Below are 57,671 nucleotides of genomic sequence, written 5' to 3'. Positions count from 1 at the left end.
ATAACGCATTACGACCCGCTGTCCCGGATCTATCGGGTGGATTCACCTAAAGGCTTTTATACGAAAACCTTATTCACGCCTTGGGAGGAAGCCCATTACGATTCGAACGATACGATCGCGGATTCCGTCTACTATCAGCAGTTTATGCGGGATTACCCGAATGATCCAAGCCCTGTCCAGATCGATGAGAAGGATGGGCTGCAGAAGGCTTACCAATTTCGAGATACGCCGGCCATTCAGCTTAAAGATCATCTAGGGCGTGTCTTTCTGCAATTGAACAATAACTTGGGCGAAACTTCAAGTGGCCTATTCACTGATTTGGTAAAAGACAGTGCAGTAACGGCATCGGATGTATGGAATGAGCTCGTACAACAGGGGTATATCGACATTACGGATGCCGATACGGGATGTGGCCGGCCATCGCTGAGGTTCCGGCCGTATGCTCCGGGCTTTCAGCTTACGGTTGGCGCCAATTTTCAGCCGCTCGCAGATGGGATTCTGGTCCTGTTAAGGCAGAGCTGCTTGCCTGAATATACAGGGTATGACAGCAAGGGCAACGTCCGATATGAGATGAATGCACGAAATTATTATGCCAGCACTTCGCAAGGCAACATGGTCAAAGATGTGCAGTTTACGTACGATATGCAGAATCGATTATTGCGCACAGATAGCAGGGATGCCGGGCTGCGGCTCGGGATAGACAATATGTTCGATGGGCCAGCGCACACGTGGGATAGCAGGGGCTTTCATACAGCCAACCTGTACGATGGTCTGCAACGCCCATTACAAATTAGCGTGGATGGGAAGGATCATGCTTCCGATCTTCAATTGGGCCAGACCGTCGAAAAGTATGTTTATGGCGATAATGCCGGCCTTAGCGTAGCTGATGCCCAAGACCGCAATCTGCTCGGGAAGCTTTACGCCTTGTACGATCAAGCCGGCGTGACAACTAATCAAGCATACGGCCTGCAGGGCCAAATATTAGCAACGAAACAATCGCTGCTTGCGGATTACACGGCAGAGCCGAATTGGGGCGATGGCAGCCACCCTGCATTAAACAGCGAAACGTTCATCACTTCTTATGCCTACGATGGCATGGGAAGGCTGAATGCCGAAACCTCTGCGGATGGGACGGTATATCGGACCTCTTACAACTTAACCGGCCATTTGCAGAGCGTTTCGGTTGATTATCCTGAGCAATCGAATGTGCCCTATATTCAGGACATCCAGTATGACGCTAACGGCCAGCATACGTTCATTACACGAGGCAACGGAACAACGACAGCGTTCACCTATGAAGAAACAACCCAGAGGCTGCTGGGAATCGTAACGTCCCGAACAGCCACTGATTCGAAAGGTATTGCAAGGGATACGATTTTGCAGAAACTGTCGTATACGATGGACCCTGTCGGCAATATAACGAGGTCGCGGGACTTCAGTTTCCAAACCGTGTTCTCGAATCAGCAAGTTGTGGAGCCATTAAGCGACTACACTTATGATGCCCTCTATCGGTTAATACAGGCTACAGGCAGGCAGCATCCGGGGATTTTGCCTGATACGCATGTTACGGGCTTTAAGCAAAGCCAATGGCTAGCTAAGAATCCGCCACACCTGAATGACGCAGATAAGCTTGAAAAGTATACGGAGACGTACCAGTACGATGAAGCGGGAAATAAAATCCAAACTCGCCATGCAGCAGCCTCAGCGAGCTGGACACGTACGCTTGCGGTATGTGATGGCTCCAATCGGTTGAAGGAATTGGCCGGAGGCAACCAGACAGGCGTCCCGGTACAACTGCAATACGATAATAACGGCAACCTTTTGGCGCTGGAAAACTTAAGCTCATTGCAATGGAATTACCGCAACAATCTGGCGAACGCAACGATTGTGGAGAGGGAAGGCGATCAGCCGGACCGTTCTTATTTCGTTTATGACAGCCACGGGCAAAGGGTACGCAAAGTGCTAGAGCGCAAGATTAGCGACGGGCTAACTGAAATCCAAGAAAAAATATATGTCGGCCGATTGGAAATCAAGCGGATATCGCGCGTTCAGAATAACGTGCGGACGGTGATTTTGGTACGGCATACCTACAAGGTCATGGAAGACGAACGTGCTGCGGCGATCACGAACATTTGGGCCAAAGACGACGCGGGACGCGAAACTGATACGATTGGCAAGCGTCAGCATCGTTATCAGTTAAGCGATTTGCTTGGCTCATCCACGATGGAGGTGGATGAAGGCGCAAGCCTGATCAGCTACGAAGAATACCTTCCTTACGGCGGGACGTCCTATATTACGGGAGCAGACCAGCGGGAGGTGCAACTGAAGGAATACCGTTATTGCGGCAAAGAGCGGGATGATTGTACGGGCATGTATTACTACGGGGCGCGATATTACCCGCCTTGGCTCGGACGTTGGATCAACGCCGACCCGGCCGGTACGGCTGATGGTTTGAACATGTACGCATTTGTCAGCGGAAACCCGATTCGTTTCGTGGACCCCAATGGTATGCAGAAGAAAAATAAGAAGGCGACGAAGGGATACGCGCAGAAGAAGCTCGCCGCCAAGTTGAAAGCCCAGAAGCGGAAAGATGAGCTTTCGAAGTTTACATCTGGCGATTCCAAGACCAAAGCTGATACGATTGTCCAATTGAGGGGACGGAAGCTTCGGGTAACGAAGGACCGGCAGATCCATATCCGCAAGACGCTCCATAAAGAAGCGGATAAAGCGCAGATGGAACTGGATCAATTCGACGTGCCGCCTAGCACAGGCAGAGCATTGCCGAAGACGGTATCGAGCCCAACCGGCGTGCAGGGTGGAGCGCTCTTTTTTGCCGGCAAGCATGACTACATCGAGAAGCAGCAAGTTGTTTCTCCATCCAGCCTTAACGTTGATGGGCGTGACTCGACGAATGACACAATGGGGAAAGCGAGCGCATTCCACAGTACGAACAACTTGCCTGCAAGCCTGTATTCCAGCAGGGATGATTCGATCATTGGCGGTTTGGGCGAGGCCTGGTGCCACCTTGTTGCACACTGCCTTGGCGGTGCGGAATCACCAGACAATCTGGTAGCGGGAAGCCAAGGCTCTAACCTTGTCCAGCTCGGCATAGAGCTTGCGGTGAAAGATTTCGTCAGTTCCACAGGCGAGAAGGTGCTAGTGAAAGCGGGAGCTAGCGTCCGGTTAAAGCCTGATGGCACAATGACCCATATTGCAGATGAGTTTTTCTATCAAATCGATGACATGCATGGCAATCAAGTGTACGCAACAAAATTCAAAGCGAATATTTTACGGGCAGATGTTCTCCAGAAGCAGAAAAAGACGGAAGCAACCCAAAAATTGAAAAGCCATTTCGGCTATTAATCGATTCGGGGAATAAGGAGGACCATAACGTTCATGGATATTCAATCCTATTTGAGTGATTCGCATCCAAGTTTGGCGCAATTTTATGCCAATAACCCGAATTTTGACGTAAACAATTTTAAGTTCTCGGACTCGGCTTCTGTGGAAGCGCTAAATGGCGCGAGTGGCCAACATTCGGAGGCGTTAGCCCTGCTTAGCGGTTATCAAAGGCTGCTACGGGTCACGAATGATCCGCGGGTTGCCAGCGTACTGATGACAGGCAGCAGCAATAGCAATGGCGGAAGCGAAGAGGGGGTTGCGCCGATCCACTCAGCGCTGCAAATCGCAGCGCTGAATCAGGATCATTTTGTAACCACCTATAGTCCGCTGTTGGGGGATAAAGGGGACGAACAAGCAGCAGCCATTCACGCGCAGGCCAAACATATTGAAGCGCAGACAATGCATCAATGGGCGTCCGTCTCCCAGCTATCAGCGCCCCATACGAGAGCATATGCTGCCAATCCCGTATCGGAGTCCATCGTCCAGCATTATGAAGCACTGCCTAACTATCAGGATATATTCGGTACGCTGAACTATTGTGAGTGTGATGAATGTAAATCGATCTTCGGTCCGGCTGCGTATTTAGTCGATCTGATGCGCATTGTGAACCAATATATTACCGTGCCGAATCAAGCGAGCATCCCAGCCAATATGGCCCTGGCCACACGGCGTCCGGATTTGGCCAATATCGAACTTACTTGTGAGAATACGAATACGACCATGCCTTACTTACAGATCGTGAACGAGAGGCTGGAGGAGACAGTCCGTTCGGCATTAAACATACAAGGGGATCTCTATCAGGCATTGGCGGCTCAGGTTTACCCGTTTAACTTGCCATTCCAATATCCGCTTGAACAGATGCGAATCTATCTAAACCGCATGAATGTAAAGCTTCAGGACCTGTATGGAGCGCTCGGTTCACCAACTGCAAGCGTAACAGCCGAAACGCTAGGGCTATCGCAGGAAGAATACTTGCTGCTATCTACCTCCACTACGGATGAAACACAGTTGCAAGCATTCTACGGCGTAACGGATTTGAAAACACTGTCGGATGTCGATACATTTTGCCAACAAACGGGATTAACGTTGGTGCAATTGCAGTCGCTGTTCAATCAAGACCTCTCTCCGGCAGAAATCCAAGCCGGGCTAACCAAATCGTTCTTCATCAACAACGGGCTTGCACAGCCGCTGCAAGTTAACTACGATGGCACAGCCCTGAAGATCGCTAACTTAACTGACGATGCCTTGGACCGGATTCACCGATTCCTGAGGCTGAGCAATAAGCTGGGCTGGAGCTATACGGATTTGGATTGGGCGCTGAAATGCGTAAAATCAGTAACGCCGAAGCTAGACGCCGCAGCGCTTGCAGGCCTAGCCAAGCTGAAAACGGCAACAGAGCAATGGAACCTATCAATTGTGCAAGCTGGGGCATTGATCTTCGATATAAAGACGTACGGACAAGGAGATTCCGAAACCTCGAATACGCCGTTTGACCTGCTCTTTAACGGTCCAGGGGCTGTCCCTTATCATCCTGCAGACGATGGGAAGAGCAGCTATTCGTTAAATCCGATGTTTACCGACAATTATCTGAATTGGACGGTGGGTGCAGCAGATGGGGACAATATGAAGCTAACTTCCCGCATTGCCGCAGGGCTGAAGCTGAGCCAGGGCGACCTGAACCTGCTTGCCACAGCGTTGTTCGGGAAACAAGCGAAAATTCCGTTAACGGTAGGAAACCTATCGGTGCTTTATCGTTATTCATTGTTCGGGAAAATGCTGGGACTGCCTACGGCGCAGCTTGTCTTATTGCTTACGTTGTTTCAGCAATTGGCCGCGGTTCCTAAAATGGATGATTGGGCACTGATCAAGCAAAAAGCAGATCGGCTAAAGCGCTCGAGGCTAAATGTGTATGAATTAGATTACGCGGCAAGAGGCAACGTTTCCGAATTTGTTGATCCGCTCTATCGGCCTGCGGATTTGGGCGGTTGGCTGAACAACCTCCCGCAGCTCATAACAAGCACGTCATCGGAACAAGATGCTGCCGCTTTGTTGCAAGCACAAGAATCTAAACTAATCGGAGAAATCGCAGCGTTTTTCCATGTTCAACCGGTTCAAGTAACGGGACTCCTCGAGTTGTTCAATTATACCGACATGGCCGCTGTATTCACTGACTCAACACGCCAATCAACGGCAGAAGCCAGAATGAAGCAGCTGTCGCAGTGGCTGGTGATTACGCGCAAGCTTTCATTATCCAGCGAAGACTTGGCGGCCATCAAGAGCAGCCTCACTGCTTTTGGCATTGCAGATGCGACGAAGCTGTCAGCCGCTAATGTACTAGACTTGTACGCGTATCAGGATCTAAAAATAACCTTCAATGATGTCAGCGGAGCCATTGCCCAGTACATGGCTGCTGCCGCGGACTATGACGCTGCTACAGCTATAACCGAGTTAACCGGGCTTGCTGATACCGAGATTCTGTCCCTGTTTACGGCGTTCCCGCAATTATCGCGAATCGAACGGCTGTATTTGCTGTTGAAGGTGATGGCTATTATGAGCGCCACTGGCGCAAGCTTTAGCCTGCTAATGAACGTAAGCAAAGTTGCCGGCCAGGGAGCAGCAGCGCATTGGGCGGATTACGTAACAGCGGCTGACAATCTGTTAATGGCGTTAAAGGCACGCTTGGGTGGAAATGAATGGGATGCCCTGTACCTTCAAGTGAATGGCGCTGTACAGGAGAAACAACGGACGGCCTTAATCTCTACTGCGCAGAATGCGTTGTCCAAGAAGGAAGATTTGGGATGGATTAAGAACAGCCGCAATTTATATGAATACCTGCTCATCGACGTAGAAATGAGCGGATGCGCAACGATCTCTTATATTAAAGAGGCGCTGAATGCCATTCAGTTATACCTTCTTAGAAGCAGGGAACGGCTAGAGCCGGGCGTCATCGATTTTGGCATCCCTACGGTATGGTGGAGCTGGATGATTAACTACCGAATCTGGGAAGCGAATCGCCAAGTGTTTTTATATCCTGAGAATTACATTGACCCGTCCTATCGGCAAAATAAAACAGCGCTCTTCACGGAGTTCCAAAACACGTTGAAGCAAGGCGATATTACGAAGGATACGGTGGAAGCTGCGTATCGCAAATATTTAGACCGTTTTGCGGAGCTAGCCAAGCTGAAGGTGGTCGATACGTACCATACGCATGTCACGGACCCGACGCATAACAACGCGGAAGTGACATATCTCTTTGCCAGAACCGAAACGCAACCCTATAAGTACTACTACTTGACGCGTGATGAAGGCAATGTATGGTCCGAATGGAATGAAATTAAGGTGACGATTAACTCGGACACGGTGTCGCCTGTTTATGTATTCAACCGGTTGTTCTTGTTCTGGGTGGAGCAGAAAGCGGTAAAAGATAACGGCGGTTCGGGCTCGGCGCAACAGAAATCAGTGAAAGCGACGATTCGTTATACGTTTAACAATTTCAGCGGCAACTGGGTCCCTCCACAAACGTTAGTGGAAGATAAGGTCATCTTTGCGGATAACAGCACATTCATTACACAGGACGGGATCAAAACGTTATTTAACGCCGCGCAATTTGATCCTTCCCAGCTATGGTGGAACAAGGTGTATCCGCTCAAAATCGAAAAAAACAACTACTTAACCCCAAATGTAGGAGCTAACCAATTCGAGAAGCTGGTGCTGTTCTTCGGACCTATGATCGACATCGGCGGATTGGCAATGATCACTATGCCGGCTGCTCCAGTTGCCCAGACGGATGCGTTGCAGCAATTCGAGGATCGGTTGTATGAAGTAGCGCATCAATTTGTTATAGCCAAAGATGTCGGGCACACCGGCTTCCTGCCTGTATTTGACCCGATTGTTATCAACAATGACCTGCAGCCCGGCTTCATTGTTAATCCAGATGAGTACATCATCGCGGCCAAGGAAGCATTGATTAGCGAGACGTATTTCCGTCCTGAGATTGACCGCAGCTCCGGCAGGCTGAATCTGATCGATACCGCTCAAATTGTTTACGATAACTATGCAGCTAACGCCATTCGGGTACCGTCGCCTGTCGCAGTTGCTGCACGCCTCGGCGCCACTTCGTTTGTCTCAACGGCACTGGGCATTGACGCGACGCAGTCAACGGCGGTATGGAACGGTTTGGTCCAATCCAAATATTTCAATGACAGGGGATTGGCGCTAGGTTCCTTTAACTATGAGCAGCTTGGTAAAGACATCGCCGGCTATCTTGCGGGGCAAACCAACATACCAACGAAAACTACGTATGTGGTTCAGCAGATTAGCCAGGCGATCGGAACCGTGTATTTGTCCGGCAATATGCGGGGCAACGAATACGAAGTGCATACCGTCAAAAACCATCCGGCTTCGTTCTTGTTCAAAGGGGACAAAGAAGCGTTCCTGTTTATGGATACGGATGCGCAGGCACAAGATGATGTGCCTACGATAAGCGAGGCGCTTTTGAACCCGGATACGATTTTTACGCCCGCATCGTTTGTTTCAACTCGAACGAATATCGATGGTAACGGTTCAAAGGCGATCTATGATTATCTCGTCAAGGGAGGATATTTGGATCAAGATGGGGTCCTCAAAAACTATTCGGATGCCCAGAGTTTGACGGAATATTTGCAGCCGCAGCTTGTATTGAACACTTCATCGGTCGTTAACGTGTTAATGAACAGCCCGATGTTCACAGAGGATTCCTTCTTGGCGCCCGTGCCGATTGATATCCAGCCTTCTGGTTCCCGATTAATTTATCAGCAGTGCATGAAGTCGGGCTATCTGGATCCTAATGGCAGGCTTCTAGCGGATATTGATTTCTATGAATTGAACGAGTATGTCAGTGGGTTATTGGACGGCCAACCGAACGAGGACCTGAAGGTTAGGCATGTCATGGATACGCTATACCAATGGCCGTTCCCAGTATCAGTAGGCTTCTTGGATCGAAACAAGGATGGCATTGGAAGCATGAAATACCGGTTCTCTGCTTACCGCTTGACGACGGCTGCAGTACACAGGCTTAGCACTACGCTATTTACTGGCGGCGTTGATGCACTGCTTAGCTTGGAGTCGCAGCAGATTCCAATTGAAGCGGAGTTGTTGTTCAAACGGTTCCAGTTCGATAGCAATTATGTGATCGCACCAGATGCGTCGGACGGAGCGCAGGTTGATTTTTGGGGAGCGTATAAAACGTATTATTGGGAACTGTTCTTCCATGCTCCGTTCTTGATTGCAGAGTTGCTGAAGACGAACCAAAGCTATCAAGATGCGGAGAAGTGGTATCAATACATCTTTAATCCAACCTTGCAGCCTTTCCAGATCAGCGCTGGAGATTTCCAAACTTCGACGATCGGGCTTACTAGCTCACAGCGGATTTACAAAATATTGTCCGATCAAAAGATCATTACAGATAAAGGCACAGTAAGCGCAGATTTCTCGGCATCGATGCCGATAAGCCAATACTTCGCTTTTCTGGACGACAAGCAAATTGATTCGGTTCGCAATCGGCTGTTAAACGACCAACTGGGCAGGCAAGAAGCCCGCTTCTGGCAGTTTAATCCGTTCCGCAACCATACGCTGGAATCGTTGAAGGACCAATTGGCGAATCCACAAGAAATTGCCGCTTACAATATGGATCCGTTCGATCCAGACGCGATTGCCGGCCTTCGGATTGGCGCATATGAGAAAGCGGTCGTCATGTCTTATATCGATAATTTGCTGCAATGGGGCGATTCGTACTTTGCGCAGTACACCTGGGAAGCGATTGTTACTGCAACGATGATGTATGTGTACGCTTATGACCTACTGGGGCCAAGACCAGAAAATCTTGGGAAAATGCCAGAGCCAGCGCCTAAAACGTTCGCAAACCTTCTTGCGCAATTCAAAGGCGATATTCCGCAGTTCCTGATTGCACTGGAGCAAGAGGCGCCTGGCAACGAAGCATTGATGGCTTACGCGCCGTTTAATGTGCTGGATACCTACTTCTGTGTACCAGAGAATGAGAAATTTATCGCGTATTGGGACCGGGTAGAGGATCGCCTATTCAAAATTAGGCATTGCCTCAACATGCAAGGCAATCCGCAAACGCTAGCGTTATTCGAACCGCCGATTGATCCGGATCAATTGGTTCGCATGGTTAGTGCTGGCGTGAATCCGCTTGCTGCGCTGACACAGGCCAATCAAAGCGTTCCTTATCGATTTACGTTCATGCTGGAGAAAGCCAAATCATTAGCGGGCACGTTAAGCCAGTTTGGGAGCAGTTTGTTAGCCGCGCTTGAACGTAACGATGCGGAAGGCATGTCGCTGCTCCAAAGCACGCATGAAAAAAATATTCTTAATCTCACAACGATGATTAAAGAGCAGCAATTGGAAGAAATGGCAAATTCGCTTGCATCGCTTACGGAAAGCAGGAATAATGCTTCGTTCCGGCATGACCATTACAGCACATTATTTGACGAAAACATTAACGGCTTGGAAATTACAGATATCGCTTTACGAACGGTGTCAGCGGACGTTCAGACGGGATCAATCGCGATTCACGGGCTGTCGATCGCGGGCTATCTCGCTCCGAATATATTCGGATTAGCAGATGGCGGGATGCAATTCGGCGATGCGATTAATGCTGGTGCTGCTATGGCAGATGGAGTAGCGAATGTTTTGGATAAAGCGGCGGGCTTGATTAGCACGGGCGCGCAGTATGTACGGCGCCGTGAGGAATGGGGACTGCAGCGGGATGTGGCCGCCTCTGAAACCAAGCAGTTGGATTTGCAAATATCCGGTACAAATGTTCGTGCTTCCATGCTCCAAAGGGAGCTTGATATCCATCAGCAATCGATGAAGCAGCAAGAGGAGATGGACCAATTCCTGCGCAGCAAATTTACGGGCCAAGAGCTGTACCAATGGATGGTTAGCCGGCTTTCAACGGCTTATTTCCAATGCTACCAACTCGCAGTGGACATGGCGATGGCAGCGCAAGCGGCTTATCAATATGAGCTGGAGCGGCAGGATCAATTCTTGCAATTCGATTACTGGGATAATCTCCATCGAGGGCTGCTTGCTGGAGAAGGCTTATTGCTGGCTTTGAACCAGATGGAGAAAACGTACCTGTTCAACAACACAAGAGATTTAGAACTGGAGAAAACCGTATCCTTGCTCCATCTGGACCCGGTTAAATTTATCGCATTTAAAGGGGGAATGCAGGGCGGTACTGGGGCGCAAGGCAAGCTTGATTTTGAATTCAATGAGAAGCTGTTCGATTTCGACTTCCCTGGCCATTATTGCCGTAAAATCAAATCTATCTCGATATCCATACCAGCTGTAGTCGGGCCTTATCAGAACATTAATGCAACGCTGGTCCAAAACCGAAATTCGGTTGTCGTCTCATCCAGTGATACTTCGGGCGTTAGCTACTTGTTGAACCCGTCTGGCCAAGCGCCAGGGCCTGATGTGCTGAGGCAGAACCATGTGGCGCAGCAGGTCGCTGTCACGCGAGGAATGAACGACTCTGGGTTGTTCGTACTAGACTTTAAGGATGACCGATATTTGCCTTTCGAGGGAACAGGCGCCGTATCTTCGTGGACGTTAAACTTGCCGCCAGAAACGAATCGTTTTGATTTTGCCAATATCTCGGACATTATCGTCAAGATTCAGTACACAGCCAAGGACGGGGGAAATGATTTCGCGAATAACGTGAAGCAATTGCTGCATGCTGACAGCGCGCCATATCCGTATACCCCAGCCAAAATTATGGACTTGAAGCAAGCATTCCCGAGCAATTGGTTTGCGTTGTTCAGTCCGCCGACAGCCCAGGGGATTCAGCAAATCAGCTTCCCAGTAACAGACCGCACGATTTTGGCACATTTATCCGATGTCAGCTTGTTGTCCGCCACGGTACTGGTCCAAACGTCCAATTCGGCGACAGTTTCCGATAAGGATACGAGCACGCCGTTCTTGAGCTTGAAGCTTGGAGATAATCCGGTGGCTCCGATTCATGTGGCCAATAATGCAGGAACTTGCGATTTAAGCAATATTACAGGAACTGGTTTCAACGCCACTTTGCAATTTACTTTAGCGAATGTACCGGAATCGCTTCTATTGAACGGCGCTTTGAATTCAGATGTGCTAGCGGGGCTGACCGTCATCATTACGTATCAATCAAATGTATTCGCGAAGAAGGCCACAACCAACTAATCGAAAAGAGGTAATGAATAATGGATTGTTTAGATTCCCTTAAACTTAACTTAGGCGCGGCGCAAAATTTAACCGATGTTAACTGGTCTACTGTAAATCCGCAAGATATTAACAACAATAACTTTCAGTTCGGAAAACCATTCTACTTAGTGTGCCCAGGCCAGCATTGCCAAGATAACGTCAATTTCTCGCCGCAAGCACACCGCTTATGCCAATGTACCGATATTAACGGGAACCCTGTGCCGGGCTGTTCCCCGCATGATTACCTGTACCCGTTTGCGGCGCAGGTGTGCTTTAACACTAGCAATCCTTCTGATATGAGCAACGCGACGCTAGGCAATAGAGGCTGTATGAGCTTGGGAGATACTTGGAATGTAGTAACTTGTTACTGCTGCTGCTCGTGCTTTGCCCATGGAACGCAAATCGGTACGCCGGATGGCCACCGTGCGATCGAGAAGTTTAATGTTGGCGATAAAGTCATCACGGCAAGCTTGCAGCAGGGCGCGCAAGGGCTTCAGCTAGAGTGGAAGAAAGCAAGGCTGAACTTCAGTAACGGCACTGGTCCGCAAAGCCATCAGCCTGCAATGATCTACATTCGGTTCGGCAATCATGGCAGCATCGTCGTCACGCCGGATCACCTGTTCCTGATGCCTAATGGCAAGCTCAAGCGTGCTGACCGCCTGGTGCCAGGCAAAGATTTGTTAGTTTCCTATAACAGCACGGAAGTGGAAATAAATGAAATCAGCGTTGGCGAATACACGGGCGGCGTGCATCATATCGCTACCGATATTTCCTTCAACGGTTCGTTGGATGGCCACTTGCTGTTGTCGGAAGGATTAGTTTCGGGCGATTTCAATTTGCAAATCCATCAGCATGAGCTTCTAAATAGCGGCTTGTTAGAGGATGTTTCGGACCTTCCGAAAATTGGCACAAAAGAATATGAAGAAACCCATACGCACTTAGTTGCCGGCAATTATATGTCATTTAGCGCTCCAACTGTTGGCGCGTTGGACACGGCATCGGTTGCGGCTACACCTGAAGCGGCTACACAAGTAAGCAAATTTTATGTGCACGGTTCGAATGTCGCTTTCGTGCCAGATAACGCGGCTTCCTTCCTCAGCCCGATGCAAGCGATTGATGTGAACGATAAAGCGGACAAATGGGGCTTCACCGAAGTAAGCATCGGCAATGCGATGGTGAAATATTTGGTGAACCTGTTCCAAGGCTTCTACCCGGACATTACGTTCTATCATGACATCGGACGCCTGGAGCCAAACGCTTATGCCTTCACCCAGTTTGGCAAACAGTATGTCGTCGTATCGGGCGGCTTAACGCGCATTAAAGGGCTCGGCATGGAAGGCATGGCGTTCATCCTCGCCAATATGGTTAGCCGTCTTCAGAAGAGTGCACCGATTAACGAGGATGGCTTCACGACGGTCGGCATGAGCGACTACTATACGCCAGTTATTTTGCAAAATATGTTCTTCGGCACGCTCTATGCACCATTAATGACGAGCGCATTGCACCAAATTCAGCTCGTGATCTTTAACAACATTAATGTTTCGTTGCATGATGCGTTTGAAACCGATCCGTATCAGCCAACTACGGGAACCCGTATGGATGCAGTGGAAGCAGGGAATGGCATGAACTTCCCGCCGAACGGCATTGGCGGCCCGGAAGCGAATGGATTGAAGGTGACTGGGGCGAAGGTAACAGGACCGACGATTAGTGCAGTTTCGCTCGTGACGGCGGATATAACGGCAGACATTGCGGCGGCAGCGTTCAAGCTGCTGCAGGACAACAAGATCGTCGATGCAACAGGTTTGATCGCGGCGGACTTCGCGGTTACTTCGGACTTGTCGTTCTTGTTCGCGGATTTAGCAGAGGAGAACAAAACGTTGTTCACCGAAGAGGTGCGCTATGCATTGTTGCACGCGAGCTCAACCGTTGAATTGCAATTCAACTCACCTGTGAAAGCACTGAGTGTTGCAGATGAGGATGATTTCTCGTTTGAGCCAAGCGCGGCCATTACAGATGTAACGCCAGGCAGCAATAAGTCTTCGGCATTGTTGAAAGTTTCGCTGAAGCGCGGTGTAGCATATACTGTTTCGGTCTCCAGAGCACTGACTTCAGATATCGGCTCGACCTTGGACCCGAAAGCTTCTTCGGCTGAAGTGACGTTAGGCTAAAAAAGACACAATCTTAAGAACAGAGGAGAATAGCTATGAAATCAGCCGCCCAAGAGATGGGAGCATTCACGGGGACAATAGAAGAGCAGTGCGGGCAATTTGGCATCATCCTGGGTTTGAACGGCCCGGTTTCGGAAGAGGTTCTTCTTGCGGCTGTTCATGATGCTAGTTACGCGCATAATTTATTGTCGGCCCGTAGGTCAGAGATGTTTCTAAACTATTTGCTAAACAATCCGCCTAAGGTCGAAATCGCTGAAAGCACGGAAACATTAGAGCGGTCTAATTCCGGTGCATCGGAAGCAACTGCGGATAGCGGTTTAGCTGCTGTGCCATCAGCCACACATTCCAATGCGGAATTAGTGAAGAAAGCAGGCAAAGCGCTGTGGAATTGGGCGAGAGCAGGGTTTGCCACGGTGGAGGATGAGGTGTACCATAAACGGATGAGCGCTTGCCAAGCATGTCCGCATATTCAAAATAAACCGGATAAACTGGTATACCGAGCGTTGTCCGCTACGGCTTCGGCCTCATCCGATACCGCAGAAAGCATTTGCGGCAAATGCGGCTGCGTGCTTTCCAAGAAAACGAAGCTGCCTACGGAATCCTGTCCGGATAATCACCCAGAGCTCGCAGGCATGACACGTTGGGAAGAGCCTATTCCGGCAACTTAATTTAATCCGATATGTAACGTTCATGATAAACAAGCTGGTGCAGGAATGATTCCTGTGCTAGCTTGTTTTTTTGTGGACAAAGCTCGGCTTCAATGTCCGTTCATATCCATATTTATATATTGCAATCAAAGCTCTTGTCCAACTATGCTGAAAGCTGCACAAAAAAAGTTTAATTTTTTTATTTAAGAAATGAACTTTCACAACCTCTATGGTCTCTTATATAGGAAAGAGGTGAGAACATGAATGTAAGCCGCCTGGTTAAACAAGCCCAAAGAGGCGACAAGGAAGCTTTAGTACAACTAATCATTAGCCAACAGGACGCGTATTATCGCCTTGCCTATAGCTATATGAAAAATGAGCATGACGCAATGGATGCCATGGAAGACATGATTGTTACGCTTTATGAGAAACTGGACCAATTGCAAAAGGGAGAATCTTTCTATAGCTGGAGCAAAACCATTTTGGTCAATCGTTGCAAAACGCTTCTCCGCAAAAAAGAACGGTTTCTTCCAGTGGGGGACGAGCAAGAGCCATCACTTGCTGCATTATCGGACGAAAATCCATTTCGTAATTCAGAATCTGAATATGATATGCAGGTGCTGCTCACCCATTTGAATGAACGGCAGCGGGAAGCGATCGAGCTTCGATACGTACATGATCTGCCTTACCAGACGATTGCTGACATGACGGGGACACCGATTGGCACGATCAAATCGAGAATCTCGAAAAGCATTCAAAAACTGAGATCTATAATTGGAGGTGATCGTGATGAAAACGATCGAGGACAGATTACAGGAGCACAATGAGGCTTTGAAAATCGTTCGGGCTCCGTCAGCACTTGAGGGAAGGCTTCGGCATGCACTTGCGCAGGTTCCCTCTAAGAAACGAAAAACGAATAAAGCGGTGGCATGGGTCGTATCATTAGCTGCAGCTTTCCTTCTAATTGTCGGAACATACCAATTCCCAGCTTTTGCTTATTACGGAGGCAAGTTATTAAGTCAAATGGAGCTGGATTCCTTGAAATTTGCGGAAGTGGCCCAGCACGGCTATGGACAAGCCGTTAACAAAAGCAAAACGTTCGATGATGGCACTGTCATTGCCATTAACGGCGTAATTGCCGACGATAATGCATTAACTTTGTACTACTCGATTGATCGGCCTAATGGATCGCTAGTTGATGAGAAGGGTTCAAATCGATTTTTCGCACACAAACTGCAAGGTTTCTTAACGCATTCAAACGCAAGAGGAGGAAGTGGCAACTATAGTAACGGCAAGTCCCATTACGAGGGCGTAGCGAAATTTGATGCGGTTAGCCCATTCTCCAGAACATTAACGGTAACATTCGGTGAGTGGATAGGGAATAAGGAAAATGCATACTATCCGGTCACTTTCAAGTTTGATGCGAACAAAGCAATGAACAGTTTGTTTAAAGCAGACATTGAAGCGTCTGTTGCCGTTGATGAAGGGGCAGTCGTCTATGATAGCATTACGGCTTCGCCGACTTCTACGATCGTAAAGGGGCATTATGAACTGAATGAAAAAGTTGTTCCAAGATTTCCAGGCAATACAGCGCTTTATGTGAATGGAACCAGAATGAAGCCATGGTTAATGCTTGGAGCGAATCCTACGGAAGAAGGCGGTTTCCCGGGATTTGAACTTGAATTTGATGTGCTTCCAACAGACAAGATTACGTCCGTAGAGCTTGTTCTTGAAGATTTCAATGGATATCAGAAAGTAGATCAACCGATTTCGCTAGCGGCGCCATCCGATAAATCCATCACAATTGGCGATGAGAAACTATGGATTCGTTCCGTCACGAAAACCGATACAGGCTATGATATCGTTATCGCTAGAAAACAATTTACGTTCGTCGAAACGGACGATTTAGCCGTTCAAACGGGGGAGACCGAAGTGCCGGTGTCATCCATTTCTCCGGAGCGGCAATGGGATCTGCATAACGGCAACATCCTATGGGAGCAGACGTATTCGTTTAACACGTTAGAGCGACCGGAACGGCTGCTGCTAAGTGGATTTCATTATATTAAAACCTATGGCAAAACCGTCCCTATTCCGATTACGGCCCCAAAATAATATTGTTTTGCCTTAAGCGCGCCTCGGTGTGCTGAGCGACCGGAAAATGTGCTGCACGTGCAGCACATTTTTTTAATATGAGCGGTTAAGGCGCTATATCTCGTCACTATTGGTTCCCGTTGCATAATGGTGGATAAAAATGTATACTAACACCTAGATATCCGATACATCGATAAACTATAGGAGGTGGACGAGCATGAAGATTAACAAAGAGCTTATGAAGGGCAGCACCGTCATCTTGATTTTAAAGCTTCTGGATAGCAAAGATCTGTACGGCTATGAAATGACAAAGCTGATCGAGCAGAAATCTGAAGGATTGTTCACGTTCAAAGAAGGGACGCTATATCCCATTCTTCATACGCTTGAAGTGGAACGCCTTGTCGCTTCTTATTGGGATGAGGAAGGCGGACGCAAGCGGAAGTATTACAAGATTACGGATGAGGGCCGCAGAACGCTGAGCGAGAAGCAACGGGAATGGTCGCTATTCAGCACCACGGTTTCACGGATCGTTGGGGAGGGCAACATATGAACCAGAATATCAAGAAACATCCACTTGTTCAGCGATTTCTAGACCGCGTTTGTGCACAGGTTAGAGCGAAAGCCGTTCATGCGGATATTCGAACGGAGATGCTGCATCATCTGGAAGAGCTATATAGTGTGAAGTTAGAAGAAGGGATGGCAGAGGCGGAGGCGATTGAAGCGGCTGTTACACAGATGGGCGATCCTGACGTAGTAAGCAAACAGCTGAATGCCGCACATAAGCCAAAGGTGGAATGGAGCGTCATTTCACTTCTCATCGGGATGTTGATTGTTGGCGTAGTTACGATGTTTTCAATGTATAGTGCGTTGGATGGAGGGGTATGGGTCGAACGTAAACTGTTCTTCGTTGTCTCGGGTCTCTTTGTCATGGGTGTGTTGTACTTTATTGATTACCGCAGGTGGCTGCATTTATCTAGTTTGTTATATGTAAGCGCCTTGTTGATAATGGCTATTGCGCACAAGCAAGGTGTTGGCGTCGAGATTAATGGTGCTAAACAATATATCGCAGTTGGTGCATTCATGTTTAATGTATGCGCAATTGCACCTTACGTCCTTATCATAGCTGTTGCAGGGATGCTGCATAAAGAAGCGGCGAGCGGATCTGGTTCAGGGAATGAACTCGAACGGCTCATTCGGTTTAGTAAAAATGTAGCCATCTATCTGCTTGTGCCTACTTGTTTTTTCATTGCGGCGCCAGCTATAGGGTACTTGCTCATTTATCTTATCAGTGTCTCGGTACTGCTCATAATGAAAGGGAAGTGGAAGATCATTGTCGCCGGAAGCAGTGTCATCGGTGCATTTCTGGCTATCCAGGCATTGTATAGTCTGAATATGCAGTTCGCGTGGGAACGATTTTCGGGCTTCTTCCACCGGTCCTCAGAGAACTCATACTATATGATCCGGTCAATTGAGGCGATTCATGACGCTGGCATGTGGGGGCAAGGCTTCGGCATTGCAACCCGGCGATTGCCCGGCATAGCAAGTGAAATGACATACTCCTACCTCATATACAGCCTAGGCTGGGTTTTCGGCCTTTTGGTCGCCGTACTTGCATTGCTGTTTCTGCTTCGAATTGTGAAGATGGGTTTGCAGATACAGGAGGGATATGCAAGGGGGCTCGTCCTTGGCTTATCCTCCGTATTCGCTATCCAATATGTCTGGTGTTTGCTTATGAGTATTGGGATGTTGCCGATCCTTGGCGGCATGCAAATGCCGATTATGAATTGGGCGAGTGGGACGATCGTGGAGCTGGCAGTGATCGGGCTTATGCTTGGCGCGTTCCGGCGGAAGGATATGCTGGGAAGTGCTACATTGTTGAAGAAGGCAGGCTAGAGGAAAATATGGCGAATGAGAGCGAGTGCAACAAATGTAGTTAAGAAAACAGTTGTCAACAGACAAGTTTTGCGGATAATTATGGTTGATAACTTGGAAGGAGTGATGTCTTATGACAAGGCATTTTACCGATAGTAGGGCAAATAAAAATATGGGGATTACGTCTAACTAATAGCCCTATAAACAGCGTGAATCCCCAAATTCGAGGGGACGGTATGATGAACCAACAACCGGTAACGTATACGATGGACAAGGTTTCATTTGAGCTGCAACAACCGCATGACTTCACGTGGCTTCAATCGCTGGGCACTGTTTTCTGTGCGTTTGGCCAACAGGATTCTGGCAACATCAGCTTCGGAATCGAGAACAATGGCACGAAGATTTTTGTAAAATATGCGGGCTGCAGGCCAATGTCATTTTCAGGTAATCCGATAGATGCAATAAACAGATTACGGGCTGCAATGCCGTTATACACAATCTTAGAAAACGCTAATCTAATCAAGCTATTGGATCATTACGAAACAGGCAATGGCTATGCCGCCATATTCGAATGGTTTCCAGGCGAGTGCCTACACTCTCATTGGTTGTTTGCAGGAATAGCCAAACATACACATCCGGATTCACCTTTCTACAAGTTTAAACAGTTACCCATTGCGAAACGGCTTCAGTCGCTGAACACGATCTATGAATTCCATGAATATGTGGAGGCAAGCGGGTATGTAGCGGTCGATTTCTATGACGGCAGCTTGCTCTATGATTTTTCAATGGACGAAATGAAAATTTGCGACATCGACTTTTATAGGCCAGCGCCATCTGTTAACGACATGGGGGAAGGCTTCTGGGGAGCAACGCGGTCGAAATCTCCGGAGGAGTTTACTTTAGGAGCGCCGCTTGATGCAAGAACGAATGTTTTCACGATGGGCGCTATCGCATTTGGGCTGCTAGGCGGTGAAATGGACCATTCGTTCTCTCAATGGGAAGGGAACCGTTCACTCTATGAAGTAGCTTTACGAGCAGTAAGCAGGGATCGCGAACTACGCTATCCTACGATCCAAGCATTTAAACAAGCATGGGATGCGGGGGTTAACAGCTAGGCATGCCGATGGGCTGGCCTGAAAGTCATTGCGAAGTGACTTTTGGGCCAGCTTTAAAATCGAAGTTGACACGACCCCAAAAGGTGTCATATTATTAAATAGTCACCAAATGGTGTCCTTTATGTGATCCGATGGATACTTAGGAGAGGGTGTTGTGAGCGAGAACAATCAGTTGCGGGATGTATTTGACGCGATTGCAGATCCAACTAGAAGACGATTGATCAGCTTGTTGTCGGAAGCCAGCGAGGTACCGCTGCATGAGTTAACGGCACAGTTTCAAATGGGCCGTACAGCTGTATCCAAACATTTGGGCATTCTCAAAGAGGCTGGATTGGTAGTTGACCGGAAGGCCGGAAGAGAGACCCTGTTTAGGCTCAATGCCGCTCCACTTCAAGAAATACAAGATTGGGTCAGCTTTTATAGTAAATTTTGGCGAACCAATATGATGCGATTGAATCAACTATTCGAGGAGGATGAACTGTGAGTTTGACATTATCTTTGGATTTTGAATATAAGACGACGGTCGAGAAGCTATGGTCTGCAATAACCGATTCCACTAAGCTCGCGAAATGGACGATGGAAAATGATTTTCAGCCTATCGTAGGCCACCGGTTTCAATTCCGCACGCAACCGACTGAATATTGGAATGGCATTATTGACGGGGAAGTGCTTCTGGTAGAAGAACCAAGCCGATTGTCTTATACGTGGTCAAGTGGAGAGACGCATACGGTTACTTGGACAATTCAGGATTTAGGGGACGGCAAGGTGAACCTTCATCTCGAGCAAACCGGCATCTCGAACCCGCAAGCGCTTGGCGGCGCTAAATATGGTTGGACGAATTGGAATGCCGAACTTGAAAAGTTGTTGGCACAATAACGGCTGATGGAACGTATAGGATGGTTGAACCGAAACAACATAACCGGCTGCGGTAGGCTTGCAGCCGGTTTAAGTTGTGTCTGACAGAAACTAATAGGAAATGAAGGTGTCAATAATGAACGAAGCAAATCAGGAATATATCGTACTTTCAGGTGCGAGGGAGAATAATCTCAAGAACGTATCCTTGCGCATCCCTAAACGTAAAATTACGATTTTCACCGGTGTGTCTGGATCCGGGAAGTCATCCATCGTTTTCGATACGATTGCGGCAGAATCCACGCGATTATTGAATGAAAATTTCAGCATGTTCGTTCGCAATTTCCTGCCTAAGGTTCCGCAGCCCGACACGGATGCAATCGAGAACCTGAGCATGGCCGTTATTGTGGACCAGAAGCGGCTGGGTGGCGGTTCCCATTCAACAATGGGCACGATTACCGATATCTCTCCTATTCTCCGCCTTCTGTTCTCCCGAGTTGGCGAACCTTATGTTGGACAAGCCAACATGTTCTCGTTCAATGATCCGCAAGGCATGTGCCTCGAATGCAGCGGAATTGGACGCAGGCTGGGCATTGATATGAGCAAGGCACTGGACATGTCCAAATCGTTGAATGAAGGCGCTATCCTGCTGCCGGACTATAAGGTGGACAGCATGGATTGGTCGATCATCGTCCAAACAGGGGACTTCGATATCGACAAGAAGCTGAGTGATTATACGGCTGAGGAATTAGACCATTTGCTATACAGCAAAGCACGGAAAGTGGAGATGCAGTTCGGCGGCAAGGCAATTAATATTACGGTGGAAGGCGTTATTGAGAAGTTCACCACCAAGTACATCAAGCGGGACTTGAAAACATTATCCGAGCGTACTCAAAAGGCAGTTGCGCCATACATAACCGAAGGCCCTTGTTCTAGCTGCAAAGGAGCGAGGCTTAGCCAAGCTGCGCTCAATTGTAAAATCAATAGCCTTAACATTGCGCAGATGGCTTCAATGGAGGTTGGCCAGCTCGTCCGCGTCATTCGGGAAATAGACAACCCTGTAGCAACGCCTATTGTTAAATCGCTGACCGAGCGGCTGCAGCATTTGGTAGATATCGGGCTCGAATACTTGACGTTGGACCGTGAGACCGATACGTTGTCCGGCGGCGAGTCGCAGCGGGTCAAGATGGTGAAGCACTTAAGCGGCAGCTTAGTGGATGTCACGTACATTTTCGATGAGCCGAGTGTTGGCCTGCATCCCCGCGATGTGCATCGGTTGAACGAGTTGCTGCAAAAGCTGCGCGATAAAGGCAATACGGTCATTGTCGTTGAGCATGATCCCGATGTCATCAAAATTGCGGATCATATCGTCGATGTAGGGCCTCACGCAGGCAGCCGCGGCGGCACGATCGTCTATGAAGGAAGCTTCGAGGGCTTGCTTGAGTCAAGCACGTTGACTGGCACCCATATGAAACGGGCGCTTCAGCTAAAGCACGAATGCAGGAAACCAACTGGCAAGCTGCCTATTCAAAATGCCACACTTCACAACCTTCATAACGTGAGTGCAGACATTCCAACCGGCGTGCTAACCGTCGTGACAGGTGTGGCTGGTTCTGGCAAGAGTACGCTCATTAACGATGTTTTCCTTAGCCAGCATTCGGATGCAATCGTCATCGACCAATCGGCGGTAGGCGTGTCTACGCGTTCAAATCCTGCGACGTATACAGGCATTATGGATGATGTGCGCAAAGCATTCGCATCGGCGAATAAGGTGAATCAAGGCTTGTTCAGCTTCAACTCCAAAGGGGCATGCGAGAACTGCCAAGGGTTAGGAGTCGTGTACGCTGACCTTGCTTTCCTCGAAAGCGTGAAGCTGCCGTGCGAAGTATGCGGGGGCAAACGTTTCAAGGAAGAAGTGCTCGCGTACAAGCTAGATGGCAAGTCCATAGCGGATGTGCTGGAGATGACAGTCGAGCAAGCATTGGAGTTTTTCCAGCTCAAAGAGGTTGTGCGCAAGCTCCAGGCGATGAAAGATGTTGGCCTAAACTATATAACACTGGGACAGCCGCTTAGCACACTCTCTGGCGGGGAATGCCAGCGCATCAAGCTGGCAAGCGAGCTGCATAAGAAAGGCAGCATCTACGTGATGGATGAGCCAACGACTGGCTTGCATATGTCAGATATCGGGCTCCTGCTGGATATCATGAACCGTCTTGTAGATGCTGGCAATACGGTCATCGTCATCGAGCATAACCTTGATGTCATCAGCCAAGCGGATTGGATCATCGATATGGGGCCAGACGGAGGCAGCAAGGGCGGACAGGTCGTATTTGAAGGAACGCCTTCACAGATCATCCAAGTTGAGCAATCGATAACGGGCAAGTATTTAAAGTGATACAATAATTCTAACATCAATATACATCAAGCAAGAAGCTGCCAGCATACGGCAGCTTTTTTACGTGATCTGGAAGGATAATGGAATAGGAAACGCATGTTTTATGATACATTATAGGAAGTTTATACCGCTAGGTGCTCAGTTGAACGCTGAATATATAGAATGAGTGGAGGAGGAATCAACATGGAAGTTTTTGCTGAATATTTAGCGCGTATTGATAACCCGCAACATCGGGATCGAACAGAAGAAGTCTTGGGTTGGGTAACTAGGAAATTTCCGAATTTAGAGCCCAAAATTGCGTGGAATCAGCCGATGTTTACCGATCACGACACCTATATTATTGGATTCAGCATAGCTAAACTTCATTTGGCAGTTGCCCCTGAGCGGGCAGGGATTATCCATTTTTCTGATGAAATTGTGCAGGCTGGCTATGACCACAGCAATCAGTTGGTGCGGATCCAGTGGAAAAGCCCGGTTGATTATTTATTGCTTGAGAAAATGATCCAGTTTAATATTACGGAGAAAGCTGGATGCACCACTTTTTGGCGAAAGTAATAAAGATTAGATATTCATTTGAGAGAAGTTTGCGATGTGCTAAAGGAATAAATTGAAGTGGCCTTCTGTAGGCGAAAGAAAAGAAGCACGTTGGGATCAGCTCCCTGCGTGCTTCTTTGGTGTATCAGTACAATCATATTTTCGTTATCGGTTGATAGGTAAAGTCTTTTGCGATCTTTATAACCGTAATTTGCCGGATTCCTTTGGGCTTTGGTGAAATAACTTTAAATTCCATATAAGGCGAGACGTTTTTTAGTTCAGCATCTACATCATAGCGCTGCTTGAATAGCTGTATGTAATCACCAGCATTCGCTACTGATCCTCTATCAACCATCAGATCAATGTGATCCACTCTCGAGCCAAAATAATCAAGGGTTTGGACGGTAATATAATACTTATCCTTTACTACACTTCTTGGTTCTTCCTGCATAAAATCCTTGTTCATCCATGCAACCTCCTCAAGACTTTTGCCTATTATGCTGGACAGCATTAATTGTAGTTTTTTGCTAGTCATAATGTTTATCGGCAAGTTAGTGGAAAATTATAGAGAAACAACAAACTGAGCCGTACTTTACGCAGAAAAATTTGTCTATAGATTGAATGGGGATGGTGCTATATGCGACATTTGCGTTGCAAGAAAATTGTCAGAGTTTGTCGACTAACAACTTCCTTAAATCCCATAAATTATTAAAAATGATACACCTTATCTAAAATATGATGCATATTTGAGGATGAACCTTCATGCTAATATCGAAGAACGAACGGCCATCCGCCTGAAACTAGGGGAGGCACTGGAGGTGATGCGGTTGATTGCTGCAGCTTCACAATAAAATGAAAGCGATTTCATTAAAGAGGTGACGCATTAAACGACATCATGTAAGCTTCACGAAACGACATAAATTTAATGGAGAGGAAGGATCAATAATGACTTGGAAGAGAGCTTCATTGCTCTTGTTTGTGTTTGTGCTAGCAGTAGGTTTGGGGTTGGGCTACGTGCCGCAGCCCGTTACCGCAGCGCCTGGAGATCCGGGCAAGATTGAAGCGGAAAGCTATTCGGCCATGAACGGCATTCAGACTGAAACGTGCGCAGAGGGCGGCTTAAACGTTGGCTACATTGAAGCTGGCGATTGGATGGACTACACGGTCAATGTTCCGGCGGCCGGTACGTATAACGTCGATTTCCGGGTGTCCAGCCCCTATGCGAATACCCAGCTGCAGCTGCGCAAAGGCGCAACAACGCTAGCAACAGTGACGAATCCGAACACGGGCGGCTGGCAAAATTGGCAGACCGTTTCGACAACCGTCAGCCTGACGGCTGGCAGCCAGACGCTGCGTGTCTATGCGGCATCGAACGGTTGGAACTTAAACTGGATTAACCTTACATCAGCAACGCCTGTTCAGCAGGTGGCGGCCCCTGCATTTACGCCAGCAGGCGGAACTTACACTACGGCGCAAAATGTAACGATTACGTCATCGACAGCAGGCGCAACCATTAAATACACGACGGACGGATCAACGCCGACAGCAACTTCGCCAACCTACACGGGACCGATTAACGTATCGTCTACTTTAACGGTCAAGGCGATAGCAACGAAGGCGGGCATGAGTGACTCGCCGATTGTGACCGCTTCCTATTCGATTCAGGCTTCGTCCGGCAAGGCGATTCCAGGCAAAATCGAGGCGGAAAGCTACGATGCAATGTCCGGCGTTGCAACGGAGCAATCGTCTGAGGGCGGGCTTAATGTAGGCTGGATCGAGACCGGCGACACGATGAGCTATAACGTAAACGTGGCTTCGGCTGGCGCGTACACGGTCCAATTCCGTGTAGCGAGCCCAACTGCTGGCGGACAGGTTCAACTGAGAAGCGGTGCGACGGTGCTTGGAACGGCGGCTGTTCCGAGTACGGGCGGCTGGCAGACCTGGTCGACCGTTACGATTGCAACGGGCGTGAATCTGGCGGCTGGCAATCAGACGCTGACCGTTTATGCAGCAGCAGGCGGATTTAACTTGAATTGGCTGCAATTCACTTCCGGCGCACCAACACCGAAGGTTGCAACGCCAACGTTCTCGCCTGTAGGTGGCGGTACGTATGCGACTGCCCAGAACGTAACGCTGGCAACGGCGACGGCAGGCGCAACGATTAAATACACGACGGATGGCTCGACGCCGACGGCGGCATCCCCAACTTATACGGGACCAATCACGGTCGCTTCGACCACATCGGTCAAGGCGATCGCAATTAAGTCCGGCATGGCGGACTCCGATCTTGCAAGCGCTGCTTACAAGATTTCCAAGGGCGGCGGCGCCATGGATTTCCAAATTAAGAACGGCACGAGAGGCAACTTTGCAGACAATCAAATTTACTGGGCTGTTCTCGGGCTCGATTCGAATAATAAGCTGAGTTATCTCGATGCGAACGGCAATCTGGTGCCGACATCGACGGCATTGAATGATGCCCCTGGCCATTTGACGAAGAACAGCCAAAACTATGCGAACATTTACCACAAGCTGAGTGATGTTCCGCTCGTTTCTACACCAGCGATATCGTCTGGCCGTATGTTCCTCAGCGTCGGTTCACCGATGTACATCAAAGTGTACAATGACGGCTACGCAGGGCCTGACGTGAACAATCCGACCGACCCGAACAATGACATCTATTGGGACTTTATCGAATTTACGCTTGATGCAGGCGGATATCATGGCAATACGACCCGTGTCGACGCCTTCGGTTTCCCTATTACGCACCGCCTCATCACGAAGGACGGCTACGACCGGACCGTCGGCGAGACGGAGACGCGTGCTGCCTTGTTCGCTGCTTATTTGAACGAAGTGCCGGCCGAGTTCAAAACGCTCGTGCAAGCGCCATATCGCATACTTGCTCCAGCGAAGGGCGGATTTAAGGAAGGCGGGCCTTACGCTAATTACTTCGACAGCTATGTTAACCAAGTATGGACCGGGTCTGGACCGAAACCGACGACGCAAGAAATATTGCTTGGCATCGGCGCGGCAGCCGACCCGCAGCTTTGCGCTGCCTTGAATCGCGGCGTTTATCCGAATCCAGCACAATGGACGGATACAACCCAGTACTACAAAATCACGCCAAGCAACTATTATTCCAAGTTCTGGCATGATCACAGCATTGACGGGTTGTCCTACGGCTTCTGCTATGACGACGTGTACAATCAGGCTGCATATTTGGAACGTAACGATCCAGCGGCGCTTATCGTAACGGTCGGCTGGTAATAACGGAAACTTGAGATGAAGGAGGCTTAACGATGTTTCGTAAGAAAATCATTTCCTCCATTCTGAGCTTCTCGCTTATATTCAGCTTGCTGCTTCCGATCTCGCCAACGACAGCGGCGCCGGGTGATCCTGGCAAAATCGAGGCGGAGAGCTATGCGGCGATGAGCGGTGTGCAGACAGAGGCGAGTACGGAGGACGGAATGAATGTCTCGTACATCGATGCTGGCGATTGGATGGATTATACGGTGAACGTCCAGAACGCAGGCACCTATAACGTTGATTTCCGGGTATCGAGCCCTTACGCAGGCACCCAGCTTCAGCTTCGCAGCGGCGCTTCCATTCTTGCAACCGTTACCATTCCGAACACAGGTGGCTGGCAAGCATGGCAGACAGTAACGGCTTCGGTCCTACTGCCAGCTGGCGTCCAAACGCTCCGTGTCCATGCGGTGACGAATGGCTGGAATTTAAATTGGCTGAACTTCACGTCAGCCGGCACGATTCCGCCTGTGAGCGGAAACTTGGCTTTGAATAAGCCAGCATTCGCATCATCCACTGAAGGGGCAATGTCAGCGGCTGGCGCGGTTGACGGAAATAGCGGCACGCGTTGGTCATCCCTTTTTGCTGACCCGCAATGGATCTATGTCGATCTTGGCTCAACTACGGCGATTAATCGGGTAAAGCTGAACTGGGAAGCCGCTTATGGCAAAGCTTATCAGCTTCAAGTTTCGAATGACGCGGCCGTTTGGACGAACGTGTATTCGACGGTGGCTGGTGACGGTGGTATTGACGACGTTACATTCTCGGCAGCCACTGCGCGATATGTACGGATATACGGCACGCAGCGCGGGACGGCATATGGGTATTCGCTGTGGGACTTCGAGGTGTACGGCAACGGCACTACACCGATTCAGCAGGTTGCAACACCGACATTTACACCAGCGCCTGGGACGTATTCGTCAGCCCAGAACGTAACGATCGTAACTGCAACATCTGGTGCGACGATTAAGTACACGGCTGATGGCTCAACACCAACGTTGGCTTCTACAACCTACACAGGCCCAATTATCGTATCAGCATCGACGGTTATCAAAGCGATCGCTATCAAATCGGGCATGACGGATTCGTCTATGTCAACGGGCACCTACACGATCTCGACTGGCCAACAGCCAGGCGCATGGAAGCTTGTTTGGAATGATGAGTTTAATGGCGCAGCGGGCGCTGGCGTCGATACGTCCAAGTGGACATACGAGACGGGCGGAGGCGGCTTCGGCAACGGTGAGCTGCAATACTATACCGACCGGACGAACAACGTCTATCTTGAGCAGGACCCTGCGGATACGGGCAACCGCTTCCTCGTAATCAAGGCGCTGCAAGAGGCATACGGCAACCAGAATTACACCTCTGGCCGCATCAAGACTCAGAACAAGTACAGCTTTAAGTACGGCAAATTCGAAATGAGAGCGAAGCTGCCGCAAGGCCAAGGAATCTGGCCTGCGTTCTGGATGCTTGGCGACGATCTCCCGACGGCCGGCTGGCCAAATAGCGGCGAGATCGACATTATGGAATTTGTCGGCAGCACACCGACGAACGTGTATGGCACGATTCACGGTCCGGGTTACAGCGGGGGCACAAGCCTCGGTACGTCCTATACGTATCCGGCAGGCTTTAGCAATGCGTTCCACACCTATGCGATTGAATGGGAGCCGAACGTCATCCGTTGGTATTTCGACAGCCAGTTGTACCAAACGCGGACAATCGAAGATTTGGCAGGCCGCACATGGCCATTCGACCATAATTTCTTCCTGCTGCTTAACCTCGCAGTTGGAGGCGCATGGCCGGGATCGCCAGATGCCTCGACTGTATTCCCGCAGAAATACACAGTCGATTACGTTCGTGTTTATCAGCGCGAAGGCGGCGTGTACCCGCCACATCCTGTCCGCAACATCGTCTCGATTCAAGGGTCGAACGGGCTATACGTAAGCGCAGACAATTACAATAACAGCCTGCTGACCGCAAGCCGGCAAACGGCAAGCACATGGGAGAAATTCGAGCTCATTGATGTCGGCGGCGGCAAAGTAGCGCTTCTGGCACTAATGAATTACAAGTACGCTAGCGCCGGAGCAGGCGGCAACGGGCAAATGACCGCGAACCAAAGCGCAATTGGCCCGTCTGAGACATTCCAGCGCATTGTCAATCCAGACGGCACAATATCACTTCGTTCCGATGCTAACGGCAAGTACGTCTCGGCAAATGGGGCGAACCCGCTGACAGCGAGCGCGGCGGCGATTGGCACGAACGAGAAATTCCGATTCGGAAGTTAAACGCACAGGGCATCGCATGATGAACGGTTAACTCATGGCGATTCGCGCCGTTGCCGTTGTCCTCTAGACCTGCCTGCAGCGGCGCGCCGCCTGATCCAAAATTCGATGAAATGGGAGGATCAGTAATGCTGCGCAAAAGAATCGTTTACATTTTGCTCGTGCTGGCGTTAATGCTTAGCCTACTTCCGCCAGTTCAGCCAGCAATCGCCGCTCCAGGCGATCCAGGAAAAATCGAAGCCGAAAGCTATTCAGCGATGAATGGCATTCAGACAGAAGTATGCTCCGAAGGCGGAATGAATGTTGCTTACACGGACATCGGCGATTGGATGGATTACACGGTAAACGTTCAGAACGCTGGTACGTACACCGTTGATTTTCGGGTAGCAAGCCCTTATGCGGATACGCAGCTGCAGCTGCGTAACGGCGGGACGACGCTTGCGACAGTAACCGTGCCGAATACGGGCGGCTGGCAAACGTGGCAAACTGTGTCTGCAACAGTCAATTTATCTGCGGGCACACAGACGCTGCGCATTTATGCTGCAACGAACGGTTGGAATTTGAATTGGTTTAGCCTCACATCGTCTGGGGCGGCACAGCCAGTTGCAGCGCCAACGTTTACGCCAGGAGCAGGAACGTATGCTACGGCACAGAACGTGACGATTGCAACCGCTACAGCTGGTGCGTCGATCAAATATACGACGGACGGCTCAACGCCGACGGCTGCTTCGCCGGCGTACACGGGCGCGATTAACGTCGCATCGACGAAGACGCTCAAAGCGATTGCGACGAAAGCGGGCATGACTGATTCGGCTGTATCGACGGCTACATTCACGATCGGAACATCCGGCAATGCCAATCTTGCGCTAAACAAATCAGCAACAGCATCGTCCTCGCTAACTGGCGGTGCAGCTTCCGCAGCTGTCGATGGCAGCACAACGACGCGTTGGGAGTCACAATTCGCCGATCCGCAATGGATTTACGTTGACTTGGGCTCAAACATGACGGTTGGCGGCGTGAAGCTGAATTGGGAGACGGCAAGTGCCAAGTCGTACAAAATCCAAGTATCGACGAATGCATCGACTTGGACAGATGTTTACACGCAGACCAATGGAGCAGGCGCTATCGAAACGATATCGTTCGCGCAGGTTTCTGCCCGCTATGTCCGCATGTACGGCACCGTTCGCAACACGGGTTATGGCTATTCACTCTGGGAGTTTGAGGTGTACGGCCAACCGCCTGTGCAGCCTAGCGATGTGACCATTCCGATTACGGGGCCATACGCCCAATATTTGGAGATGGGGCTGAGCCCGGCTGATGCGAACCAGACGACGACGCTCAAAGCACAAAATACAACCGTTAACTTGACAGCAAAATATCCGGTCGGCACATCGGTTACGATCGGCGTCAACTACATGGTTGAGCAGAAGGACGTTGCATTCCGAACGACTGATGCGAACGGGAACACGATTAAAGGCAATCCATTGACCTTTACCGTGCATGCGAATTCTGCCATTGCAGTTGAGATTACAGACCGGCAGCCAACGGCCGTCAACTTAGCGCTGAACAAATCAGCGACTGCATCCTCCGCGCAAGTGGGCAGCCCGGCTACTGCTGCTTTTGACGGCAACGCGGCGACACGCTGGGAATCGCTGTTCAGCGATCCGCAGTGGATATCAGTTGATCTTGGCTCGAATAACACCGTTACAGGCGTGAAGCTGAACTGGGAGACAGCAAGCGCGAAGACTTACAAAATCCAGGTGTCCACAGACGGCACGAACTGGACGGATGCGTACACGCAGGCGTTTAGCGCTGGTGGCGTAGAGAATTTGACGATTAATCCGATTACGGCGCGGTACGTTCGGTTGAACGGCACTGTACGCAATACCGTGTATGGTTACTCGTTATGGGAGTTTGAAGTCTATGGCTTAACAACTCCACTGCCGCCAAAAGTTGCAACGCCGACGTTTACGCCAGCTCCGGGCGCATACACGACGCCGCAAAACGTGGCAATCGCCACGGCTACCGCTGGCGCGACGATCAAGTACACGACGGACGGCTCTGTGCCGACCGCAGCATCCCCGACCTATACAGGTCCGATCAATATTACGACGAACAAGACGATTCGGGCGATTGCGGTTAAAGCGGACATGACGGATTCGGATGCGGCTACAGCTGCGTACGCAATCGCTGCTTTCAAAGTATCGTCTCCTGTGAATGGCCAAATGGTGACGAATACGAGAACGCCGTCATTGACGTGGGAAGCGAAAGCTGGCACGGCAAAATATGAAGTATACGTGAACCTGACGCGAAATGATTACGACTGGAACGCTTCAGGCAACTTGCTCGACCGGTATACGAAGGTTGGCGAAACGACTGGAACGACGTTGAACGCGCCTTCACTTGTCGACCGTTGGACGTACAAGTGGTATGTCGTCGCCGTTGATGCTGGCGGCAACCGCAGCCAGTCCAATATCGGCCAATTCAGTGTTTACCTTCCTTACATCGAGCAAGTAGCGGACGGGGTAAACATCGTGAACGGCAGCCGGGATTTGAACAAAAATGGTACGATTGAGCCTTACGAGGATTGGCACAACTCGATTGATGCGAGGATGAATGACCTATTTTCACGGATGACGAATGATGAGAAGATCAACCAGCTGTTCTTCTCGCCAGAATCGCTTGACGGTTTGAACCTGCAGGCTGGTTTTGTCTTCTCATATGGGGTAACCGGTTTCATTACGGATGCACAGAAGAAAATGTCGGCGGAGTCCCGCCTCGGCGTGCCGATCGGCTTTACCGGCGATAAAGTCCATGGCTGGAAGACGATTTATCCAACAGAGCTGGGCCTTTCGGCTACGCGCAACCTGAATCTCATCTGGCAAGTAGGCGACTTGCAGCGCCGCGAGCAGAAGGCGTGGGGCTTCACGGGTACACTGTCGCCGATTTCGGAAGTGAATACGAAAGTGTTATATCCACGCTTCCAGGAAGGGACGGGCGAGAACGCTGACTTCTCAGCAGCGATGCTGCGGGCGATCATTGCCGGCATGCAGGGAGGACCGGAGATCAATCCAAAATCAATGATGATCACGGTGAAGCACTGGCCGAGCCAAGGTGCAGGCGGCGAGCAGTCCATCGTCTATGACAGCGCAACGATCAAATGGCATATGAAGCCGTGGTACGCGGCAATGGATGCGAATCCAGCATCCGTCATGCCGGGATATGGCGGTGCGCCGTTCCTTGATCCGAGCGGTGAAGGCGCAGGCTCCAGCAAGCCGACGCTTGATTATTTACGCAATGTTATCGGCTTTAACGGCATTGTGATGACCGACTGGCTGGCGGCGGCAACCGATATTTCGGTCAAAAGCATGAACGCAGGCGCTGACGTAATGGGCGGTGCGGTCGCTTCCGGAACGGATTTCAACACGCTTATTAGCTCCGTAGGCTGGACGCGCCTCAATGAAGCGGTGCGCCGCGTTCTGGAGCTGAAATTTAAGCTCGGCATGTTCGAGAATCCATACGGTGATCCAGACTACCCGACGACGATCTGGCACAGCACGGAAAGCAATAATATCGTCAACGAAGCGGCGCGCCAATCGCTTACGCTGCTCAAAAACAACGGTGTATTGCCATTGAAGCCGAATAACGGCGATACGATTATCGTTGCTGGCCCTCGGGCTACGAGCGATGACTTCGCAACTGACAACATCGCCAACGTTATTTGGCAGTCGATTTACCATGATAACCCAGCAGCCAAATCGTATTATCAAGGCATTAAGGATCGTGCAGGAACAGGCGTCAACGTTGCCTTAAACGATGCCGCATCGGCGAAAGCCGCTGTCGTCGTCATTGGCGAGAAGAGCTATACGCACGGCACGGAATGGTTGGATAAATCGCCTGTAATACCAGCGGACCAAGTCGCGGTAATTGATAAGTTCTACAACCGCAACATTCCAGTCGTGTGCGCGATCGTCATGCCAAGGCCATACGTGTTAACGGACATCGTGAACAAGTGCTCCGCGATGGTGGCACTCTACCGTCCGGGCAACGGAGGCGGCCTTGCAACATCACAATTGTTGTTTGGCGACTATTTGCCGAAAGGGCAGCTGCCGTTCCAACTGCCGCGTTCGGTCGACCAGATCGGAACCGATAACGTCAACAACCAGCTGGAGAAATGGGATTTGCCGTATGATATTGGCGCAACAGAGGCGCAGCGTACCGAAATCCGCAATTTAATTAACAACAATCAGCCGGTTCCGACCACCTATGGCAATCCGCTTTACCCTTATGGCTACGGGTTGCAAAATTTTAACCCTTCGCCATAATGCATAAGCCATTAATGTATTGAATTTCGAGACAGGAACCGCCCTTGGCGCCATTGCGCTGGGGGCGGTTTTTAATTGATTGAACCGTTTAATCAATGAACTGCTTATTTTTGAATTATGTTACAATTAATCCAGCTATTTATTCGATGAATTGATAGATTACATAATAAAACGGACTACTAGAGGTGCAACTTCGATCATGATGAAGAAAACAATGGTATGGCTTGCCGCAAGCGCTTTGATGCTAACGGGTTGTTCAAGCCAGGCGGAGCAGCCTGAACTACCTGTAACATTAAAGATTTTAGGCGAGGATGAAATTGATTTTAATGAAAAGTATGGCTATGTTTTCGGAGGCACGCATCCGAATTATAAGATTGAATTTATTTCTGTTGATGATGCTAGACGGGAGGGGGAGGAAGCGCTTTCTGTTTATAGCCGGCTGATCGAGCAAAAACAACCGGATGTGGTGCTGCTGCCAGGCTATTTGTATACCGAGCTGCCGGATAAAGGAATCTTTACGCCGTTGAGCGATTTTATTCATAGGGATCAGTACAATTTCACGGAAATAACGCCAGCTGTTGCCGGCCTGCTTAAGGATGATGCGGGCGAGGTGATTGGTTTAACGCCTGCTTTTACGGGTTCTGGATTATTTTATAATAAGAAAATATTCAAAAAATATGGCATGCCCACTCCAACGGATCAAATGTCTTGGGACGAGTTGTTTGAATTGGCACAGCGCTTCCCTAGTACGGCTGATGGAGAAAAACAATATGGTTATTTTAGCTATGAACAATATCATCCTTTCATGGTCGCGCTAGCTGTCGGCCAGAGCAAAGGCTTAACGCTATATAATGGCAAGTCCTTCATGCTCGAAAATGATTCGTGGAAGCGTGTATTCCAACAGGTGACCGATTGTTATAAGGCGCGTGTTTGCGCTGACAGCTCATCTATGGAGATTGCTGCTGGTTCAAGCCGAGAAGCGACACAGAAAGCAAACCATCCCTTCTTGCAAGGCAATATAGCGATGGCAAATGACAGCACAGAGCTATACAGCTTATTATCCTCGGAAGATTACCGTTCTGCAGATTTGGAATGGGGACTTATTTCGTTGCCTGATAGTGAATTGGTGCCGGGGACGGGGTCGAACATCCGAATCACCGATTTTGTGTCGATCCCATCCAATGCTTCCCAGAAGGAAGGCGCTTGGGAATTTATCAATTATGTAACGAGCGATCACTATGGACGGATGATTGCTCAAGCTTATTCAGGGCAATTGCCTACTCGATTAAGCCAAGAGGAAAAAGAAGGGGAAGCTTCGGCTTTTTATGCATTCGATCGGATGGACAATCAATTATTTGACAGCTTGCGTACGATTGACAGTAACTTGTACGAGATCGGGCAAGCCTATTTTAACGAGCTGATAGTGAACCAAATCACGGTGGATGATGCGATTAAACAGATGCAGGCAGAGTTGTATGCGAAGCCTAAGATGGCAAACGGGAGGACAAAATGAATTTGATGCACCTGAGAATGAATTTGCCTTTGAGATTAAAAAAGTAACAGAAAAGGCTATAGATGCAATATCCGTTGATGATTTAGCCCGCAGCATACAACAGATTTTTGAATACAGTTTTGGCGAACCATTTCGATTCGAAGGCTGCTTGAAGGTTGCTGGACAGATATGGTCTAACACAAAGAGCTGATACAGGATAGCAATGGAATATGACGATTGAAAGCCGCATGCTTGCGGTTTTTTTAATTGGACAAAAAAACGATTCCTGAAAGTCTATCACTTCCTTCTGTTGCTTCTATAGTAAATATATGGTTTAATGTTTAAGTGTTAAAGGGAAGTCATAAATTTTAACAGTCTTTAATCTCCCACTTTTAATACGCGAGTGAGGTAGGCTAACTTCTGGTTCAATTCCAGACACTTGCAAAACCATTTAGGGGGAATTATTCTTGCGTAAAAAACTGTTATCTGTCGTTATGTCATCTGCATTGATGCTGTCTGTATCTGGCACAGCCCTAGCATGCCCATCAACTCCTATCTACACGGATTATACAGGTAAAGTTGATCTTGGAGATTTCGAACTCCATGTCGATATTCAAGGCTCTGCTAATCGCAGTGGAAGTGAACCAGCAGTCGTGTTCGAAAGCGGGCGTGATGTGGACGGTTCGGTATGGGATGATGTAGCGGATGAAATTTCACTGCAAACACAAACATTTGCTTATGACCGTGCAAACATTGGCCTTAGTGACGATAGCGGCGGTCCTTATGACGCTGTTACTCAAGCAGAACAACTCCATGATCTTCTTGCAGAAACGGGCGTTTCGGCACCTTATATTTTGGTGACGCATTCCTATGGTTCTGCGATCACTACTGTTTTTGCTGATTTGTACCCAACTGAAGTAGCAGGCATTGCTTTCATTGATGCGGCTCATGTTGATCAAGAAGCAGTAACGACAGATACATTCCCTATTCCTGTGCAGAATGTATTCAAAGCCAACTTTGTTGCTGAAGGCGGTTACAGCACGATTACTCAAACGTTGTCCCAAGCAAAAACTGCGATTGTGAACGACGATCCGTTGCGCGACATCCCGCTTGAAGTGCTGAGCGCTACCGTACATGGCCTTGGACCCGTCATTGAAGCAACTTGGGCTGATTTGCAAGAAGATCTCTTAAATCTCTCGGATTATAGCAATCATACGATCGCTACTGGTTCTGGCCACTACATTATGACGGATCAACCGTCTGCTGTTGTGGATGTTATCGAGAACCTGCTGTAAGAACTGATATAATCATAGACCGAGGGCTGCTATTAAGTGGCCCTCGGTTTTTATTTGTGTAAATACATAGAAAACTATTTTTATTCGCATGTATACCTATCACTTGCTGGGACGTTGTATAGGGTGAAGGGAGGCAGAAAGTGAAAAACGAGCGAATGTTACTGCTGCTGCAGGACAAAATGAACCATTTACAGCGGTATTTGATTCGCTTAGGAGCAAGCAGGTCCGACGCTGAAGATATCGTTCAGGACACGGTGTACAAAGGCCTCCTATATATGGACTCTATTCCGCCTGACAAGTTCTCTGCGTGGTTATATCGTGTTGCGCTCAATCGATATTACGATTTGTTACGCAAGAGCCAACGCATGGAGTGGTTGATTGAGGAGCCTGTTGCAGAAGAGAGGGAAGTCCCAGAGGAGATCCTGCTTCGCAAGGAACAAAGAGATGAGATCGAGCGAGTGATGGAAGCATTAGTCCCGCTTTATAAGCAACTGCTGATTTTGAAATACGAGTTGGAGCTCAGTTACCGCGAAATCGCTAGTCTTTTGGCTATGCGCGAAGAGACCGTGAAAACTTATTTATACCGAGCCCGCAAAAGCTTTCAGAAAAAATATGGAGGGTTGCATGATGAATGATAACGAAGCAAGCTTTGACGATAATATCAAGTTAGCTGCACTAATTAAGAAAGCCCGGAACCGAACAATTTGGAGAAATATAATCATTTCCTTGACAGTTATGCTATTTATTTTGGTAGGAGGTTGGTTCGTGAATTTGCAGTTGCAGTATCGAAGCGCGGACAATGCGATGCGCGATATTGAAATGTTCGAAGAGATAAGTGGGCCTAATCATTATTTGTCAGGATATCGGACACACTATGGTTTTCTCAGTGGCACCCTTGAATACCAAACCTACAAGATTGTTGAGGGAGTTCCCGTCGTCTGGGAACCAGAGAATTACGAGTTCAGCTCTTGGGGGACTTTTACGCGCTCTCTAGGAAACTACTCTAGCTTATCTGTTCAAGATACAGCTATGCAGGAACAAGGTTTTCAATATACACGACCGTATAATCGCTACAGCAGCGAGCGAGAGATGATGTTCTATCTTCCAAGCGTAGAATATGCGAACTATCTGAACGAGACGCCGGAACTTAACGCTATGAATGGGCAAAAGTTGGTTGAAATGGCCCTCTCTTTCGATACGAATTATTCCGTTAAGCAGATCCAGTCGATGCTGCCGACGGATGTTCATCCCGTCTGGTATTGGGTTGACACCTATAAGCCGATGATTCAACAATTGCCTGATGGAACCGTTCTCGAACCAAATCCCGATTTAGCGGGCAGTGTTTATGGCTTCGGAATTCGGCCGGACAACCCGGATGTTACGGAACAAAAGTTTCTTGATGCGCTTGAAAATGGCATTCAAGTTAAAGGGAAATATAAGCAGGAATATGAGCGCATTTACGATTACTTACGGGATGGCAAAGAGAAGCCAACCATTGATGGCGTTCGTGTTATTGGCGTTGTCGTTACAGGAACTGCAAACCGTTTGAAGGCGTTGCAGGGGCAAACCTACGTGAAGGCAGCCGTATTAGGCGCGATAATCGATAAATACTGAGCAAACTGTGTACGCATGGCTTCTGAATGGTTCATCGTTCAGAAGCCATCTTTTTCGTTGACAGGACACTATTTGGTGTCCTATAATCAATTTGACACTAAATGGTGTCCAATTAAAAAAAACGGTGAAACGAAAAGATTATGAGGAGGAAATAAGATGAATAACAATAACGACATCGGTATGGTGGTAACAATCTCGCAAGTGAAAGCCTTGCCCAAAGGGAAAAAAATTGCTTATTGGTTAGTCACCCTACTGCTCGCAGCAGCGATTGTGTTAAGCGGTATCGGGCAACTGATGCAGAATGAGGGGAATGTCGAGTTAGTGGATAAAATTGATTTTCCGGTCTATATTTTGACGATTCTCGGGATTTGGAAAGTGCTTGGCGCCATCGCTCTTGTTATGCCAGGATTTCCCCGTCTCAAAGAGTGGGCTTACGCGGGCATCTTCTTTTTAATGACGGGTGCAGCTTTATCCCATGCACTCGCTGACGATTATGTCAGCAATGGATTTAATCTAATTCTCCCACTTTTCTATGCTGCACTTAATATCGCTTCGTGGGCGCTGCGCCCGAAGAACCGCAAACTCTAGGAGGCAGAAAGTTGCCCCAGACGAGACTAGCAAATTAATGCACAGCACAACATTGGGACTGCCGAGAAGGAATTTGGAGTGGACGAATTTATCGTTCGCATGCTATATTCTAATAAATTTATTAAACAACTATATGACGAGAACGGGTGTCGGATGAAGATTCGGCATAATAGGGAAACCGGTGAAAATCCGGTACGGTCGCGCCACTGTAAGCGGGGAGCTGCACAATTGCCACTGTTTCTTTACTAGAAACGGGAAGGCTTTGGGCACAAGCTATGATCCGCAAGTCAGGAGACCTGCCTGTTCTTTCACACCACTGGAACCTACGCGTAATAGGGAGGTGTTTAGGTAGCAATTTACATGCGCTGGCCTTGCCGTTTGAATGCAAATTTGGCAATGCACTTTCGTATGATTGCTTTCTTATACATACTCTAATCGCGGGCATCTCCTCCAATGGGGATGCTTTTTTTGTGTGCCGGGGAATATTTTCGAGCGAAAACATTGTTTTTCTAGACAAAGGAGGAGCAACATGGCAAGCAACAATGGCAAGCTGCTCATCATCGGTTTTGGGCCTGGCGCTTTCGAGCATATAACCGAACGCGCTCGCCAGGCTATTGCAGAGAGTGAAGTTATCATTGGCTACAATACCTATGTTGATCTCATACGTGGACTATTGACTGATCAAGAAATTGTACGGACAGGCATGACCGAAGAGGTTAGCCGTGCACAGGAAGCGATTCGCCAAGCTGAAATGGGGAAAAAGGTTGCCGTCATTTCAAGCGGCGATTCCGGCGTATACGGCATGGCCGGTCTCGTCTACGAGGTACTGATTGAGAAAAAATGGAATCCAGCAACGGGCGTTGAAGTCGAAGTTATCCCGGGCATCTCCGCGATTAACTCTTGCGCTTCGCTTCTTGGAGCGCCTGTCATGCATGATGCTTGCACCATTAGCTTGAGCGATCATTTGACGCCATGGGAGCAAATTGCGAAGCGTGTAGAAGCGGCGGCGTCAGCGGATTTTATCATAGCCCTGTACAATCCTCGGAGCGGCAGGCGTACAAGACAAATTGTAGAGACGCAGCGGATTTTGCTGAAATACCGTTCTCCCGATACGCCGGTTGGCCTAGTAAAAAGTGCATATAGAGACCGAGAGCAAGTTATCGTCACAACACTGGGCGCAATGCTAGAGCATGATATCGGCATGCTGACAACGGTCATTATCGGCAACTCTACGACATTTTTCTATGAGGGGCTTATCATTACGCCGCGTGGATATAAGCGCAAATATACGCTTGATACAACGGTGCAAGCTTTGCGGCCTCATGAGCGGCTGCGAACAGAGGCGGAGCCGTGGTCTCTCAATGCGCAAGAGGAAGATTGGGAGAGTGAAGAAGAAACATCCGAGCAGCAGTATGAACAAGCTGCTGCTGTAGCTGTTGCTGTGGAGCCGGAGCCTCGGACCGTGCTGCATCCTGCATCGCTGGCACTGGAAGCGTTGGAACGGTTAACAGAGAAAGGAATCGTCTCCGGCGGCAAATTGCTGTCTGCAAGCCAACCGGCGCATGTTGCCCGGACGACTACGTCGATCTTCGAGCTTGCGGTTTCCCCTGGAATCGCGAACAAAAAATTCAGCGCCTTGCAAATGATGCAAATCGCTGAGCTGGTTGGCGAGTCGGGCGAGATCGAGTATACGCCACATCATCAAATCATTATTCGAGTAGAGACAGAAGATCCCTCCAGCGTTGTGTCCTGGCTTAAGGCGGAAAATCTGCTTGTTTTCCCAATTGGCGATGTCGCGCAAGTGAAAGCATGCGATTTTTGCAATTTGGAGAAAGACGAAGCAATTCCAGTAGCCGAACAACTTAATCGAACCGTTGGCGGACTGAAAACGCCGAAGGAATTGAAAATCGGGATTAACGGCTGTGGAATGGCTTGCTATGGCGCGGTGCTGGAGGATATCGGCATTGTGTACCGCAGGGGAGCTTATGATTTATTCCTCGGGGGCAAAACGATCGGCCGAAACGCCCATGCTGCACAGCCTGTAGCAGAAGGCATTTCCGCTGAAGAAATCGTGCCGGTGATGGAACGGATTTTTAAGGAATATACGGAAAAAGGACATCCAAACGAACGTTTTCATAAATTTTTCAAGCGGGTTGGCCAAGTTGCTGGCTTCACGTATCAGGATGTTCATGCGCCTGTTGAAGTGGACGCAGCTTGTGGGGATTAAAAAGGAGGATATTTATGGAGACGATACTGCTTGTCGGCCACGGCAGCCGTGATTCTGCAGGAAATGAGGAGCTGCTTCGGTTTGCTGATATGGTCAGGGCGAAAGCGCCCGGCTTTGCCATTGAAACATGTTTTTTGGAATTTGCGAAACCATCCATCGACCAGGGCATTGCAAAGTGCGTAGCGCAAGGAGCCAGCCGAGTTGTGCTTGTGCCGATTATTTTGTTTGCCGCGGGTCATGCGAAGATTCATATTCCCGATGCGATTGACCATGCGAAGCAGAAGTATCCGCATGTCCAGTTCGCGTATGGACGCCCGATCGGCGTGCATCAGAAGGTTATTAATATATTAAAGACTCGGTTGGCGGAGACCGGGTACTCGGCAGAACAGCAGAGCGGAGAGCGGGACCCGAACACGGCGGTGTTGTTATTAGGTCGCGGAAGCAGCGACGTGGATGCGAATAGCGATTTTTATAAAATGGCGCGCCTGTTCTGGGAACAGGTACCGGTCAAATGGACGGAAAGCTGCTTTATCGGCGTAACAGAGCCGTCGTTCGAAGAGGGGCTGGAGCGTTGCTTGCAGCTTGGCGCCAAAACGGTATACGTGCTGCCTTACTTCCTGTTCACTGGCATTCTTATTAAACGCATCGAGCAGATGGTTGCGGATTTTGCAGCGCTTCATCCAGACCGGAACATTGTGCTGGCGGATTATTTCGGCTTCCATCCTGAGCTGGCGGATTTGTTGCTAGACCGGGTAGCCGAGGCGTTTGAAGGGCGCGCAGCGATGAACTGCGACTTGTGTAAATACCGTATAGAGGCGGCTGCCCATCTTGAGCATCACCATCATCATCATGATGACGAGCATGGACACGATTATCACCATCATGACCATTCGCACGATCATGGACACGATCACGAACATGATCACGGCCATAACCATGCCCATCATGAGCACGCTCACGATCATCATCACGGCCATGGCCATGATGGGCACGAACATGCGCACAGCCATGCTCACGGGCATAAGGGGGAGCCGCAATGATCTTCATGCTTTGCGGCACTAGCGATGCAAGGGAGCTAGCCGTACGCATTCGGCAGAGCGGACACAAGGTGTTGGCGTCGGTCGTTACGGACAGCGCGGCGAATAGCTTAAAGGCTGAAGGGCTCGATGTGCGCGTGGGACGTTTAACTGAAGATGAGATGGTGTCGCAGTTTACGAACGAAGAATACGCCGCTGTTATTGACGCTAGCCATCCGTTCGCGGAGGAAGCGCATCGCAATGCGATGCAGGCGGCGAAATGCGCGGGCATTCCTTATATCCGCTTCGAACGCGCCTCGCTCGTGTATGATAACCATCCTGGGTTGACGGTTGTCCCGGGCTATGAGGAAGCGGCGCTTGAAGCGAAGCGCCGCCAAGGCTCTGTGATGCTGACGACGGGCAGCAAGACGTTGCATATTTTCGCTCGGCATCTGGCCAACGATCCGAACATTCGGCTCGTCGCCCGCATGCTGCCAAGGCACGATAATATGGAGAAATGCGAGGAGCTTGGCGTCGAGCAAAAAAATATAATCGCCATGCAGGGACCATTTTCCCGGGAGATGAACGAAGCGCTCTACAGGCAGTATGGCACGACCATCATGGTAACGAAAGAAAGCGGCTCGACTGGGGCTGTCGATGAGAAGGTACAAACCGCGCTCAGCATGGGCATCGATGTCATCTTGATTTCGCGGCCGGAGTTGGAGTTCGGAACTGTATTTACGGAATACGATGGCATTTTGGAACAAGTAAAGTCGATTACGGCTTGACATATGGGAGGGGTTTGTTATGGATTTCAAAACAGAGTTTAAGCCGCTTACGATTCAGCCGCAGGAAATTGAAGCAAAGAGCTTCGAGATGATTACGGAGGAGCTGGGCGAGCATTCGTTTACTGAGGCGCAGTATCCGGTCGTGCAACGGGTCATTCATGCTTCCGCTGATTTTGAACTCGGCCGCAGCCTTGTGTTCCACCCCGATGCAATCGAAGCCGGAATTGCCGCCATTCGCCGCGGGGAGAAAGTTATCGCGGACGTACAAATGGTGCAGGTCGGCATCAGCAAAGAACGCATTTACAAATATGGCGGTGACGTCAATGTATACATTTCCGATCCTGACGTGGTGGAGGAAGCGAAACGGCTGAACACAACGCGCGCGATCATCTCGATGCGCAAGGCGTTGCGCGAAGCGGAAGGCGGCATTTATGCAATCGGAAATGCACCAACGGCATTGCTGGAGTTGATTCGTCTTGTGAAGGAAGGATTAGCGAAGCCAAGCTTGATTATCGGCATGCCGGTCGGGTTCGTATCGGCGGCGGAATCGAAGGACGAGCTGCTCAAGCTCGATATTCCATTTATTACGAACATTGGGCGCAAAGGCGGCAGTACGATCGTAGTCGCTGCGCTTAACGCGATATCGATTATGGCGGATAAACGCGGTTAGAAACGGTGAGTTAAGCCCAGAAGGGAGGATCGCTGTGAGCGAGCGGCAGCAGGAGGATAACAAATCCGAACAACCGATGAGGCATGGCTTTACGACTGGCGCATGCGCAACTGCAGCTGCCAAAGGCGCGCTCACGATGCTGATTACCCAGCAATCGGTTCACGCTGCGGAGGTATGGCTGCCGGCAGGCTTTGCCCATACGTTCGAGCTGATCGAGGGCGATTATACGCGGGATATGGCGCAGATTGCGACCATTAAAGATGCGGGCGATGATCCGGATGCGACGCATAAGGCGAAAATCATCGCCACTGTCACTTGGAAGGATGGCGGCGGGATTGAGCTGGACGGCGGCGTTGGCGTTGGCCGTGTCACAAAACCGGGCCTCCCGGTTGCTGTTGGCGAAGCCGCTATCAATCCAGTGCCGCGAAGGATGCTGACGCGGGTGGCCGAGGAAGTGCTGAGCGAGTTTGGCATTGCTTCGGACCGCGGCGTCAGAATCGTTATCTCGGTGCCAGATGGCGAAGAGATCGCCAAGAAAACGTTGAATGCGCGCCTCGGCATCCTTGGCGGCATTTCTATTCTCGGGACACGCGGCGTCGTCGTGCCATTCTCGACCGCTGCCTACAAAGCAAGCGTTATCCAAGCGTTGCAAGTAGCGAAGGCGTCTGGCTGCAAGCACATTGCTCTTACGACGGGAGGCAGCAGCGAAAAGTATGCGATCAAGATGAACCCGGAACTGAGTGAGGAAGCGTTCATTCAGATGGGCGATTTCGTAGGGTTTTCGCTGCAGCATGCCAAGCGGCTTGGCATGGCGAAAGTGAGCCTTGTTGGCATGATGGGCAAGTTTTCGAAGGTGGCGCAGGGCGTCATGATGGTGCACTCGAAGAGCGCGCCTGTTGATTTTGCTTTTTTGGCTCAGGTGGCAGCCGAGGAGGGCGCAAGTTTAGAACTACAGCAGGCAATTATGGAGGCCAATACCGCATCCCAAGCAGGGGATCTTGCAGCGGAAGCGGGAATTGGCACATTTTTTAATCGATTATGCGAGTATGCCTGCCGGCACGCTCTAACGCATATCGGTGGCGGAATAACGGTAGAAACCGTACTCGTCACGATGAAGGGCGAGATACTGGGGAGGGCGGAAGCAGTTGGATAATCGGATTCATATTATCGGCATTGGCGACGACGGCCCTCGGGGGTTAAGCGCAGCAAGCCTGCAACGGATTGATGGTGCCGGCGTGCTCGTTGGCGGCGAGCGCCATTTGGCTATGTTTCCGGAGGCTGGTAACGAGCGAATCGTACTGAAAGGCGGGCTTATGCAAACCGTCGAGCGGCTGATTAGCTTGCGTGAACAGTCCCAGGTTATCGTGTTGGCTTCTGGAGACCCGTTGTTTTATGGGATCGCAGGCTTTATTGCCAAGAAAGCGGGTGCAGACGCTGTATGCATTCACCCTCATTTAAGCTCAATACAGCTGGCATTCTCCAAAATGGGCGAAAGCTGGCAGGATGCGGTGCTGGAGAGCGTGCACGGAAGGCCGATCAAAGGGCTTGCACAGCGCATTGACGGCAAAGCAAAAGTAGCGCTGTTGACGGACGAAACGAATAGCCCAGCAGCCATCGCGGCGTATTTGCTCGATTTCGGCATGGATGAATACGATGCGTTCGTGGCGGAAAATCTTGGCGGCGAAGATGAACGGTACGGCTGGTGGTCGCTAGCGGATATGGCGGCTGCTACATTTGCTCCGCTCAATGTTGTTGTATTGAGGCGAAGGCTGGATGCGGCGCCTATGCGGCGGCACGGCTTCGGATTTGAAGACCATGAGTTCGACCAACGGAAGCCGGATAAAGGGCTCATAACGAAAAAGGAAGTGCGCGTACTAAGCTTGGCGGAACTGAAGCTGAAGCTAGACAGCATCGTTTGGGATATCGGCGCAGGCTCCGGTTCTGTCGGTGTCGAGTGCGCAAGGCTAGCGCCGCTGGGGCAAGTGTTCGCACTTGAGAAAAATGAAGGCGACCTTGTAAACATTACGAACAACAGCCGCAAGTTCCGAGCGGACATTACAGCGATTCATGCGAAGGCGCCAAATGGATTGGACGGCCTGCCAGACCCGGACGCGGTATTCATCGGCGGAAGCGGTGGCGAGCTGCGCGAGCTCATACGCATCTGCTGCACGCGCCTGAATGATGGCGGACGCATTGTCGTGAACGCGGCAACGATTGAAACGCTTGCAACGGCGCAATCGGCGCTGCGCGAGAACGGCTTTGATGCGAATATTGCGCTCGTTCAAATTTCGCGTAGCAAACCGATTTTGGACATGACTCGATTTGAAGGGCTTAATCCGATTTATGTCATCACCGGAAGCCGGGGGAACGAAGCAGTACAAGAAGCAAAGGGGAATGAAGAATGACGACTACCGCTTTAAAATTAGGGACGCTGTACGGCGTAGGCGTTGGCCCGGGAGACCCGGAGCTTATTACCGTCAAAGCGTTTCGATTGTTGAAGGAGTGCCCGGTAATTGCTTACCCGAGAAAACGGATGGGCGCCAAATCCTACGCGCTTGAAATCGTAGAGCTTTATGTCAATACGGCTGAGAAGGAGATGCTGGGGCTCGTCTTTCCGATGACCAAGGACCAAGCAACGCTGGATCGGGAGTGGAATAAGACAGCCGAGCTGATCTGGCAGCATCTGCAGGCGGGCCAAGATATCGCTTTTGTGACCGAGGGCGATCCGAACCTGTACAGCACGTTCATTCATATGGCGCGGCTCATGCAGCAGCTCCACCCAGAGGTGCCAATCCTTTCGGTTCCCGGCATTTCATCGGTACTCGGCGCGGCTGCAAGGCTTAATGTGCCGCTTGCGGACGGCGATGATCAAGTGGCGATTGTGCCCGCGACTGGCGACCGTGACGAGATGAAGCGTGCAATTGTCGAGCATGACGCAATCGTATTTATTAAAGTAGCGAAGGTTTTGGATATGATGATCGACATCTTGGAAGAGCTTCATCTGGTCGACAAAGCTTCTGTAGTAACGAAAGTCACTTCGCCGCAAGAGCTCGTCTGGCGCAACATTCGTGAGCTTAAAGGACAGGAGCTGGAATATTTAACGCTAATGGTGGTGAGAAAATGACGCTCAACCCACAAGTGTATATTGTTGGCGCAGGCCCGGGAGACCCGGATTTAATAACGGTCAAAGGGCAGCGTATTTTGCAGCAGGCGGATGTTGTGTTATACACCGATTCGCTCGTAAACGATGAGCTTATCGCACGGGCAGGCGAGCACGCGACGGTGTTGCAAAGCTCGGGCATGGACCTGGAGCAGATGGTTCAGTTGATGGCTGCGTCGGTACGCGAAGGGAAATCGGTTGCGCGCATTCATACGGGAGACCCGTCGATGTACGGCGCGATTTTGGAGCAAATGGTGCTGCTGAAGCAAGAAGGCATCGCGTATGAAATCGTGCCGGGCGTTAGCTCGGTGTTCGCGGCAGCGGCGGTGCTCGGCGCAGAGCTTACGGTGCCGGATTTGACACAGACGGTCATTCTCACGCGCGCGGAAGGCCGAACGCCTGTCCCCGAGCGGGAAAAGCTGCGAGACCTCGCATCCCACCATTGCACAGTCGCGCTCTATCTAAGTGCGACGCTGGCCAAGAAGGTTGTAAGAGAGTTTCTGGAAGCCGGGTGGGACGAGGATACGCCTGTAGCAGTCGTGCAGCGGGCGACGTGGCCGGACCAGAAAATTTTGCGTTCAACGCTGCGCAATTTGGCGGAAGATTTGCGCCAGGCGGGCATTCGCATGCACGCGATGATTTTGGCCGGCAAGGCACTCGATCCTTCGCTGGTCGATCGCGATGAGCATCGCTCAAAGCTGTATGACAAAACGTTCACGCATGGCTACCGGAAAGGAGTGGCGGCAAGTGAGTAACCCTTTTGCCGCTGTTGCGATTACGAAGCATGGCGTGGAGATGGCGCGGGATTTAGTTGAACGTTTTCCTGGCACAGACCTGTACTATATGAGCAAATTCGCTCGCGGCGACGAAGCGATGAAGGGCTACCAGATGTTTGAAGGCTCGGTAAAGCTGATTTTGCCGGATTTGTTCAAGCAATATAACGGTCTTATTATTATCATTTCGCTCGGAGCCGTCGTACGCATGATCGCTCCGATTCTTGAGGATAAGAAGAAAGATCCCGCCGTCGTCGTCATCGATGACCGGGGCGAGCATGTGATCAGCGTTTTGTCCGGCCATTTGGGCGGCGCGAATGAATTGACCCGCGAGTTGGCGACCGTGCTCGGCGCACGACCAGTTATTACAACAGCTTCGGATGTGCAGCAAACGATTCCCGTCGATCTGTTTGGCCGCAGCTTTGGCTGGACCATCGAAAGCTTCGACAAAGCGACGCCGGTTAGTGCATCGGTCGTCAACGAGGAGCGTGTAGCCGTCGTTCAGGAGACAGGCGAAACGAACTGGTGGACATACGAAAAGCCGCTGCCCAGCCATATCCGTGTGTATACGGACGCACAGGAAGCAATGCATGCGGAATTCGATGCCACGTTGCTTATTACGGATAGGCTGATCGCTCCAGAGGAAGAAGCCGTTCTACTGCGCAATGGCGTGTTATACCGTCCTAAGTCGCTGGTCATTGGCATGGGATGCAACCGGGGAACGCCGGCGGATGAGATCGAAAGTGTCATTTTCGAAACGCTTGCTGAACTGCGGCTCTCGTTACGAAGCGTTCGCAGCATCGCCACGATTGATATCAAGAAAGATGAGCAAGGCTTGCTTGAAATCTGCGGCAAATATGGGTGGAAGCTCGAAGCCTATACGCCTGAGCAGCTTAACGCGGTGCCGCTCGCGAACCCATCGGAGACGGTGTTTAAGTATACAGGCGCTTACGGCGTATGTGAGCCGGCTGCTTTGCTTTCGAGTGGCGCATCGGAATGGCTGTTGGAGAAGAAAAAGAGCGGCAATGTGACGATTTCGATTGCCCGTGTGCACTATCCGCAAACAACCGCCGCCGGTTCGGGGGCTGGGCGATGAGCGGCGAACGCAGAGCCCGCTTAGTTATCGCTGGAACGGGCAGCGGCGCTGGCAAGACGACGGTCACGATTGGCTTGATGGCTGCACTGAAACGAAGGGGCATGCAGGTTCAAGGCTTCAAATGCGGTCCAGACTACATTGATCCGTCCTACCATACGGCAGTTACAGGACGGCAGTCGCGAAATCTCGATACTTGGATGCTGCCGCACGATACGATGAAGGAGATTTTTTTGCGCGGCTCGGCGGGGGCGGATATTTCCATTATCGAAGGTGTCATGGGCATGTTCGACGGGAAAGATCCGTTGTCGGACACAGGTTCCACAGCAGAAATCGCTTCATTGCTGCAAAGCCCCGTGCTGCTCGTCGTGAATGCGCAAAGCATGGCGCGCAGCGCCGCAGCTGTTGTGCTCGGCTTCCAGCAGCTGGCTGGAGACGGACGAATTGCCGGTGTCATCGTCAATAAATGCGGCAGCTCCGGCCATTATAAGCTCGTTAAAGCGGCGATTGAACAAGTGTGCGGCATTCCTGTGCTTGGTTGGCTTGGGCGAGATGACGAGCTGCAGGTTCCTGAGCGGCATCTGGGCCTCGTGCCAGCAATCGAGCGGGGCGAGCTAGAGCCACTGTTCCGCCGCGCGGCTGATCTCATTGAGCAGGGCGTGGATTTGGATGCGGTGCTTGCGCTTGCCGAACAAGCGCCGCATCTGGACTGGCCGGCGAATAGGCTTTTTGCAGAAATGCCCTGCGAAGCTGGAGCCGCTGGCGATGCTATGATCCCGGCGCATTCACAACCGATCATAGCCGTTGCCAAAGACGCGGCTTTCAACTTCTACTACCCGGAAAATCTGGAGCTGTTAGAGCAGCTCGGCGCTCACATTCGCTTATTTAGCCCCCTGGCGGGAGAGCAAGTGCCGGAAGAAGCCGATGGCGTGTATATCGGTGGCGGCTTCCCCGAGGAATTCGCTCCCCAGCTTGCGGCTGCAAGCCATGTTGGGCGTGGCTTAAAGGCAAGAGCTGAGGCTGGACTGCCCGTATTCGCCGAGTGCGGAGGATATATGTATTTGTCCCGCTCGATCACAGACCGTGCAGGCATTAAACACGAGATGGTAGGCCTTATACCGGCAGAAGTGCGGATGCAAGCGAAGCTTGCGGCGCTCGGTTACCGCGAGGTGAAAGGGCTGCGCGACAGTTTGCTGCTAGCCGAAGGCGAGACGATTCGAGGGCATGAGTTTCATTACTCGACACTATGTCCTGATCATGAGAATTATCCTTATGCCTATGAGACGAAAGGCCTCCGAGGGACAGGACAAGATGGTTACGGCTTGCCTTCGCTTACGGCGGGGTATTCGCATGTCCATTTTGCCTCGAATATCGGAGCGGTCCGCCGTTTCATTGCACAGTGTGCGGCATACCGCATAAAGAGGAGCGTGTCCAATGGCATCGGCTGACCGGAGAGCATCGCGCAAAGGTTATGCGCTCGTCTACACGGGAGACGGCAAAGGGAAAACAACGGCATCCATCGGGCTTGCGGTACGCGCGGCCGGCCGTGGCTATAAGGTGCTGATGCTGCAATTTATTAAATCGCCGCAGCGCACCTATGGCGAACAGCTGGCGCTTAGCCGCATCGGCATCGAAATGCGCCAGCTTGGCGTCGGCTTTACATGGACCAAGACGCCAGAGGAGCACCGCGAGGCGTTGCAGAAAGCTTGGGCGATGGCGAAGGAAGAAGTGCTGCGTGGCGACTGGGATGTCATCATTCTCGATGAGATCAACAACGCGCTCGGTATCGAACGGTTTCCGATTGCCGACGTCCTTCCACTGCAAGAAGTAGTAGAGCTGATTGAACAAAGGCCAGCATACATGCATCTTGTATTGACAGGACGCGGAGCCAAGCCAGAAATTATGGAGAAAGCGGATCTCGTTTCAGAGATTCAGCCGATCAAGCATTACTATAACGAAGGCGTGCCAGCGGTGCTAGGGCTTGAATTCTAGCTGGCAGCGTACTTGCGAAAATAGATTGGATGCGTGCATATGTCAATTATAGATGCTTTAAAACAACGCCGGGCCGTTCGAAACTACGAGGCTCGTGAAGTGGAAGACGGCCAACTGGCCACATTGCTTGAAGCAGCGACTTGGGCACCGAACGACCGTTTGCGCGAGCCCTGGCATTTTTACGTCATTCGTGGGCAAGCCAAGGAACGGTATGAACAAATAGCTTCGGAGTTTTTGCAGGAGCGTTTCCCGACCAAACCGAACTTGGTGAAAGAGTCGCTCGCTGTGCTGGAAACTACGTCGCTGATGATTGTCGTTGCCGCAGATATCGTGCCCGGCGATGAAGCTTCATCTGAGGATAATGAGTATGCTGCGGCATGCGCGATCCACTCGATGTGGCTTGCTGCCCAAGAGCTCGGCCTTGGCCTTGTCTGGCGAACACGCGGCGTCGGCCTCGTTCGGGACCAACGCTTGCACCAGTTTATTGGCTCGCCGGAAAATAAGAAAATTATCGGAACGGTATTCGTCGGTTACCCAACTGCGGAAACGCCGTCGACGCCTAGAACCTCTTATTTGGAAAAGACAACTTGGCTCTAATGCGCTGCCGCGATGCAGGGAAATTTATCCTGCCGATGGCCACTAGCAGAATAGGGAAGGAGGGACAGGCTTGAGGCGTGCTAAGACGGTGATGTTTCAAGGAACTTCCTCTGATGTAGGCAAAAGTGTATTGACGACAGCGCTGTGCCGCATTTTACGGCAAGATGGGTGGGAGGTTGCGCCATATAAGTCGCAAAATATGGCGCTCAATTCCTACGTTACGCTGGATGGCAAAGAGATTGGCCGTGCACAAGGGGTGCAGGCGGAAGCTTGCGGCATTGCTGCAACAACCGACATGAACCCGATCTTGATTAAGCCGACCCGGGACATGACGGCGCAAATCGTCGTGCATGGCAAACCGCATCAGGAGATGAGCGCGACGAGATACCGGGAGGAGTATTTGCCTCTCGCCGCAGACGTCGTAATTGCTGCTCTGGAGCGGCTGCGCGCACAGTATGATGTTGTCGTGCTTGAGGGTGCAGGCAGCCCAGCCGAGATTAATCTCAAAAGCCGTGATATTGTCAATATGCGCATGGCCGGCTGGGCTGAGGCTCCTGTGCTTCTCGTCGCCGATATCGACAAGGGCGGTGTATTCGCGGCAATCGTTGGTACGCTTGAACTGCTAGAGGAGCATGAACGGCAACGCGTCAAAGGATTTGTAATCAACAAATTCCGTGGCGATATCAGCTTGCTTCAGCCCGGTCTCGATTGGCTGGAGGGGCGCACAGGCATTCCAGTGCTTGGTGTCATTCCGCATATGCCAAGGCTCGATATTGAAGCTGAAGATTCAGTTGTGCTGGAACGTCCGCAGCGTACTGCTGAATCCGAAGGCAAAGAGCTGGAAGTGGCGGTGATTAGGCTGCCGCGAATTTCTAACTTCACTGATTTTGATCCGCTGGCTGCCGAGCCTGACGTCGCGCTTCGTTATGTGGAAGGCGTGGAGCAGCTGCAACTGCATAGGCCCGACATTATTATTTTGCCAGGATCGAAAAACACGTTGGATGATCTAGCGTTCTTGCGCGCGAGTGGCTTGGCTGATGCGATTGGCCGCTTGGCTGAGGGCGGCGGCTGTACGATTGTCGGCATATGCGGCGGTTACCAGATGCTCGGCCGCAAGCTAAACGATCCGTTGCAAGTGGAATCGGATTGTGGAGAAGCGGCCGGCCTAGGGTATCTTCCGCTGGAGACGACATTTTATGAAGAGAAACGGACGGAACGTGTAAGCGGTTCCGTAAACAGCGAACATTCGGGCTGGAAGGCGTTCAATGGAACCTCCGTGTCTGGTTATGAAATTCATATGGGGCAGACCGTGCAGCTTGAGCCGGTTTATTCGTTATTTACGCTCGGCAATCGTGAAGACGGCGCTATTTCGCAGGACGGACGAATATGGGGAACGTATGTGCATGGCATTTTCCATGAGGACGCCTTTCGGCGGCAATGGCTGGATACTGTTCGCACCGCGAAAGGGATAGAGCCGATACGATCCATTCTCCCATTTAGCACCCGGCAAGACGAAGCTTTTGACCGGCTGGCATCGCATGTTCGCGATCATTTGAATATAGAGAAGCTTTACGAAATTATTGGATTAGAGAAGTGAAGCCCGATCCAACTTCGAGAAGAGAGGCCATCATTACAACAGCAGTTCAATATCGCGGAACTAGGTGCTCTCTCCGATCGGATGGAGCTTAATAGGGAAGTCCGGTGCAAGGCCGGCGCGGTCCCGCCACTGTAACAGAGGAGTCGCAGCAAAACGCCACTGGGCTTAGCCCCCGGGAAGGCAGTTGTACAGACGGTGATTCTGAAGCCAGGAGACCTGCCTAGTTCGACAACACAGTGATTGCCTACGGGAGATAGGGAGTGTTAAAGAGCATGGCTTGCTGCTATGCTTTTTCAAAGCGCCCTCACCCGCATCTATGCTGGATATGGCCGCTTTTTTTTGTGGTTTGGAATGGAACTTTTTTAACTTACATTTAATGGGGTGAAAGAAATGAAACGAAAAGGAGCGATAAGCAGCGTGTTGCTAGTTCTGGCATTTACGCTGTATTTATCGGTTAATGAACCGCAGACCGCTTATGCTATGCACATTATGGAAGGGTTTCTGCCTTGGGGCTGGGCGCTCTTCTGGTGGATTGTTTTTATTCCATTCTTTGTGCTGGGGCTTCGTGCCTTGATCCGAATAACGAGGGAAACGCCGGAATTGAAAATCATGCTCGGACTAGCCGGTGCCTTCACTTTCGTCTTATCAGCGCTTAAGATTCCGTCCGTAACGGGCAGCAGCTCGCATCCGACAGGAACGGGTCTTGGTGCAGCGATGTTCGGTCCATTGCCGATGAGCGTACTTGGCTCAATCGTGCTATTATTCCAGGCGGTATTGCTTGCTCATGGCGGCTTGACGACGTTAGGCGCCAACGCATTCTCTATGGCAGTGGCAGGGCCGATGGTCGGTTATGCGGTTTATAGAGGGATGATGAAAGCGACTGGAAAGCAGAAGCTGGCTATTTTTTCAGCTGCAGCTATCGCTGATTTGTCCACCTATGTCATTACATCGATACAATTAGCATTAGCGTTTCCAGCAGAGAGCGGGGGATTCCTTGCTTCCTTTGCCAAGTTCGGCGGCATTTTTGCAGTAACGCAAGTTCCGCTAGCCATCAGCGAAGGCCTGCTAACCGTATTGATCTGGAACTGGCTGCAAGCCAATAGCTCGGATGAGCTGTCTATCTTGCAACGCAGAATGAAAGGAGCAAAGGCATCGTGACCAGTCGAGTTAAAAATACGATGCTGCTCGCAGCCGTTATCCTCTTGGCGCTTATTCCGCTTCTCTTTGTAAACGGAGATTTCGGCGGGGCAGACGATGCGGCAGAGCAAGCTATCACAGCATTAAAACCAGACTATCAACCATGGGCTTCTTCGTTATTTGAGCTTCCTTCCGAAACAGAGAGTATGCTCTTTGCGCTGCAAGCAGCATTGGGTGCAGGTTTTATCGGGTATGCCATCGGATGGTTCCAGGGCAAGTCTTTGAAAAACAAGCGCAATGATTAAACGTATTGATTCGCTCTCGTACAATAATAAGCTTAGAAATGTAGCACCCATGTGGAAATTCACGTTTGCAGCCGCGTTATTCACGCTTTCTTATCTTTCCCACCCAATCATTCAGCTCGCTATTATGGGCTGGATGTTCGTCTGGGTTGTGGTGTACGCCCGTATTCCCATTAAGCAGTATGTTCTGTTGCTCACGTTGCCCTGTTTATTTTATGCGGCTAGCCTACCGGCACTCGTGCTTGAGATTGAACCAATAAGTTCTGGATCCGCAGCTTCTGGCAAAGTTCTATTAACAGCATTCCATTGGGCCGTTACGCTTAGTGACTCAAACGTATGGATGGCTGTTCAACTATTCGTCCGGGTGGCAGCCTGCTTGTCTTGCCTTACTTTCGTAACATTGACACTCCCGATATCGGAGCTGTTCCAAGTGTTTAAGAAGCTGCGAATGCCAGCTTTAGTGCTGGAACTGATGCTGATCATGTATCGTTTTTTGTTTTTGCTCATGGACACGGCATCGCGAATGTATGCAGCACAAGTTGCGCGCGGGGGACATTCGAGCTTTCGCAGCAAAATAAAGGACATGGCCATGCTGATCGTAAGGCTTTTCGACAAAACGATGCAAAGATACAAAGGGGTATCGAATGGATTAGTTGCGAGAGGGTTTACGAATGAAATTCTAATGCCTCCATATCATGCCATGCCGATGCCCGCGCGGTACAAGTGGGAAGGTTATATCGGTTTTGTCGTCTTGGCCCTAATTGAAGCATGGAATCGATGGAGGGGAATCAGATGAACCCAATTCTGGAGGCGTTGGATGCAAGCTTTAGCTATCCAGGCAGCGACCATAGTGCGCTCAATGGGCTGAACATGCAAATACCAAAAGGAAGAAAGACGGCAATATGCGGGCATAACGGTTCCGGTAAATCGACCTTTTTCCTCCAAACCGTGGGCATTCACAAACCGTCACGGGGCGCGATCCATTGGCACGGTTCGCCCATTGCCTATCGTCCCAACAATCTGAAAGAGCTTCGGCAGCATATCGGCCTTGTGTTTCAGGACCCGGAGCATCAGTTAATATTGGCTACGCCTTATGAAGATATATCGTATGGCCTTCGTAACGCAGGCATGCAAGAGCATGACATACAGGTTCGAACCAAGAGCATGCTTGCAACGATGAATCTGGCACCATTAGCCGACACGCCCATACATCATTTAAGTTTAGGGCAAAAGAAACGTGTCGCACTTGCTGGCGTCATGGCGCTTGAGCCTGAACTGCTGCTGCTAGATGAACCAACCGCGTATTTGGATCGGATCTCCGAACAAAAGTTAATCGAAGAGTTGGATCGCATACATGCTAACGGCGTTACGGTTGTAATGGCAACTCACGATATGAATTTGGCTTACGCGTGGGCAGATTGGATTCTCGTGATGGATCAGGGGCAGTGCGTGATGGAAGGGACACCATTAGAAATTTTCGAACATAAGGATCAGCTCGTAGCGCTTGGCCTGGAGCTTCCGCTTCTGCTCGAGGTGTGGCAATCGCTGCCACAGCACATGCAGATTCAGTCGGCTCCTCCTCGCAGCTTGCAGCAATTTCAACAGCTGATGCAACAATTTGATTCGTCAGTTCCGACCTCTGCCGGCCATAATCAATAGGGGGAAAGCGAATGGCAACATGGGACCTATCGGCAACTAAGCACCATGTATTGATCTGTAATGGCGGAAGCTGCATGCGCCGTCTCGGAGACGAGGTTACGCTAGCGATTCGCGAAGAAATCAGGTTACAAGAAGCTGACGATTACATTCATACGACAAGAACAAAATGTAACGGCCGCTGCGAGGATGCTTGTGTCGTAACGGTCTACCCAGAAGGCATCTGGTATCAAAATATGACGCCAGATAGCGGAAGGCAGCTCGTAAGGGAGCATTTGCTGCAAGGCCGGCCTCTACGTGAAAAAATGACATTTTCCTATCGCCATGATCATTTTGCACCGACTGGGAACGGTTCGAAAGGCCACTTGCGAAAAGGATAAGGTTAAATGTTAATATAGCTCAACATGAATCCTCGTAATTGCGAAAGTGATTATGAGGTTTTTTTGTGTTTATCAAATATATGAAGCATTTCCAGTCTAATGGATATATGTTACAATTATACCTGCTGTTTGTCACTATGTATGTTGTAAGAAATTTGGGCGAAACCGCCTAAGACTCGAGGTGTAATAGTAAGTATGGCCAAGAAGTTCATTGTATTGCTCGCCTTCATCTCTATGATTCTAATGAGTTGCTCCAACCGGGCCGAGCAATCAGACAAGCCTGTAACATTGAAAGTATTAGGTACGAGTGAAATGCTTTTTAATGAACAGTACGGCAACGTATTCGTTGCGACTCATCCGAACTACAGTATCGAATTTATATCGGCTTCTGATCCAATCTTGAATGGAGAAGATCCACTCTCGGCATATAGCCGTTTAATGGATCAACAGAAACCGGACGTCGTGATCCTCTCCAACAATATGTACACCTATCTGACTGGCAAAGGAAAATTGGTTTCTCTTAATGATTATATCAATAATGATGAGTACAACCTTTCGGATGTGACTCCTGCAGTGCTTAGCTTTCTTAAAAATGATGCCGGTGAGCTATATGGCTTAACGCCTACTTTTACAGGTACCGGATTATACTATAATAAGAAGTTATTCAAAGAATACGGCGTACCCGCGCCAACAAACGGCATGACATGGGACGAGTTATTTGTATTGGCCCAACGCTTCCCTACTTCTAATAATGGGGAGAAGCAATTTGGATATTACAGCTATGATGCTTATAATCCGTTTTTGATGGCACTTCATGTTGGCCAAAGCAAAGGCTTATCTTTGTATAACGGCAAGTCATTCACGTTCGAGACGGAATCATGGAAACACATTATCGAACAAGTAGCGGATTGCTTTAAGCAGCAAATTTGTTTTGACCGCAGTACGGCAAAATCGGCTGCCACAACAAACCGAGAAGAGATGGAGAAGAGAAGCTATCCATTTTTGCAAGGCAATATCGCGCTCGCTATGGATAGCTCTGATCTGTACAGCCTATTGATAATGAACAAAGACCGTTATGCTGATTTGGACTGGGGGCTGGTTACGATGCCTGGCAGTGAGGAAACGCAAGGGGCTGGGACGAACATCAATTTAACCGATATTGTTTCGATTCCATCGGATGCTTCGGAGAAGGAAGGGGCTTGGACATTTATTAACTATGTGGCAGGTGATCAATATGCACGTTTGCTGCCTCGCGTTAATCCGGGCCATTTGCCGGTTCGATTAGGGCCTGAGGGGGCACAAGGAGAGGCGTCGGCCTTTTATGCATTCGATCGGATTAACGACGGCTTATTTGATAGCTTGCGAGAATTGCCTATGGCGGTTATAAGCAAATTGGACGAGATCGGTCCTGCCAACTTTAACGATATTCTTTCTAATAAAATGACAGTAGACGATGCGATTAAACAAATGCAGAACGAGATGCAAGCGGAGCTTAACATAGCGAAACCAAATCAATAGGAGAGCAATATGACAGGCAATGAAAAGATTTCATACCATTTGGACATCATTAATAAGATGGCGCCAAACGGAGCATCGCCGCCACTTGACACTTATTGGGGCGAGATAGTCGACGTTCTTAGCCACGATATTGGCCAAACGAGAGAGCTGTTAATGAAATGTACGCCCAATGAAATTGATAGAATGGGTGGATATTTTGAGAATGTTTCAGAGAAGTTGCAGAGTTATAAGTTTATTGACTTACTTCGTGAGCTCCAGAAGAAGTATCCCGAAATCGATATAGAATTGGATATACAATGGGCAATTGATGCTTTGGATTAATGTTATAGACGGTCCCATAACTAATTGAGTGAACCAAAGTGGAATGTTTAGATCAATAAGCCAGCAGTCTAGGACTTGCAATTCGTCCAAAGGCTGCTGCTTTTTTTCTGTGAAAAGAATAACGCACACATGATGGACCTCGTCTTTGAAGAATGATGGGATTCTGTAAAAATGGCAATAGGATGCTCGGGAAGCGAAATATTCGGTTCCATGTTTAAACCATATTTA

At 50.0% G+C, this 57,671-nt stretch carries 43 protein-coding genes and 2 riboswitches (1 of these 45 running past the window's edge); of the genes, 42 read left to right on the top strand and 1 reads right to left on the bottom strand.

What is annotated here, in order from left to right:
- The 13 genes from GON22_RS21265 to GON22_RS21205 all read left to right on the top strand — a co-directional run.
- A protein-coding gene (locus GON22_RS21265; RefSeq protein ID WP_160398129.1) for a SpvB/TcaC N-terminal domain-containing protein crosses the window boundary here: on the top strand, positions 1 to 3,363 show its 3' portion. The gene continues 4,167 nt to the left of window position 1, outside the view; 3,363 of the gene's 7,530 nt are visible here — the last part of the coding sequence; its start codon lies off the left edge, out of view; it ends in the stop codon at positions 3,361 to 3,363.
- Between the two features lie 33 nt (positions 3,364 to 3,396).
- On the top strand, positions 3,397 to 11,625 hold the full coding sequence (locus GON22_RS21260; protein WP_160398128.1) for a neuraminidase-like domain-containing protein: 8,229 nt from the start codon (positions 3,397 to 3,399) through the stop codon (positions 11,623 to 11,625).
- 20 nt (positions 11,626 to 11,645) lie between these two features.
- Positions 11,646 to 13,814 carry a Hint domain-containing protein gene (locus tag GON22_RS21255; protein WP_160398127.1) on the top strand — a complete coding sequence of 723 codons (2,169 nt, stop codon included), beginning with the start codon at positions 11,646 to 11,648 and terminating at the stop codon, positions 13,812 to 13,814.
- Between the two features lie 35 nt (positions 13,815 to 13,849).
- Entirely contained in the window at positions 13,850 to 14,482 is a 633-nt protein-coding gene (locus tag GON22_RS21250) for a hypothetical protein (RefSeq protein ID WP_160398126.1), read from the top strand.
- 239 nt (positions 14,483 to 14,721) lie between these two features.
- Positions 14,722 to 15,288, top strand: a complete 567-nt coding sequence (locus GON22_RS21245; RefSeq protein ID WP_160398125.1) for an RNA polymerase sigma factor — start codon at positions 14,722 to 14,724, stop codon at positions 15,286 to 15,288.
- Positions 15,251 to 16,573, top strand: coding sequence for a DUF4179 domain-containing protein (locus GON22_RS21240; RefSeq protein WP_160398124.1), 1,323 nt, complete (start codon positions 15,251 to 15,253; stop codon positions 16,571 to 16,573). The genes GON22_RS21245 and GON22_RS21240 overlap by 38 nt, the downstream gene beginning before the upstream one ends.
- Positions 16,574 to 16,769: 196 nt before the next feature.
- On the top strand, positions 16,770 to 17,102 hold the full coding sequence (locus tag GON22_RS21235) for a PadR family transcriptional regulator (RefSeq protein ID WP_160398123.1): 333 nt from the start codon (positions 16,770 to 16,772) through the stop codon (positions 17,100 to 17,102).
- Entirely contained in the window at positions 17,099 to 18,445 is a 1,347-nt protein-coding gene (locus GON22_RS21230) for an FtsW/RodA/SpoVE family cell cycle protein (RefSeq protein WP_160398122.1), read from the top strand. The genes GON22_RS21235 and GON22_RS21230 overlap by 4 nt, the downstream gene beginning before the upstream one ends.
- Before the next feature lie 218 nt (positions 18,446 to 18,663).
- Entirely contained in the window at positions 18,664 to 19,539 is an 876-nt protein-coding gene (locus tag GON22_RS21225; protein ID WP_160398121.1) for a serine/threonine protein kinase, read from the top strand.
- 154 nt (positions 19,540 to 19,693) lie between these two features.
- Positions 19,694 to 20,023, top strand: coding sequence for a metalloregulator ArsR/SmtB family transcription factor (locus GON22_RS21220; RefSeq protein ID WP_160398120.1), 330 nt, complete (start codon positions 19,694 to 19,696; stop codon positions 20,021 to 20,023).
- Positions 20,020 to 20,415 (top strand): SRPBCC domain-containing protein, encoded by a 396-nt coding sequence (locus GON22_RS21215; protein WP_160398119.1) that lies wholly within the window; start codon positions 20,020 to 20,022, stop codon positions 20,413 to 20,415. The genes GON22_RS21220 and GON22_RS21215 overlap by 4 nt, the downstream gene beginning before the upstream one ends.
- Before the next feature lie 115 nt (positions 20,416 to 20,530).
- The gene (locus tag GON22_RS21210; protein ID WP_160398118.1) at positions 20,531 to 22,786 is read left to right on the top strand and encodes an ATP-binding cassette domain-containing protein; all 2,256 of its coding nucleotides are present in this window, start codon (positions 20,531 to 20,533) and stop codon (positions 22,784 to 22,786) included.
- Positions 22,787 to 22,969: 183 nt separating this feature from the next.
- A complete protein-coding gene (locus GON22_RS21205; RefSeq protein WP_160398117.1) occupies positions 22,970 to 23,341 on the top strand; it encodes an iron chaperone in 372 nt (123 codons plus the stop codon).
- 133 nt (positions 23,342 to 23,474) lie between these two features.
- On the opposite strand, the gene GON22_RS21200 is transcribed toward GON22_RS21205, so the two are convergent.
- Positions 23,475 to 23,786, bottom strand: a complete 312-nt coding sequence (locus GON22_RS21200; protein ID WP_160398116.1) for a hypothetical protein — start codon at positions 23,784 to 23,786, stop codon at positions 23,475 to 23,477.
- Between the two features lie 479 nt (positions 23,787 to 24,265).
- Between GON22_RS21200 and GON22_RS26620 the strand changes: the two genes are divergently transcribed.
- From GON22_RS26620 to GON22_RS21055, 29 genes are all read left to right on the top strand, one after another.
- Positions 24,266 to 26,584, top strand: coding sequence for a beta-1,3-glucanase family protein (locus GON22_RS26620; protein WP_160398115.1), 2,319 nt, complete (start codon positions 24,266 to 24,268; stop codon positions 26,582 to 26,584).
- A 32-nt stretch (positions 26,585 to 26,616) separates the two neighbouring features.
- On the top strand, positions 26,617 to 28,905 hold the full coding sequence (locus GON22_RS21190; protein ID WP_160398114.1) for a carbohydrate-binding protein: 2,289 nt from the start codon (positions 26,617 to 26,619) through the stop codon (positions 28,903 to 28,905).
- A 125-nt stretch (positions 28,906 to 29,030) separates the two neighbouring features.
- On the top strand, positions 29,031 to 33,227 hold the full coding sequence (locus GON22_RS21185) for a galactose-binding domain-containing protein (RefSeq protein ID WP_160398113.1): 4,197 nt from the start codon (positions 29,031 to 29,033) through the stop codon (positions 33,225 to 33,227).
- A 199-nt stretch (positions 33,228 to 33,426) separates the two neighbouring features.
- A complete protein-coding gene (locus tag GON22_RS21180) occupies positions 33,427 to 34,740 on the top strand; it encodes an ABC transporter substrate-binding protein (protein WP_160398112.1) in 1,314 nt (437 codons plus the stop codon).
- Positions 34,670 to 34,930: a DUF1871 family protein gene (locus tag GON22_RS26805; RefSeq protein WP_442954396.1), complete on the top strand. Its 261-nt coding sequence runs from the start codon at positions 34,670 to 34,672 to the stop codon at positions 34,928 to 34,930. Before GON22_RS21180 ends, GON22_RS26805 begins: the two co-directional genes overlap by 71 nt.
- A gap of 256 nt (positions 34,931 to 35,186) precedes the next feature.
- Positions 35,187 to 36,014 carry an alpha/beta fold hydrolase gene (locus GON22_RS21170; RefSeq protein ID WP_160398110.1) on the top strand — a complete coding sequence of 276 codons (828 nt, stop codon included), beginning with the start codon at positions 35,187 to 35,189 and terminating at the stop codon, positions 36,012 to 36,014.
- Positions 36,015 to 36,154: 140 nt separating this feature from the next.
- The gene (locus tag GON22_RS21165) at positions 36,155 to 36,649 is read left to right on the top strand and encodes an RNA polymerase sigma factor (RefSeq protein ID WP_442954395.1); all 495 of its coding nucleotides are present in this window, start codon (positions 36,155 to 36,157) and stop codon (positions 36,647 to 36,649) included.
- Entirely contained in the window at positions 36,627 to 37,628 is a 1,002-nt protein-coding gene (locus GON22_RS21160; protein WP_336604347.1) for an anti sigma factor C-terminal domain-containing protein, read from the top strand. Before GON22_RS21165 ends, GON22_RS21160 begins: the two co-directional genes overlap by 23 nt.
- 180 nt (positions 37,629 to 37,808) lie before the next feature.
- Positions 37,809 to 38,216, top strand: a complete 408-nt coding sequence (locus tag GON22_RS21155) for a DoxX family protein (protein ID WP_160398130.1) — start codon at positions 37,809 to 37,811, stop codon at positions 38,214 to 38,216.
- A 127-nt stretch (positions 38,217 to 38,343) separates the two neighbouring features.
- Positions 38,344 to 38,534: riboswitch (cobalamin riboswitch) on the top strand.
- Between the two features lie 211 nt (positions 38,535 to 38,745).
- Positions 38,746 to 40,443 carry a precorrin-3B C(17)-methyltransferase gene (cobJ, locus tag GON22_RS21150; RefSeq protein WP_160398108.1) on the top strand — a complete coding sequence of 566 codons (1,698 nt, stop codon included), beginning with the start codon at positions 38,746 to 38,748 and terminating at the stop codon, positions 40,441 to 40,443.
- 14 nt (positions 40,444 to 40,457) lie between these two features.
- A complete protein-coding gene (locus GON22_RS21145; RefSeq protein ID WP_160398107.1) occupies positions 40,458 to 41,483 on the top strand; it encodes a sirohydrochlorin chelatase in 1,026 nt (341 codons plus the stop codon).
- Entirely contained in the window at positions 41,480 to 42,247 is a 768-nt protein-coding gene (cobK, locus tag GON22_RS21140) for a precorrin-6A reductase (RefSeq protein WP_160398106.1), read from the top strand. Before GON22_RS21145 ends, cobK begins: the two co-directional genes overlap by 4 nt.
- Positions 42,248 to 42,266: 19 nt before the next feature.
- Positions 42,267 to 42,917 carry a precorrin-8X methylmutase gene (locus GON22_RS21135; protein WP_160398105.1) on the top strand — a complete coding sequence of 217 codons (651 nt, stop codon included), beginning with the start codon at positions 42,267 to 42,269 and terminating at the stop codon, positions 42,915 to 42,917.
- A gap of 34 nt (positions 42,918 to 42,951) precedes the next feature.
- Positions 42,952 to 44,070, top strand: a complete 1,119-nt coding sequence (locus GON22_RS21130) for a cobalt-precorrin-5B (C(1))-methyltransferase (protein ID WP_160398104.1) — start codon at positions 42,952 to 42,954, stop codon at positions 44,068 to 44,070.
- Positions 44,063 to 45,322 carry a precorrin-6y C5,15-methyltransferase (decarboxylating) subunit CbiE gene (gene cbiE / locus GON22_RS21125; RefSeq protein ID WP_160398103.1) on the top strand — a complete coding sequence of 420 codons (1,260 nt, stop codon included), beginning with the start codon at positions 44,063 to 44,065 and terminating at the stop codon, positions 45,320 to 45,322. The genes GON22_RS21130 and cbiE overlap by 8 nt, the downstream gene beginning before the upstream one ends.
- Positions 45,319 to 46,041 (top strand): precorrin-2 C(20)-methyltransferase, encoded by a 723-nt coding sequence (gene cobI / locus GON22_RS21120; RefSeq protein WP_160398102.1) that lies wholly within the window; start codon positions 45,319 to 45,321, stop codon positions 46,039 to 46,041. Before cbiE ends, cobI begins: the two co-directional genes overlap by 4 nt.
- On the top strand, positions 46,038 to 46,832 hold the full coding sequence (cobM, locus tag GON22_RS21115) for a precorrin-4 C(11)-methyltransferase (protein WP_160398101.1): 795 nt from the start codon (positions 46,038 to 46,040) through the stop codon (positions 46,830 to 46,832). Before cobI ends, cobM begins: the two co-directional genes overlap by 4 nt.
- The gene (locus GON22_RS21110) at positions 46,825 to 47,946 is read left to right on the top strand and encodes a cobalamin biosynthesis protein (RefSeq protein ID WP_160398100.1); all 1,122 of its coding nucleotides are present in this window, start codon (positions 46,825 to 46,827) and stop codon (positions 47,944 to 47,946) included. Before cobM ends, GON22_RS21110 begins: the two co-directional genes overlap by 8 nt.
- Positions 47,943 to 49,391 carry a cobyrinate a,c-diamide synthase gene (locus GON22_RS21105; protein ID WP_160398099.1) on the top strand — a complete coding sequence of 483 codons (1,449 nt, stop codon included), beginning with the start codon at positions 47,943 to 47,945 and terminating at the stop codon, positions 49,389 to 49,391. Before GON22_RS21110 ends, GON22_RS21105 begins: the two co-directional genes overlap by 4 nt.
- Entirely contained in the window at positions 49,378 to 49,935 is a 558-nt protein-coding gene (locus GON22_RS21100) for a cob(I)yrinic acid a,c-diamide adenosyltransferase (RefSeq protein WP_160398098.1), read from the top strand. The genes GON22_RS21105 and GON22_RS21100 overlap by 14 nt, the downstream gene beginning before the upstream one ends.
- Positions 49,936 to 49,974: 39 nt before the next feature.
- On the top strand, positions 49,975 to 50,532 hold the full coding sequence (locus tag GON22_RS21095; RefSeq protein ID WP_160398097.1) for a nitroreductase family protein: 558 nt from the start codon (positions 49,975 to 49,977) through the stop codon (positions 50,530 to 50,532).
- Between the two features lie 70 nt (positions 50,533 to 50,602).
- Positions 50,603 to 52,129 (top strand): cobyric acid synthase, encoded by a 1,527-nt coding sequence (locus GON22_RS21090; RefSeq protein ID WP_160398096.1) that lies wholly within the window; start codon positions 50,603 to 50,605, stop codon positions 52,127 to 52,129.
- A gap of 45 nt (positions 52,130 to 52,174) precedes the next feature.
- Positions 52,175 to 52,367: riboswitch (cobalamin riboswitch) on the top strand.
- Positions 52,368 to 52,519: 152 nt separating this feature from the next.
- Complete coding sequence (locus tag GON22_RS21085; RefSeq protein WP_160398095.1) at positions 52,520 to 53,287, top strand: energy-coupling factor ABC transporter permease; 768 nt, start codon at positions 52,520 to 52,522, stop codon at positions 53,285 to 53,287.
- Positions 53,284 to 53,571 carry an energy-coupling factor ABC transporter substrate-binding protein gene (locus GON22_RS21080; RefSeq protein ID WP_160398094.1) on the top strand — a complete coding sequence of 96 codons (288 nt, stop codon included), beginning with the start codon at positions 53,284 to 53,286 and terminating at the stop codon, positions 53,569 to 53,571. Before GON22_RS21085 ends, GON22_RS21080 begins: the two co-directional genes overlap by 4 nt.
- Positions 53,564 to 54,364, top strand: a complete 801-nt coding sequence (cbiQ, locus tag GON22_RS21075) for a cobalt ECF transporter T component CbiQ (protein WP_160398093.1) — start codon at positions 53,564 to 53,566, stop codon at positions 54,362 to 54,364. Before GON22_RS21080 ends, cbiQ begins: the two co-directional genes overlap by 8 nt.
- Positions 54,361 to 55,227: an energy-coupling factor ABC transporter ATP-binding protein gene (locus tag GON22_RS21070; RefSeq protein WP_160398092.1), complete on the top strand. Its 867-nt coding sequence runs from the start codon at positions 54,361 to 54,363 to the stop codon at positions 55,225 to 55,227. The genes cbiQ and GON22_RS21070 overlap by 4 nt, the downstream gene beginning before the upstream one ends.
- 11 nt (positions 55,228 to 55,238) lie before the next feature.
- A complete protein-coding gene (locus GON22_RS21065; protein ID WP_160398091.1) occupies positions 55,239 to 55,604 on the top strand; it encodes a (2Fe-2S) ferredoxin domain-containing protein in 366 nt (121 codons plus the stop codon).
- 195 nt (positions 55,605 to 55,799) lie between these two features.
- Positions 55,800 to 57,122, top strand: coding sequence for an ABC transporter substrate-binding protein (locus GON22_RS21060; protein ID WP_160398090.1), 1,323 nt, complete (start codon positions 55,800 to 55,802; stop codon positions 57,120 to 57,122).
- A gap of 9 nt (positions 57,123 to 57,131) precedes the next feature.
- Positions 57,132 to 57,443 carry a hypothetical protein gene (locus tag GON22_RS21055; protein ID WP_160398089.1) on the top strand — a complete coding sequence of 104 codons (312 nt, stop codon included), beginning with the start codon at positions 57,132 to 57,134 and terminating at the stop codon, positions 57,441 to 57,443.
- Positions 57,444 to 57,671: the final 228 nt, after the last annotated feature.

Origin of the sequence: Paenibacillus sp. MMS18-CY102, assembly GCF_009789195.1 — a bacterium.
In the GTDB taxonomy this organism is placed as follows: domain Bacteria; phylum Bacillota; class Bacilli; order Paenibacillales; family Paenibacillaceae; genus Paenibacillus_T.
This window is presented reverse-complemented; position numbering and strand designations above follow the sequence as displayed.

What these genes read in the sequence shown, in the direction of transcription:
- GON22_RS21260 (WP_160398128.1), top strand. Translation starts at nt 3,397, where the DNA reads ATGGATATTCAATCCTATTTGAGTGATTCGCATCCAAGTTTGGCGCAA.
- GON22_RS21255 (WP_160398127.1), top strand. Translation starts at nt 11,646, where the DNA reads ATGGATTGTTTAGATTCCCTTAAACTTAACTTAGGCGCGGCGCAAAAT.
- GON22_RS21250 (WP_160398126.1), top strand. Translation starts at nt 13,850, where the DNA reads ATGAAATCAGCCGCCCAAGAGATGGGAGCATTCACGGGGACAATAGAA.
- GON22_RS21245 (WP_160398125.1), top strand. Translation starts at nt 14,722, where the DNA reads ATGAATGTAAGCCGCCTGGTTAAACAAGCCCAAAGAGGCGACAAGGAA.
- GON22_RS21240 (WP_160398124.1), top strand. Translation starts at nt 15,251, where the DNA reads ATGAAAACGATCGAGGACAGATTACAGGAGCACAATGAGGCTTTGAAA.
- GON22_RS21235 (WP_160398123.1), top strand. Translation starts at nt 16,770, where the DNA reads ATGAAGATTAACAAAGAGCTTATGAAGGGCAGCACCGTCATCTTGATT.
- GON22_RS21230 (WP_160398122.1), top strand. Translation starts at nt 17,099, where the DNA reads ATGAACCAGAATATCAAGAAACATCCACTTGTTCAGCGATTTCTAGAC.
- GON22_RS21225 (WP_160398121.1), top strand. Translation starts at nt 18,664, where the DNA reads ATGAACCAACAACCGGTAACGTATACGATGGACAAGGTTTCATTTGAG.
- GON22_RS21210 (WP_160398118.1), top strand. Translation starts at nt 20,531, where the DNA reads ATGAACGAAGCAAATCAGGAATATATCGTACTTTCAGGTGCGAGGGAG.
- GON22_RS21205 (WP_160398117.1), top strand. Translation starts at nt 22,970, where the DNA reads ATGGAAGTTTTTGCTGAATATTTAGCGCGTATTGATAACCCGCAACAT.
- GON22_RS21200 (WP_160398116.1), bottom strand. Translation starts at nt 23,786, where the DNA reads ATGAACAAGGATTTTATGCAGGAAGAACCAAGAAGTGTAGTAAAGGAT.
- GON22_RS26620 (WP_160398115.1), top strand. Translation starts at nt 24,266, where the DNA reads ATGACTTGGAAGAGAGCTTCATTGCTCTTGTTTGTGTTTGTGCTAGCA.
- GON22_RS21190 (WP_160398114.1), top strand. Translation starts at nt 26,617, where the DNA reads ATGTTTCGTAAGAAAATCATTTCCTCCATTCTGAGCTTCTCGCTTATA.
- GON22_RS21185 (WP_160398113.1), top strand. Translation starts at nt 29,031, where the DNA reads ATGCTGCGCAAAAGAATCGTTTACATTTTGCTCGTGCTGGCGTTAATG.
- GON22_RS21180 (WP_160398112.1), top strand. Translation starts at nt 33,427, where the DNA reads ATGATGAAGAAAACAATGGTATGGCTTGCCGCAAGCGCTTTGATGCTA.
- GON22_RS26805 (WP_442954396.1), top strand. Translation starts at nt 34,670, where the DNA reads ATGATGCGATTAAACAGATGCAGGCAGAGTTGTATGCGAAGCCTAAGA.
- GON22_RS21160 (WP_336604347.1), top strand. Translation starts at nt 36,627, where the DNA reads ATGGAGGGTTGCATGATGAATGATAACGAAGCAAGCTTTGACGATAAT.
- GON22_RS21155 (WP_160398130.1), top strand. Translation starts at nt 37,809, where the DNA reads ATGGTGGTAACAATCTCGCAAGTGAAAGCCTTGCCCAAAGGGAAAAAA.
- cobJ (WP_160398108.1), top strand. Translation starts at nt 38,746, where the DNA reads ATGGCAAGCAACAATGGCAAGCTGCTCATCATCGGTTTTGGGCCTGGC.
- GON22_RS21145 (WP_160398107.1), top strand. Translation starts at nt 40,458, where the DNA reads ATGGAGACGATACTGCTTGTCGGCCACGGCAGCCGTGATTCTGCAGGA.
- cobK (WP_160398106.1), top strand. Translation starts at nt 41,480, where the DNA reads ATGATCTTCATGCTTTGCGGCACTAGCGATGCAAGGGAGCTAGCCGTA.
- GON22_RS21135 (WP_160398105.1), top strand. Translation starts at nt 42,267, where the DNA reads ATGGATTTCAAAACAGAGTTTAAGCCGCTTACGATTCAGCCGCAGGAA.
- cobI (WP_160398102.1), top strand. Translation starts at nt 45,319, where the DNA reads ATGACGACTACCGCTTTAAAATTAGGGACGCTGTACGGCGTAGGCGTT.
- cobM (WP_160398101.1), top strand. Translation starts at nt 46,038, where the DNA reads ATGACGCTCAACCCACAAGTGTATATTGTTGGCGCAGGCCCGGGAGAC.
- GON22_RS21105 (WP_160398099.1), top strand. Translation starts at nt 47,943, where the DNA reads ATGAGCGGCGAACGCAGAGCCCGCTTAGTTATCGCTGGAACGGGCAGC.
- GON22_RS21100 (WP_160398098.1), top strand. Translation starts at nt 49,378, where the DNA reads ATGGCATCGGCTGACCGGAGAGCATCGCGCAAAGGTTATGCGCTCGTC.
- GON22_RS21095 (WP_160398097.1), top strand. Translation starts at nt 49,975, where the DNA reads ATGTCAATTATAGATGCTTTAAAACAACGCCGGGCCGTTCGAAACTAC.
- GON22_RS21085 (WP_160398095.1), top strand. Translation starts at nt 52,520, where the DNA reads ATGAAACGAAAAGGAGCGATAAGCAGCGTGTTGCTAGTTCTGGCATTT.
- cbiQ (WP_160398093.1), top strand. Translation starts at nt 53,564, where the DNA reads ATGATTAAACGTATTGATTCGCTCTCGTACAATAATAAGCTTAGAAAT.
- GON22_RS21070 (WP_160398092.1), top strand. Translation starts at nt 54,361, where the DNA reads ATGAACCCAATTCTGGAGGCGTTGGATGCAAGCTTTAGCTATCCAGGC.
- GON22_RS21065 (WP_160398091.1), top strand. Translation starts at nt 55,239, where the DNA reads ATGGCAACATGGGACCTATCGGCAACTAAGCACCATGTATTGATCTGT.
- GON22_RS21060 (WP_160398090.1), top strand. Translation starts at nt 55,800, where the DNA reads ATGGCCAAGAAGTTCATTGTATTGCTCGCCTTCATCTCTATGATTCTA.
- GON22_RS21055 (WP_160398089.1), top strand. Translation starts at nt 57,132, where the DNA reads ATGACAGGCAATGAAAAGATTTCATACCATTTGGACATCATTAATAAG.